The 55407-nt window shown below is 65.2% G+C and carries 51 protein-coding genes and 2 tRNA genes (2 of these 53 cut by a window edge); 24 read left to right on the top strand and 29 right to left on the bottom strand.

Annotated features, from left to right (window positions below):
- From rnr to ACK4FK_RS10780, 6 genes are all read right to left on the bottom strand, one after another.
- Window positions 1-1990 carry the 5' portion of a ribonuclease R gene (rnr, locus tag ACK4FK_RS10805; protein ID WP_409744960.1) on the bottom strand. The gene continues 272 nt to the left of window position 1, outside the view, so 1990 of the gene's 2262 nt are visible here — the first part of the coding sequence; it begins with the start codon at window positions 1988-1990; the stop codon falls past the left edge of the window.
- 5 nt (window positions 1991-1995) lie between these two features.
- A complete protein-coding gene (topA, locus tag ACK4FK_RS10800; protein WP_409744959.1) occupies window positions 1996-4728 on the bottom strand; it encodes a type I DNA topoisomerase in 2733 nt (910 codons plus the stop codon).
- 168 nt (window positions 4729-4896) lie between these two features.
- Complete coding sequence (locus ACK4FK_RS10795; RefSeq protein WP_409744958.1) at window positions 4897-5397, bottom strand: PAS domain-containing protein; 501 nt, start codon at window positions 5395-5397, stop codon at window positions 4897-4899.
- A gap of 130 nt (window positions 5398-5527) precedes the next feature.
- Complete coding sequence (locus tag ACK4FK_RS10790) at window positions 5528-6001, bottom strand: YchJ family protein (protein ID WP_409744957.1); 474 nt, start codon at window positions 5999-6001, stop codon at window positions 5528-5530.
- Window position 6002: 1 nt separating this feature from the next.
- Window positions 6003-6644 carry a muconolactone Delta-isomerase family protein gene (locus ACK4FK_RS10785; RefSeq protein WP_409744956.1) on the bottom strand — a complete coding sequence of 214 codons (642 nt, stop codon included), beginning with the start codon at window positions 6642-6644 and terminating at the stop codon, window positions 6003-6005.
- A gap of 147 nt (window positions 6645-6791) precedes the next feature.
- Window positions 6792-8669: a PHA/PHB synthase family protein gene (locus tag ACK4FK_RS10780; protein ID WP_409744954.1), complete on the bottom strand. Its 1878-nt coding sequence runs from the start codon at window positions 8667-8669 to the stop codon at window positions 6792-6794.
- A gap of 178 nt (window positions 8670-8847) precedes the next feature.
- Between ACK4FK_RS10780 and ACK4FK_RS10775 the strand changes: the two genes are divergently transcribed.
- From ACK4FK_RS10775 to recJ, 5 genes are all read left to right on the top strand, one after another.
- A complete protein-coding gene (locus tag ACK4FK_RS10775; RefSeq protein ID WP_409744952.1) occupies window positions 8848-9837 on the top strand; it encodes a hypothetical protein in 990 nt (329 codons plus the stop codon).
- 95 nt (window positions 9838-9932) lie between these two features.
- Window positions 9933-11153, top strand: a complete 1221-nt coding sequence (locus tag ACK4FK_RS10770) for an LL-diaminopimelate aminotransferase (RefSeq protein WP_409744951.1) — start codon at window positions 9933-9935, stop codon at window positions 11151-11153.
- Window positions 11146-12465, top strand: a complete 1320-nt coding sequence (locus ACK4FK_RS10765; RefSeq protein WP_409744949.1) for a homoserine dehydrogenase — start codon at window positions 11146-11148, stop codon at window positions 12463-12465. The genes ACK4FK_RS10770 and ACK4FK_RS10765 overlap by 8 nt, the downstream gene beginning before the upstream one ends.
- Before the next feature lie 26 nt (window positions 12466-12491).
- On the top strand, window positions 12492-13505 hold the full coding sequence (glpX, locus tag ACK4FK_RS10760) for a class II fructose-bisphosphatase (RefSeq protein WP_409744947.1): 1014 nt from the start codon (window positions 12492-12494) through the stop codon (window positions 13503-13505).
- Window positions 13506-13507: 2 nt separating this feature from the next.
- The gene (recJ, locus tag ACK4FK_RS10755) at window positions 13508-15325 is read left to right on the top strand and encodes a single-stranded-DNA-specific exonuclease RecJ (RefSeq protein WP_409744945.1); all 1818 of its coding nucleotides are present in this window, start codon (window positions 13508-13510) and stop codon (window positions 15323-15325) included.
- 49 nt (window positions 15326-15374) lie between these two features.
- Here recJ and ACK4FK_RS10750 read toward each other — a convergent pair whose 3' ends face one another.
- Genes ACK4FK_RS10750 through ACK4FK_RS10705 form a run of 10 tightly spaced genes read right to left on the bottom strand, consistent with a single transcriptional unit; the run spans window position 15375 to window position 25652 of the window.
- Window positions 15375-16295 (bottom strand): DMT family transporter, encoded by a 921-nt coding sequence (locus ACK4FK_RS10750; RefSeq protein WP_409744944.1) that lies wholly within the window; start codon window positions 16293-16295, stop codon window positions 15375-15377.
- A gap of 21 nt (window positions 16296-16316) precedes the next feature.
- The gene (locus tag ACK4FK_RS10745; RefSeq protein ID WP_409744942.1) at window positions 16317-16820 is read right to left on the bottom strand and encodes a cupin domain-containing protein; all 504 of its coding nucleotides are present in this window, start codon (window positions 16818-16820) and stop codon (window positions 16317-16319) included.
- A 58-nt stretch (window positions 16821-16878) separates the two neighbouring features.
- Window positions 16879-17766 carry an ABC transporter permease gene (locus ACK4FK_RS10740; protein ID WP_409744940.1) on the bottom strand — a complete coding sequence of 296 codons (888 nt, stop codon included), beginning with the start codon at window positions 17764-17766 and terminating at the stop codon, window positions 16879-16881.
- A complete protein-coding gene (locus ACK4FK_RS10735) occupies window positions 17763-18704 on the bottom strand; it encodes an ABC transporter permease (RefSeq protein WP_409744938.1) in 942 nt (313 codons plus the stop codon). The genes ACK4FK_RS10740 and ACK4FK_RS10735 overlap by 4 nt, the downstream gene beginning before the upstream one ends.
- Window positions 18705-18759: 55 nt before the next feature.
- Entirely contained in the window at window positions 18760-20283 is a 1524-nt protein-coding gene (locus ACK4FK_RS10730; protein WP_409744936.1) for an ABC transporter substrate-binding protein, read from the bottom strand.
- Between the two features lie 20 nt (window positions 20284-20303).
- Window positions 20304-21374: an ABC transporter ATP-binding protein gene (locus ACK4FK_RS10725; RefSeq protein ID WP_409744934.1), complete on the bottom strand. Its 1071-nt coding sequence runs from the start codon at window positions 21372-21374 to the stop codon at window positions 20304-20306.
- Window positions 21371-22342: an ABC transporter ATP-binding protein gene (locus ACK4FK_RS10720; RefSeq protein ID WP_409744933.1), complete on the bottom strand. Its 972-nt coding sequence runs from the start codon at window positions 22340-22342 to the stop codon at window positions 21371-21373. Before ACK4FK_RS10720 ends, ACK4FK_RS10725 begins: the two co-directional genes overlap by 4 nt.
- Window positions 22342-23058 (bottom strand): DUF1028 domain-containing protein, encoded by a 717-nt coding sequence (locus tag ACK4FK_RS10715; protein ID WP_409744931.1) that lies wholly within the window; start codon window positions 23056-23058, stop codon window positions 22342-22344. Before ACK4FK_RS10715 ends, ACK4FK_RS10720 begins: the two co-directional genes overlap by 1 nt.
- Window positions 23059-23065: 7 nt before the next feature.
- Window positions 23066-24898 carry a gamma-glutamyltransferase family protein gene (locus ACK4FK_RS10710; RefSeq protein WP_409744929.1) on the bottom strand — a complete coding sequence of 611 codons (1833 nt, stop codon included), beginning with the start codon at window positions 24896-24898 and terminating at the stop codon, window positions 23066-23068.
- A gap of 22 nt (window positions 24899-24920) precedes the next feature.
- Window positions 24921-25652 (bottom strand): FadR/GntR family transcriptional regulator, encoded by a 732-nt coding sequence (locus ACK4FK_RS10705; protein WP_409744926.1) that lies wholly within the window; start codon window positions 25650-25652, stop codon window positions 24921-24923.
- Window positions 25653-25940: 288 nt separating this feature from the next.
- Between ACK4FK_RS10705 and ACK4FK_RS10700 the strand changes: the two genes are divergently transcribed.
- The 3 genes from ACK4FK_RS10700 to ACK4FK_RS10690 all read left to right on the top strand — a co-directional run bounded on the left by ACK4FK_RS10700 (window position 25941) and on the right by ACK4FK_RS10690 (window position 28845).
- Window positions 25941-26016, top strand: a tRNA-Glu gene (locus ACK4FK_RS10700).
- A gap of 82 nt (window positions 26017-26098) precedes the next feature.
- Window positions 26099-26227, top strand: coding sequence for a hypothetical protein (locus ACK4FK_RS10695; protein WP_409744924.1), 129 nt, complete (start codon window positions 26099-26101; stop codon window positions 26225-26227).
- 155 nt (window positions 26228-26382) lie between these two features.
- Window positions 26383-28845, top strand: coding sequence for a methyl-accepting chemotaxis protein (locus ACK4FK_RS10690; RefSeq protein WP_409744922.1), 2463 nt, complete (start codon window positions 26383-26385; stop codon window positions 28843-28845).
- Between the two features lie 11 nt (window positions 28846-28856).
- Here the strand turns inward: ACK4FK_RS10690 and ACK4FK_RS10685 are convergent, their stop codons facing one another.
- On the bottom strand, window positions 28857-29141 hold the full coding sequence (locus tag ACK4FK_RS10685; protein WP_409744920.1) for a GNAT family N-acetyltransferase: 285 nt from the start codon (window positions 29139-29141) through the stop codon (window positions 28857-28859).
- A 383-nt stretch (window positions 29142-29524) separates the two neighbouring features.
- Here ACK4FK_RS10685 and arfB point away from each other — a divergent pair, with 383 nt between their 5' ends.
- From arfB to ACK4FK_RS10665, 4 genes are all read left to right on the top strand, one after another.
- Entirely contained in the window at window positions 29525-29944 is a 420-nt protein-coding gene (gene arfB / locus ACK4FK_RS10680; protein WP_409744918.1) for an alternative ribosome rescue aminoacyl-tRNA hydrolase ArfB, read from the top strand.
- Window positions 29945-30035: 91 nt separating this feature from the next.
- Complete coding sequence (locus ACK4FK_RS10675; protein WP_409744916.1) at window positions 30036-31103, top strand: lipid A deacylase LpxR family protein; 1068 nt, start codon at window positions 30036-30038, stop codon at window positions 31101-31103.
- An 86-nt stretch (window positions 31104-31189) separates the two neighbouring features.
- On the top strand, window positions 31190-33358 hold the full coding sequence (locus ACK4FK_RS10670; RefSeq protein ID WP_409744914.1) for a protein-disulfide reductase DsbD family protein: 2169 nt from the start codon (window positions 31190-31192) through the stop codon (window positions 33356-33358).
- 12 nt (window positions 33359-33370) lie between these two features.
- A complete protein-coding gene (locus tag ACK4FK_RS10665) occupies window positions 33371-34015 on the top strand; it encodes a thioredoxin family protein (protein ID WP_409744913.1) in 645 nt (214 codons plus the stop codon).
- Window positions 34016-34067: 52 nt separating this feature from the next.
- Here ACK4FK_RS10665 and ACK4FK_RS10660 read toward each other — a convergent pair whose 3' ends face one another.
- The gene (locus tag ACK4FK_RS10660; protein ID WP_409744912.1) at window positions 34068-35582 is read right to left on the bottom strand and encodes an indolepyruvate oxidoreductase subunit beta family protein; all 1515 of its coding nucleotides are present in this window, start codon (window positions 35580-35582) and stop codon (window positions 34068-34070) included.
- A 2-nt stretch (window positions 35583-35584) separates the two neighbouring features.
- Window positions 35585-37744 (bottom strand): thiamine pyrophosphate-dependent enzyme, encoded by a 2160-nt coding sequence (locus ACK4FK_RS10655; RefSeq protein ID WP_409744910.1) that lies wholly within the window; start codon window positions 37742-37744, stop codon window positions 35585-35587.
- Between the two features lie 177 nt (window positions 37745-37921).
- On the opposite strand from ACK4FK_RS10655, the gene ACK4FK_RS10650 reads away from it, so the two are divergent.
- The 4 genes from ACK4FK_RS10650 to ACK4FK_RS10635 all read left to right on the top strand — a co-directional run bounded on the left by ACK4FK_RS10650 (window position 37922) and on the right by ACK4FK_RS10635 (window position 41405).
- A complete protein-coding gene (locus ACK4FK_RS10650) occupies window positions 37922-38968 on the top strand; it encodes a TRAP transporter substrate-binding protein (protein WP_409744908.1) in 1047 nt (348 codons plus the stop codon).
- A gap of 100 nt (window positions 38969-39068) precedes the next feature.
- On the top strand, window positions 39069-39551 hold the full coding sequence (locus tag ACK4FK_RS10645) for a TRAP transporter small permease (protein WP_409744906.1): 483 nt from the start codon (window positions 39069-39071) through the stop codon (window positions 39549-39551).
- A 2-nt stretch (window positions 39552-39553) separates the two neighbouring features.
- Window positions 39554-40855, top strand: a complete 1302-nt coding sequence (locus ACK4FK_RS10640) for a TRAP transporter large permease (protein ID WP_409744904.1) — start codon at window positions 39554-39556, stop codon at window positions 40853-40855.
- A gap of 1 nt (window position 40856) precedes the next feature.
- Window positions 40857-41405, top strand: coding sequence for a MarR family winged helix-turn-helix transcriptional regulator (locus tag ACK4FK_RS10635; protein WP_409744902.1), 549 nt, complete (start codon window positions 40857-40859; stop codon window positions 41403-41405).
- A gap of 15 nt (window positions 41406-41420) precedes the next feature.
- Here the strand turns inward: ACK4FK_RS10635 and purU are convergent, their stop codons facing one another.
- Window positions 41421-42287 carry a formyltetrahydrofolate deformylase gene (gene purU, locus ACK4FK_RS10630; RefSeq protein ID WP_409744901.1) on the bottom strand — a complete coding sequence of 289 codons (867 nt, stop codon included), beginning with the start codon at window positions 42285-42287 and terminating at the stop codon, window positions 41421-41423.
- A 223-nt stretch (window positions 42288-42510) separates the two neighbouring features.
- Between purU and ACK4FK_RS10625 the strand changes: the two genes are divergently transcribed.
- Complete coding sequence (locus ACK4FK_RS10625) at window positions 42511-43248, top strand: hypothetical protein (protein ID WP_409744899.1); 738 nt, start codon at window positions 42511-42513, stop codon at window positions 43246-43248.
- A gap of 15 nt (window positions 43249-43263) precedes the next feature.
- On the opposite strand, the gene ACK4FK_RS10620 is transcribed toward ACK4FK_RS10625, so the two are convergent.
- The 7 genes from ACK4FK_RS10620 to ACK4FK_RS10590 form a co-directional block, all read right to left on the bottom strand.
- The gene (locus ACK4FK_RS10620) at window positions 43264-43698 is read right to left on the bottom strand and encodes a hypothetical protein (RefSeq protein ID WP_409744897.1); all 435 of its coding nucleotides are present in this window, start codon (window positions 43696-43698) and stop codon (window positions 43264-43266) included.
- Between the two features lie 55 nt (window positions 43699-43753).
- Window positions 43754-45004, bottom strand: a complete 1251-nt coding sequence (locus ACK4FK_RS10615) for a hypothetical protein (protein WP_409744895.1) — start codon at window positions 45002-45004, stop codon at window positions 43754-43756.
- A gap of 176 nt (window positions 45005-45180) precedes the next feature.
- On the bottom strand, window positions 45181-46821 hold the full coding sequence (locus tag ACK4FK_RS10610) for an NTP transferase domain-containing protein (RefSeq protein WP_409744894.1): 1641 nt from the start codon (window positions 46819-46821) through the stop codon (window positions 45181-45183).
- Window positions 46822-46823: 2 nt separating this feature from the next.
- Window positions 46824-47540, bottom strand: a complete 717-nt coding sequence (locus tag ACK4FK_RS10605) for an XdhC family protein (protein ID WP_409744892.1) — start codon at window positions 47538-47540, stop codon at window positions 46824-46826.
- Window positions 47537-47866, bottom strand: a complete 330-nt coding sequence (locus tag ACK4FK_RS10600) for an XdhC family protein (protein ID WP_409744890.1) — start codon at window positions 47864-47866, stop codon at window positions 47537-47539. Before ACK4FK_RS10600 ends, ACK4FK_RS10605 begins: the two co-directional genes overlap by 4 nt.
- Window positions 47863-49098 (bottom strand): vWA domain-containing protein, encoded by a 1236-nt coding sequence (locus ACK4FK_RS10595; RefSeq protein WP_409744888.1) that lies wholly within the window; start codon window positions 49096-49098, stop codon window positions 47863-47865. Before ACK4FK_RS10595 ends, ACK4FK_RS10600 begins: the two co-directional genes overlap by 4 nt.
- 22 nt (window positions 49099-49120) lie before the next feature.
- Entirely contained in the window at window positions 49121-50056 is a 936-nt protein-coding gene (locus tag ACK4FK_RS10590; RefSeq protein WP_409744886.1) for an AAA family ATPase, read from the bottom strand.
- A gap of 121 nt (window positions 50057-50177) precedes the next feature.
- Here ACK4FK_RS10590 and ACK4FK_RS10585 point away from each other — a divergent pair, with 121 nt between their 5' ends.
- Window positions 50178-50666 (top strand): ester cyclase, encoded by a 489-nt coding sequence (locus ACK4FK_RS10585; protein WP_409744884.1) that lies wholly within the window; start codon window positions 50178-50180, stop codon window positions 50664-50666.
- An 11-nt stretch (window positions 50667-50677) separates the two neighbouring features.
- A complete protein-coding gene (locus ACK4FK_RS10580) occupies window positions 50678-51007 on the top strand; it encodes a YciI family protein (RefSeq protein WP_409744882.1) in 330 nt (109 codons plus the stop codon).
- On the opposite strand, the gene ACK4FK_RS10575 is transcribed toward ACK4FK_RS10580, so the two are convergent.
- A complete protein-coding gene (locus ACK4FK_RS10575) occupies window positions 51004-51378 on the bottom strand; it encodes a hypothetical protein (protein ID WP_409744880.1) in 375 nt (124 codons plus the stop codon). The genes ACK4FK_RS10580 and ACK4FK_RS10575 overlap by 4 nt on opposite strands.
- A 149-nt stretch (window positions 51379-51527) precedes the next feature.
- Window positions 51528-51601: transfer RNA gene (locus ACK4FK_RS10570), tRNA-Cys, on the bottom strand.
- A 220-nt stretch (window positions 51602-51821) separates the two neighbouring features.
- Here ACK4FK_RS10570 and ACK4FK_RS10565 point away from each other — a divergent pair.
- From ACK4FK_RS10565 to ACK4FK_RS10545, 5 genes are all read left to right on the top strand, one after another.
- Complete coding sequence (locus ACK4FK_RS10565; protein WP_409744878.1) at window positions 51822-52493, top strand: protein-L-isoaspartate O-methyltransferase family protein; 672 nt, start codon at window positions 51822-51824, stop codon at window positions 52491-52493.
- Between the two features lie 4 nt (window positions 52494-52497).
- Complete coding sequence (locus tag ACK4FK_RS10560) at window positions 52498-52833, top strand: rhodanese-like domain-containing protein (protein WP_409744877.1); 336 nt, start codon at window positions 52498-52500, stop codon at window positions 52831-52833.
- A gap of 100 nt (window positions 52834-52933) precedes the next feature.
- Complete coding sequence (locus tag ACK4FK_RS10555; protein ID WP_409744876.1) at window positions 52934-54310, top strand: TolC family outer membrane protein; 1377 nt, start codon at window positions 52934-52936, stop codon at window positions 54308-54310.
- A 238-nt stretch (window positions 54311-54548) separates the two neighbouring features.
- Window positions 54549-55214, top strand: a complete 666-nt coding sequence (locus tag ACK4FK_RS10550; RefSeq protein WP_409744874.1) for a DUF2497 domain-containing protein — start codon at window positions 54549-54551, stop codon at window positions 55212-55214.
- A 130-nt stretch (window positions 55215-55344) separates the two neighbouring features.
- A protein-coding gene (locus ACK4FK_RS10545; RefSeq protein ID WP_409744872.1) for a valine--tRNA ligase crosses the window boundary here: on the top strand, window positions 55345-55407 show its beginning. Its footprint extends 2583 nt past the window's final position; the window shows 63 of its 2646 coding nt (coding positions 1-63); it begins with the start codon at window positions 55345-55347; its stop codon lies beyond the right edge, outside the window.

Genomic DNA, 55407 nt, shown 5'->3' with positions numbered 1-55407 from the left:
CGTCGGCGCCGGTTTCCTCCAGCGTGACGAACAGGCCGAACCGCGTGACGCCCGAGATGCGGCCGTCGAATTCCGCGCCGACATGCTCGGACATGAAGGCGGTGACGAAGCGGTCCATGGCATCGCGCTCGGCCTGCATCGAGCGGCGCTCGGTCAGTGAGATATGCTCGGCGATGCTCTCGAAATTGACATCGTCTTCCGGCGCCAGGCCATCGTCCCCCAGTTTCAGGCCACGCACCAGCGCCCGATGCACCAGCACGTCGGCATAGCGGCGGATCGGCGAGGTGAAATGGGCGTAGCGCTGCAGGTTGAGGCCGAAATGGCCCTGGTTGCCGGGTGAGTAATAGGCCTGCATCTGGCTGCGCAGCACCACCTCGTTGATCAGGCGCTCATGCTCGCTGCCGCGCGCCGCCACCAGGATGGCGTTGAAATGCATCGGCCGCAGGCCCTGGCCCTTGGCCAGTCGGTAATCCAGCGTATCGAGGAACTTGCGCAAGCTATCGATCTTCTCGTCCGAGGGCTGCTCGTGCACGCGGTACATGCAGGGCTGCTTGCGCTTTTCCAGTTCTTCGGCGGCGGCCACGTTGGCCGCGATCATGAAATCCTCGATCACCTGATGGCTCAGCATATGCTCGCGCGGCCTGATGGCGGCGATGTGACCATCCTTGCCCATCACCACGCGGCGTTCGGGCGCGGTGATGGCCAGCGGCTGGCGCGCCTCGCGCGCCCGGTTCACGGCGGCATGGCAGGCATAGAGCGGCTTCAGCACGGGTTCGAGGAAGGGCAGGGCCACCTCGTCGGGATTGCCGTCGATGGCGTCCTGCACCTGGCGGTAACTCAGGCCGGCGGCGCAGCGCATCAGGCCGCGCACGAATTTGTGGCGCTTCTTGTTGCCATCGGCATCGAACCACAGATGCACGGCCAGGCAGGCACGTTCCTTGCCCTCCACCAGCGAACACAGATCGGCCGACAGGGCCTCGGGCAGCATCGGCACCACGCGGTCGGGGAAATAGGTAGAATTGCCGCGCTGGCGCGCATCGTGATCCAGCGCGCTGCCGGGCCGCACGTAATGCGCCACGTCGGCGATGGCGACGATGGCATGCCAGCCGCCCTTGTTGTGCGGATCGTCGTCGGGTTCGGCGAATACCGCGTCGTCATGGTCGCGGGCGTCTTCCGGGTCGATCGTGATCAGCGGGATCTGCCGCAGGTCCTCGCGCTCGCCCAGATGCACCGGTTTGGCCTTTTCGGCTTCGCGCATCGCGGCATCGGTGAAGCGGGTCGGGATGCCGAAACTGTGGATCGGGATCAGGCTGAGCGCCTTGGGATCGGTGCTGTGGCCGATCACCTCGACGATCTTGGCCGGCTTCAGCCCGAAGCGCCGGCCGGGCAGGGGCTGGGCCACGACGATCTCGCCGGACTTGGCACCGGCATAATGTTCGGGCGCGATCACATATTCATGGCGCAGCTTGCGGTCGGTCGGCTGCAGGCGGCCCTGGCCATATTCCGTCAGGGTGAAGACGCCGAGGACCGGCTGCTCTTCCTTTTCCAGCCGCTTGATGACGCGGCCGGCATAGCGGTTGCGTCCGGCGCGGCTGAGGCGTGCCAGTACACGATCCCCCACGCCGGTATCGGCCATCTCGCGCCGGCGCGCCTTGCCGCCGGTCTCAAAGATGATGCGCGGCGCTTCGCCTTCGCCTTTCCACTCGACCGGGCGGCCAAGCAGGTCGCCGTCGCGATCCAGCTTCACGATGTCGACGAGGCAGACTTCCGGCAGTTCGCCCTTGGGCGTCAGCTTCTTGCCATGACCCTGATTGATGTCGCCCTCGGCCTTCAGCTCGCGCAGCAGGCCTTTCAGGGCGACGCGGTCGGCGGGGCCGATGCCAAAAGCCTTGGCGATCTCGCGCTTGCCCGCCTTGCCGGGATTGTCGGCAATGAATTGCAGGATGTCCTGTTTGGACGGCAGATGGGCGGTGGCTTTTTTCTTGGCCACGTCGGCTACGCTGCGGCAGCTTTCTTGCCGCCGGTTGCTTTCTTCGGTGCCGCCTTCTTGGCCGCGGCTTTTTTCGCCTTCGGCTTGGCCGCCGGCTTTTCCGCCTTTGGTGCTGCGGCCTTCTTGGCCTTCGGCGCGGCCTTCTTCTTGCCCTTGCCGCCCGTTTTGGCGCGGGCGGCGATGGCTTCGATGGCCTGCTGCATGGTCACGGCGTCGGTTTCCACGCCCTTGGGCAAGGGCGCGTTGGTGGCGCCATGCTTCAGATAGGGGCCGTAGCGCCCGTCGATTACCTGGATCGGCTCGTTGTCGTCGGGATGTTTGCCCACTTCGCGCAGCACGGTGAGCTGGGCGCGCTGGCGCGGGCCTTTGCGGCGCGCATCGGCCTCGGCGATCTTCTGGACGGCATGGTTGATGCCGATCTCCAGCGCTTCCATGGCGTCTTTCAGCTTGGTATAGGCGCCGTCATGCAGCAGGTAGGGTCCGAAGCGGCCGAGGCCGGCGAGGATTTCCTTGCCGGTATCGGGATGCAGGCCCACCACGCGCGGCAGCGCCAGCAGCTTCAGCGCCATTTCCAGCGTGACGTCCTCGATGGTGACGCCCTTGGGCAAAGAGGCGCGCTTGGGCTTGGTCTTCGCCTTGCCTTCGCCCTCGGCCTCGCCAAGCTGCACGTAAGGGCCGAACGGGCCCTGGCGCAGGGTGATCATCTGGCCGGTGGCCGGATCGGCGCCCAGTTCCTGCGGACCCGAAATGGCGATGTCGCCATGGCCGTTGCCGGCACTGAGCGGCCGCGTGTAGCTGCATTCGGGATAATCCGAGCAGCCGATGAAGGCGCCGGTGCGACCGGCCTTGATGGCAAGCTGGCCCTTGTTGCAGGCGGGGCAGAGGCGGGCCGACTTCCCGTCTTCGCGCGGCGGGAAGAAGTGGTGTTCCAGCAGCGCGTTGATGGCGTCCAGCACTTCGCCGCGGCGGCCCATCTTCTCGTCGATGCGGGTCACGGCGTCCTTCACCGACACGGCCGTGCTGCCTTCCTTGGGGTCGTGCAGCGAGAAATCCTGCCAGAAATCCTCCAGCACCTTCTTCCAGTCGAGTTTGTGCTCGGCGATCTCGTCCAGCTTCTCTTCCAGGCCGGCGGTGAAGCTGTAGGCGAAATACTGCTCGAAGAAGCAGACCAGGAAAGCATAGGCGAGCCAGCCGGCATCCTCGGGCTGGAAGCGCTTGTTCTCCAGCCGCACGTAGTTGCGCGCCTTCAGCACTTCCAGGATGGCGGCGTAGGTGGAGGGCCGGCCGATGCCCAGCTCTTCCAGCTTGCGCACCAGGCTGGCTTCGGAATAACGCGGCGGCGGCTCGGTGAAATGCTGTTCCGGCTTGACGCCTTCTTCCTTCATCGCCTCGCCGACATTCATCTTCGGCAGGCGCGCGCCTTCCTCGTCGTCGGCCGATTTGTCGTCGACGCCTTCCTCATACAGCTTGAGGAAGCCGGGCGAGAGCACGACCGTGCCGGTGACGCGGAAAGCGCCGGTGTTCTTTTTGTCGGCGATATCGACCGTGGTGCGTTCCAGCTCGGCGGATTCCATCTGGCTGGCCAGGGCGCGAACCCAGATCAGCTCATAGAGCTTGAGCTGCACGTCGTCGAGGTAACGCGCCACGGCTTTCGGCCGGCGGCGGAAATCGGTGGGGCGGATCGCCTCGTGGGCTTCCTGGGCGTTCTTCTGCTTGGTCTTGTAGACGCGCCAGCTTTCCGGCACGGCATCGCGGCCAAAATCCTCGGCGATCACGTCACGCGCGGCGCGGATGGCTTCGTCAGCCATGCTGACGCCGTCGGTACGCATATAGGAGATGAGGCCGGTGGTCTCGCCGCCGATGGTGACGCCTTCATACAGGCGCTGGGCGATCTGCATGGTCATCTGCGCCGAGAAGCCCAGCTTGCGCGCGGCCTCCTGCTGCAGGGTGGAGGTGGTGAATGGCGGGGCCGGATGGCGCTTGGCCGGCTTGATGGATACATCCGTGACGAAGTAGTCCAGGCCCTGCAGCTTGGCCACGGCGGCCTTGGCGGCGGCTTCGGTATTGATGTCGAACTTGTCGAGCTTTTTGCCGCCCAGCTCCACCAGCCGCGCGGAGACGGTCTGGTTCTGCGGGGTACGGAAATCGGCGCCGATGGTCCAGTATTCCCGGGCTCGGAAAGCCTCGATCTCGGTCTCGCGCTCGCAGATCAGCCGCAACGCCACCGACTGCACACGCCCGGCCGACTTGGCCGAGGGCAGCTTGCGCCACAGCACGGGCGAGAGGGTGAAGCCGACCAGGTAATCCAGGGCGCGGCGGGCCTGCTGGGCATTCACCAGGTCCATGTCGATGTCGCGCGGCTGCGCCATGGCGTCCAGCACGGCCGACTTGGTGATCTCGTTGAACACCACGCGCTTGACCGTCTTGCCCTTCACGACCTTGCGGTTGTTCAGCGCCTCCAGCACATGCCAGGAAATCGCCTCGCCCTCGCGGTCGGGGTCGGTCGCCAGGATCAGGGTATCGGCTTCCTTCAGGGCGCCGGCGATGGCCCGCACGGATTCCGACCCGCGGCCGGACATCTCGTAGTGCATTTCGAAGTCTTTGTCGGGCTCCACCGAGCCGTCCTTGGCCGGCAGGTCGCGCACATGGCCGAACGAGGCCAGGACCTTGTGGCCGGGACCGAGGTATTTCTCGATGGTCTTTGCCTTCGCCGGGCTTTCGACGACAACGACTTTCATAATCTGCGGTTTTCCAACAAAAATGAGGCGGACGTTTTAACCAGTCTGGGGCCACGGCAAATCCGGCGCGGCAGCCGGAACATGGGCGATGGAATCCGGCTTGTCAAACCCGATTGCCGGACGGGGTATATAACTTACTGATTTATATGAATAATCGGGACGGCCAGCTCAGGACAGCCGGTCTTCCTGGGCCGGTTCCAGCGGGAAGGCGGCCACCAGCAGCATGCGGCAATCCTCGCCCCCGGCGGTGAGCGGCAGGGCCAGGCGCTCCCAGCTCCGTTCCACCTGCCAGGTCGAGCGCTTGTCGCGCGAGGTGTAGTCGAAGGTGGCGGTGTAGCGGCGCGACATCGGCATGCGGCTATGCACCACGGCATCGTATTCGGTGCGCAGCAGCTCGGCCTGCTGGGCCGGCAGTTCGTTCACCCGCTTGCCGGTCATGTCGACCTTGAACTGGTTCACGAAGGTCGAGCCGTAGAGACGGTAGATATAGTCGCCATCGTCCCGGCGCTCGACCAGCATCAGGTTGCCCAGCCAGGGCTTCATCTCGATGGGGTCGATATCGGCGCGGTCGGGCATGGCGCGGCCCTGGCGCTTGCCGGCCCAGTAGGCATAGAGCGCCTGGAGCGTTTCCAGCGTCAGTTGCGGCGCGCCTTCCAGCATCCGTCCCATACGGCTCTTTACTACCCCCGGTCGTGCGGAACCGGATGCCGACCCAACATCCGGTATGTTTCGCAACAGGATACCGCAAAAGACAGGGGATGTCAGCCGTGGTGGCGATTCAGGGCGGTTTTTCGTATGCCTATGCCCGCCCGCAGCATTGCTTGAACTTCCTGCCCGAGCCGCAGGGGCAGGGGTCGTTGCGGCCGACCTTGATTGGCCGTAACGCGGTCTCGCCGTCGACATAGACCCAGTTCTGGTCGGCCTCGCGGCGGAAACGCGAGCGTTCCTGTAGTTCATGCAGTTTGCCCTGCGCCCTGAAACGCGCGGCGAATTCCACGATGCCGGTGCTGTCCGTCGCCCCGCCATCCACAGTGTCGAGAATCTCCAGCCCCAGCCACTGGGTCTCGCGCATGCCGGCGCTGACATCGGCCATATCGAATCCGGCGCGATGCTCGGGCGCCAGCGTGCGCGCCAGATATGCCACGTCGCCGCGGGCATAAGCCGTGTAGCGCGAGCGCATCAGGGCCAGCGCGGTGGGCGCCGGCCGGCCGGCCAGGATCGGACCGCAGCAATCCTCGAAAGACAGGCCGGACTGGCAGGGGCAGGCCGGCACGTCAGGCCGGCTTTTCGTGATGCTCGGCCGGGCGGGCAAATTGCGGGAAATTGGGGTGCATCATCAGGGGGATCACGTCCACCTTGGTGAAGCAGGGATAAAGCGGCATGCCGCGCAGCGTGGCGGCCACAGCATCGGCATCGGGCAGATTCCATAACACATACGTGCCCAGCGCGTTGGCGCGGCGCCAGATGCCGACAAGCTGGCGTTTGGCCAGCATCTCTTCCGACTTGCGCCACTCGGCCTGCACCAGCTCCTGGAACTTGTCGCCGGCGCGCAGGTATTCGATGCGCACGTCGCAGAGGAACAGGTTGCTGTCGGGCTTGGGTTTGGTGTCGGGTTTTTCATGCGTGGTCGCGCCGCGGGCAAATTGCGGGAAGTTCGGATGCCCGATCAGCGGCGTCACCTTCACATCGGTGAAGAAGGGATAGAGCGGCATGGCGCGCACCTGGTTGCCCACCGCCTCGTTGTTCGGCATGTCGAGGATGAACATGGTACCCATGCCGTTGGCCTTGCGCCAGATGCCGACGAACTGGCCCTTGGCCAGCAGCCGCTCTTCCTCGTCCCACTCCGCGCGCACCAGCTGCTGCGCCTTGTCGCCCAGGCTGGTGAAGTTGAAGGTGACATCCACGAGTGCAAGCATGTTTTGGGTTCCCTAATTTGTCATGCCCGGGCTTGTCCCGGGCATCCACGAATTTTGTTTAACCGTGAGCTCTCAGGAGACCCCAAGACGTGTATGCCCGGATCAAGTCCGGGCATGACGTTGATGGGGGCGAGGACTACGGAGTGTTCAATCCACGATCCGCTTTTTCACATAGCTGCCCGGCGCATCCTCGATGGCTTTCAGCTTGCCGCTGCCCGGCACGCGGGCGGGCACCTTCGGGCCGGACTTGGCCGAGAGCCACTTGTCCCAGTCGTCCCACCACGAGCCGGGGATTTCCTTGGCGCCCTTGATCCACTCGTCCACACTGGCCGGGTTGGTCTTGGCCTCGTTCAGCCAGTGTTGATACTTCTTCGCCGCCGGGTGGTTGATCACGCCGGCGATATGGCCCGAGCCCGCCATCACGAAACGCACCGGCCCGCCATAAAGCTGCGTCGCCTTGTAGACGGATTTATAGGGCGCGATGTGGTCGTCCTTGCTGGCCTGCAGGTAGACCGGGATCTTGATCTTGCGCAGGTCGAGATGTTCGCCGGCCAGTTCCAGCGCACCGGGCTGCGACAGCAGGTTCTTCTGATACATGTTGCGCAGGTAGAAGCCATGCATCTTGGCCGGCATGCGCGTGCAGTCGGAATTCCAGTACAGCAGGTCGAAGGGGAAGGGTTCCTTGCCCAGCAGGTAGTTGTTCACCACGAACGACCAGATCAGGTCGTTGGCGCGCAGCATGTTGAAGGTGGTCGCCATCTCGCCGCCGTCGAGATAGCCTTTTTCCGACATCAGGTTTTCCAGATAGCTGAGCGTGTCTTCGTCGGTGAAGACGCTGAGTTCGCCGGCTTCCGAGAAATCCACCTGGGCGGCAAAGAAGGTCACGGCCTTGATGCGGTCGTCGCCCTTCGCCGCCATCCAGGCCAGCGTGGACGCCATCAGGGTGCCGCCGATGCAATAGCCGATGGCGGTGACTTCCTCCTCGCCGGTGGCCTTCTTCACGGCATCCAGGCCCGCCAGGATGCCCTCGCGCATGTAGCTTTCGAAGGTCTTGTCCACCAGCGTCTCGTCGGGCTGGTTCCACGACACGACAAAGACGGTATAGCCCTTCTCGGTCATCCACTTGATGAACGAGTTCTCCGGCTTGAGATCGAGGATGTAGAACTTGTTGATCCAGGGCGGCACGATATAGAGCGGCCGCTTGTAGACCTCCTTGGTCGTCGGCGCATACTGGATCAGCTGCATCAGGTCGTTCTGGTAGACCACCTTGCCCGGCGTGACGGCGATGTTCTCTCCCACCGTGAAGGCTTTTGAATCCACCATCTTGATGTTCAGCTTGCCCTTGCCGCGCTCCATATCCTCCAGCAGGTTCTGCAGGCCCTTCACCAGGTTCTCGCCGTTGCTGTCGATGGTGGCGCGCAGCACTTCCGGATTGGTAAGGGCGAAATTGGAGGGCGACATCGCGTCGATGAACTGGCGGGTGTAGAAATCGACCTTCTTCGCCACCTTGGGGTCGACGCCCTCCACATCAGTGACGGTCTTCTGCAGCCAGCGCGAGGTGAGCAGGTAGGATTGCTTGAGATAGTCGAACAGGGCGCCCTGTTCCCAATGCGGGTCGCGGAAGCGCTTGTCGCCCTTGTCGGGCTGCACCAGCGGTTCGGCCGGCTTGCCCAGGAAACGGTCGGCGGTATTGGCCCACAGCTTGGCGTAATCCTGCCACAGCTTCACCTGGGCCTCGGCCAGCTTGGCGGGGTCGGCCATCAGCTTGGCCGCGATCTGCATGTAGGCGCCGGTCAGGTTCAGCGGATCGGGATTGACCGGGGGGCTGAGCGAAGGGGGCAGGGGGCTGCCGGCCTGTGCGCCAGCCCCGGTTCTGGCCTGTTCGGCCTGCTGCCGGGCGGCAAATTCGCTGATCAGTTTTTGGCTCTGTTCGGCGATCCTGGCCCAGGTTTGCGCCCAGACGGCCGGATCGGGCAGCTTGATATCCGTCTCCGGTTTCCTGTCACTGTCCGGTTGCTTCGCCATCCGACAGTCCTTATTCTCGGGGCCCGTTTCCTCGCCCTGCGACTCCGGCTTTGCCGCCGGATTTCCACGGCACGGATTGAGGTTACGGGATAGGGAATCGCCCTGCAAGGCTGACGGGAAAACCCAGTGGCCAACCGGGCGGAACCGCTGGTTTTTAGGCGTTTAGGGGGATTTTGAGATGGCAGGTATCGGCAGGGCTTCCGCCGACAAGGCGATCCGAGGCAGCCTTGGGCTGCGCGGTGCGACCATGACCGCCTTGCTGGCCGCCATGCTCTCTCTGGGTGGCTGCGGCACCTGGGCGGACCCGACCGAGTGGTCGGACCCGACGGGCTGGTTCAGCGACGACAAGGACGAGGCCCCCGCCGCCGGTTCGCCGGCACCGACTGCCGGCACGGACGACCGTTTCCCCAATCTGGGCCGGGTGCCGCCGCGCCCGGTCGAGATGTCGTCGTCTGGCGAGCGTCGCCAGGCCATCGACAGCCTGAACGCCGACCGCGCCAATGCCCGCCATACCGACGAGGAACTGCGTGCCCGCCCGGCGGACAGCAACGCACCGCCGCCGGCGCCCCGCGCCCCGGTCAGCCAGTTGCCCTCCAGCGCGCCGGCCCCGCTGCCGCGCGGCGCCACCGAGCCGCAACGGCCCGTCGCCCAGGTGCAGGGCCAGCAGATGCCTGGCCAGGCCATGCAGCCCGCACCCGGCATGGCGCCGGCTGCGCCGCAGCCGCGTTCCGCCGGCATGGTTGATGCCTTCTCGGCCAGCCTGGCTCAGTCTTCGGCCAACACGCTGCCGCCCAACCTGGCACAGCAAAACGCGGCAGCGCCGACCTTCGGGGCGCCGTCGAGCGTGCCGCTGCCGGGCAGCCAGCAGCTTCTTGCCATCATCCGCTTCAACAACAATGAAACCGTGCTGGGGAATGACGACAAGGCCCTGGTGCGCAAGGTGGCGGAATATTACAAGGGCGTCGGCGGCAAGGGTTCGGTGCGCGTGATCGGCTATGGCCTCGCCGCGACCGGCGGCCTGCCGCAGCGGCGCGTTGACAACGTCGCCGCCGAACTCAAGCGTCGCGGCGTGGCCCAGGTGGCCACGGCCTTCGCCCCGCCGGTGACCGGCTATGCCGCCGGCGCCGAGGATTACAGCCGCCGGATTGAAATCTATCTCGTGAACTGAACCAGATTTCGATCACATAACGGCGGGGGCGCGGGGCGACAAGCTACCGCGCTTTCGCATAACTGGAGCCCGATTTTTTTCGGATTTGCAAAGCCATGGATACCGAGTTTTACCGCATCAAGCGTCTGCCGCCCTACGTGTTCGAGGAAGTGAACCGTATGAAGGCGCAGGCCCGCGCCCGTGGCGAAGACATCATCGATTTCGGGATGGGCAACCCCGATAACGCCACGCCGCCGCATATCGTGGCCAAGCTGGTGGAAGCCGCGCAGAATCCGCGTGCCCACCGCTATTCCTCCAGCCGCGGCGTGCCCGGCCTGCGCAAGGCGCTGGCCAATTACTACGGCCGTCGCTTCGGCGTCGAACTCGACCCCGAGAAAGAGGCCATCGTCACGCTGGGGTCCAAGGAAGGCCTCGCCAACCTGGCCATGGCGATCTCGGCGCCGGGCGACACCGTGCTGGTGCCCAATCCCAGCTATCCGATGCATGCCTTCGGCTTCATCATCGCCGGCGCCAACGTGCGCAGCGTGCAGATCGGCCCGGGGATCGATTTCTTCGCCGGCCTCGACCGCGCCTACCAGCACAGCATCCCCAAGCCGATCGCCCTGATCGTCAGCTTCCCGGCCAATCCCACCGCGATGACCGTCGACCTGGCTTTCTACGAGGCGATCGTCGACTTCGCCAAGAAGCGCGGCATGTGGGTGATCTCGGATCTGGCCTATTCCGAGATCTATTTCGACGGCAATCCGCCGCCCTCGATCCTGCAGGTGAAAGGCGCCAAGGACATCGCGATCGAATTCACCTCGCTGTCCAAGACCTACAACATGCCGGGCTGGCGCATCGGCTTCGGCGCCGGCAATCCGGTGCTGATCGGCGCGCTGGCGCGCATGAAGTCGTACCTCGATTACGGCGCCTTCACGCCGATCCAGGTGGCGGCCACCGCGGCGCTGAACGGCCCGCAGGATTGCGTCGAGGAAATCCGCCAGACCTACAAGTCGCGCCGCGACGTGCTGGTGAAAGGGCTGAATGCCGCCGGCTGGCCGATCCCGATGCCGAATGCCTCGATGTTCTGCTGGGCACCGATCCCCGAGCGCTATGCGCATCTCGGCTCGGTGGAATTCTCCAAGCTGCTGCTGCGCGAGGCCGAGGTCGCCGTCGCGCCGGGCATCGGTTTCGGCGAGCATGGCGATAACTTCGTGCGGCTCGCTTTCGTCGAAAACGAGCATCGCACCCGTCAGGCCGTGAAGAACATCAAGCGCCTGCTCGGTTCGCCCTCCAATCTTCCCGATCCGGCGGAGAAGGCTGTCGCCAATGGTTAAGGTCTATGTGAAGTCGGCGCCGCCGCTGAAAGTCGGTATCGCGGGGCTGGGCGTGGTGGGCGCCGGCGTGGTGCGCCTGCTGGATCAGCATGCCGGCATGATCGCGGCGCGGGCCGGCCGTCCGATCAAGGTGGTGGCGGTCTCCGCCCGCGATAAGCGCAAGAAACGCGACATGCCGAAAGGCGGCTGGCGCTGGTATGCCGATGCGGTCGAGTTGGCGAAGGATCCCGAAGTCGAGGTGGTGGTCGAACTGATCGGCGGCGCCGACGGCAAGGCGCGGCAACTGGTCGAAACGGCGCTGAAACTGGGCAAGGGCGTGGTCACCGCCAACAAGGCGCTGCTGGCCATGCATGGCGCGAAGATCGCCGCCCTGGCCGAAACCAAGCAGGCGCCGCTCGCCTTCGAAGCCGCGGTGGCCGGCGGCATCCCCATCCTGAAGGCCCTGCGCGAAGGCCTGGTTGGCAATCGCGTCGAGCGCATCACCGGCATCCTGAACGGCACCTGCAACTACATCCTCACCGAAATGCGCGAAACCGGCCGCGATTTCGTTGAGGTGCTGCGGGAAGCGCAGAAGCTGGGCTATGCCGAGGCCGATCCCAGCTTCGACGTGGACGGCGTCGACGCCGCCCACAAGCTGGCGGTGCTCACCTCGCTGGCCTTCAACACCCAGGTGAATTTCAGCGCCGTACATGTCGAGGGCATCCGCCACGTCTCGGCCATCGACATCGCCTTTGCCAAGGAATTCGGCTATCGCATCAAGCTGCTGGCCATCGCCCGCCGCACCCCGCGCGGCATCGAGCAGCGCGTGCATCCCTGCATGGTGCCGGCGGATACGCCGATCGCCCATGTGGACGGCGTGTTCAACGCGGTGGCGGCGGAAGGCGACTATGTCGGCCGCGTGATGTTCGAGGGCCGCGGCGCCGGCAGCAACCCGACCGCATCGGCCGTGGTGGCCGACCTGGCCGACCTGGCCGCCGGCCGCCATGCGCCCGCCTTCGGCGTGCCGGCGGCGAAACTGCAGCCGCTGAAGGCCGCCGCCATGGCCGATCATGTCGGCCGTTACTACATCCGCCTGATCGTGCGCGATCAGCCAGGCGTTCTGGCCGATGTATCGGCTGTGCTGCGCGACGAGAAGATCTCGATCGAAAGCCTGGTGCAGCGTGGCCGCTCGGAAGCCGAGAACCAGCCGGTGGCGGTGATGCTGATCAGTCACGAGGCGCGTGAGGCCGACATGGTCCGCGCCATGAAGCGCATCGCCAGGCTGCGTTCGGTATTGCAGCCGCCGGCGCTGATCCGCATCGAACCGCAATAAACCTTTCAACCGCTCTGGAGCTGACGATGGCGACGGGCAAGGCAGTCAAATCCAAGGCGAAGGCGACAGCGCCGGTTGCAGTCGACAGTATCTCGGTCGAGCGCAACCTGACGCTGGAAGCCGTTCGCGTCACCGAGGCAGCCGCCATCGCCGCCGCCCGCTGGGTCGGCCATGGCGACGAGATGGCCGCGGACCAGGCCGCGGTGGATGCCATGCGCACGGCCCTCAATGCGCTCAGCATCGACGGCACCATCGTGATCGGCGAGGGCGAGCGCGACGAGGCGCCGATGCTCTATATCGGCGAGAAGGTCGGCACCGGCACCGGACCGCGCATCGATATCGCCCTCGATCCGCTGGAAGGCACCTCGATCACTGCCAAGGGCGGCAGCAATGCCATGACGGTGATCGCCTTCGCCAATGCCGGCTGCTTCCTGAATGCACCGGATGTCTACATGGACAAGATCGCCGTGGGCGGCGGACTGCCCGAGGGCGTCGTCGATCTCGACCTGGCGCCGGCCGAGAACCTGAAGCGCCTGGCCGACGCCAAGGGCATCGCGGTCTCCGAGCTCACCGTCTGCATCCTCGACCGACCGCGCCACATGGATCTGATCGGCCAGGTGCGCGGCACCGGCGCCCGCATCGCCCTGATCTCCGACGGCGACGTGGCCGGCATCATCGCCACCACCGACCCCGATACCGGCATCGACATATACATGGGCTCGGGCGGCGCGCCGGAAGGCGTTCTGGCGGCGGCGGCGTTGCGCTGCATCGGCGGCCAGATGCAGGGCCGGCTGATTTTCCGCAACGAGGACGAACGCAGCCGCGCGCGCCGTCTTGGCATCGAAAAGCTCGACCGCAAATATAACCTCACCGACATGGCCTCGGGCGATGTGATCTTCTCGGCCACCGGCGTCACCGACGGCCCGCTGCTGCACGGCATCCGGCGCGTGCCCGGCGGCCACAGGGCTAATTCCATCGTCATGCGCTCGCAGACCGGTACGATCCGCCGCATCGAGGCGGTGATCCGCACGCCGGTCTGAGCATGAACGGCCTGCTGACCGCGCCGGCCGCTTCCGAAACACCGTTCCTGGGCGTAACCCGGTCGGTGCAGGGGCGCCGCTGGCGCCTGCGCAATAGCGACGAGCGGCTGGCGCTGGCGCTGGCGCAGCAGGCCGGACTGCCGGAAATCCTCGGCCGCGTGCTGGCCGGGCGCGGCATCGACCTGGACGTGCTTGAGGACTACCTCAATCCCTCGCTGCGGCGCCTGCTGCCGGATCCCTCGCGCTTCCGCGACATGGATGCCGCCGCCGACCGCCTGGCCCGCGCCATCGAGGTGGGCGAGAGCGTGGCCGTCTTCGGCGATTACGACGTGGACGGCGCCACCTCCACGGCCTTGCTGAACCGCTTCTTCCGCGCCATCGGCCGGCCTCTGCGCGTCTATATCCCTGACCGCCTGAAAGAGGGCTATGGCCCCAATGCGCCGGCCCTGCGCCGGCTGGCGGCCGAAGGCGTGAAGGTGGTGGTGACCGTGGATTGCGGCACGCTGGCCTTCGCCCCGCTGGAGGATGCCGCCGCCGCCGGTCTGGACGTGATCGTGGCCGACCACCATCTGGCCGAGCCCGACCTGCCGCGCGCCGTGGCCATCGTCAATCCCAACCGTCTGGACGAGCAGCCGGGGTTTGGCCAGCTCGCCGCCGTGGGCGTCACTTTTCTGCTGGTGGTGGCGGTGAACCGCCGCCTGCGCGAACGCGGCTTCTACAATGCGGATCGGCCGGAACCCAACCTGATGGGCTGGCTCGATCTGGTGGCGCTGGGCACCGTCTGCGACGTGGTGCCGCTCACCGGCCTGAACCGCGCGCTGGTGGGGCAGGGGCTGAAGATCCTGCGCGGGCGCAACAATGCCGGGCTTGCCGCCCTGGCCGACATCGCCGGCGTGAACGAACCGCCCGGTGCCTATCACCTCGGCTTCCTGCTCGGGCCGCGCGTGAATGCCGGCGGCCGCGTCGGCCAGGCGGATCTCGGCACGCGGCTGCTGTCCTGTGACGATCCGCGCGAAGCGGCGGCCATGGCCGCAGAGCTTGATCGCTACAACCGCGAACGGCAGGAAATCGAAGGACAGGTTCTGCTTGAAGCCATGCAGGAACTGGAGCATGTGCCCGAAACGGCCGCCCTGGCTCTGGTGGCGCGGCAGGGCTGGCATCCTGGCGTGATCGGCATCGTGGCCGCGCGCATCCGCGAGGCGGCCGGCCGGCCCAGCTTCGTGATCGCGCTGGATGAAAATGGCATCGGCAAGGGCTCGGGCCGTTCGATCCCCGGCGTCGATCTCGGCGCCGCCGTGGTGGCGGCCGGCCAAGCGGGTTTGCTGGTGAATGGCGGCGGCCATGCCATGGCAGCCGGCCTGACGGTGGAAGCGGCGAAGCTGAACGAGTTGAAGGCTTTCCTCAACGAGCGCCTGCGCGACGCGGTGACCCGCGCCGGCGCCTCTGCCTCGCTGGGTTTCGATGGTGCCGTGGGCGTCGGCGGCTGCAATGTCGATCTGTTTGAAAAGCTGGAACAGCTCGGGCCCTATGGCTCGGGCAACCCGGAGCCGCGCTTTGCGCTGACGGCGGCGCGCGTCATCACTGCCGATGTGGTGGGCGAAAAGCATGTGCGCTGCCTGCTGGCCGGCGGCGACGGCAGCGGCCCGCGCCTGAAGGCCATCGCCTTTCGCAGCATCGAGGGCGAGCTTGGCCCGGCCCTGTTGCAGGCCCGCCAGACCGGTGCGCCGCTGCATCTGGGCGGCCACCTGCGCGCCGATTACTGGCGCGGCGAGCGCCGGGTGCAGTTCGTGCTGGAGGATGCGGCGCAGCCGCAGGGCTGAAGGCGGCGATTATTGCATCGTTGCAGATGGCCGCTTAGCCGGATTCCGGTCAGGGCGGAGGCGTGGCCGCGGCCTTGGCGGCAGCTTCCTTGCCGCGCAGGCGTTCGCGATGCAACACGTAAAGACCGCTGCCGACGATCAGCAGGATGCCGACGCTGGCCAGCGCATTGGGCACATCGCCCCAGACCAGCCAGCCGAGCAGCAGCGCCAGCGGCAGGCCGGTATAGCGCAGCGGTACGATGACGTGCACCTCGGCATGGCGGAAGGCGTCGACGGTGCAGAGATAGCCGGCGGCGATGCACAGGGCGGCAATTGCCACGAAGCTGAACTGGCGCAGGCCCATCGGCACCCAGCCCTCGATCAGGGCAAGGGTCAGCGCCACCAGCATCAGCATCCCGACATTGGTGAGGATGATGATCGAGGAGGGAATCTCGGCCCTGATCTTCTTGGTCACCAGGTCGCGCACCACGATGCAGGCCGCCGCGCTGACACCCAGGATCGAGTAGGCGCTGAAGCTTTCGGCACGCGGCTGCACCACCAGCAGAACGCCGAGGAAACCAACGATGACCGCGACCCAGCGTCGCCAGCCGACGGCTTCGCGCAGCACGATCGCCACCACCGCCGTCATCATGAGGGGCGATGACATGTGGATGGCCATGACGTTGCCGATCGGCGTGTGGAACAGCGCGATCATGTAGAAATAGCTGCTGATCAGGTCGATGCTGCTGCGCAGGACCACATGGCGGTCGAACATCCCGCCGATCTTGGGCATGGCGCCGGTGGCCTGGATCATCCCCAGGATGGCGATGGTGGCGATCAGACCACGCAGGGCCAGTATCTGGTTGGCCGGCACATCGCCGTAGACCAGCTTGCACAGCGCCTCGTTGATGGTGAAGAGGACAACCGCCAGCAGGAAGGAAATCATGCCGCGACGGTTGCCCGAACCGTGCAGCCGTTTGAGGAAGGTCATGTCAGGAGCAGGTGCCGGCGATCAACGCTTGCTGTTCGGATCGGCGTGGCCTGGATGCTTGTGGATGGGGTCCACCCAGGCCACGTTCTCGGGCTTTTCCGCCGGCTCGATATCCAGGTTCACCACGACGGGATCTTGCCCTGAGCGCACCAGCACGCATTCCAGCGTTTCGTCGCTGCTGGCGTTGATTTCCTGGTGCGGCACGTAGGGCGGCACGAAGATGAAGTCGCCCGGGCCGGCCTCGGCCACGAATTCCAGGTTGTTGCCCCAGCGCATGCGCGCCTTGCCCTTCACCACGTAGATCACGCTTTCCAGGTCGCCGTGATGGTGCGCCCCGGTCTTGGCATTGGCATGGATATGCACGGTGCCGGCCCAGATCTTCTGCGCGCCGACGCGGGCGAAATTGATCGCGGTGGCCCGATTCATGCCGGTCGTCTGCCCGGCCGTGGTGGGATCGAGCTGGTCGGCCGGAATCACCCGCACGCCGTCATGCTTCCAGTCGGTGTGGTGATGATCGTGGCCCATGGCGTCCTCCGTATACGATGCGGGTGATCGTAGGGAGGCGAAACCGTTCGGGCAAGGCTTACGCTTTGTGGCGCGGGTCCAGCGCGTCGCGCAGGCCGTCGCCCAGCAGGTTGAACGACAGCACCACCACGAAGATCGACAGGCCGGGCCAGATCGCCATCCAGGGCGCCTGTGTCAGGAAATCCTTTGCCGTGTTGAGCATGCTACCCCAGCTTGGCGCCGGCGGCTGTTGGCCCAGGCCGAGGAAGGACAGGCTGGCCTCGGCGATGATGGCCGAGGCAATCGTCAGCGTGGCCTGCACCATCAGGGCGGGCCAGATGTTGGGCAGGATATGGCGGAGTGCGATGCGCAGCGGCGGATTGCCCACAGCCTGCGCCGCCTCGATATAGTCTTCCACCTTCACCGCCTGCACCTGCGCCCGGGTCAGCCGTATGAAGATCGGCGCCGCCGAGATGCCGATGGCGATCATTGCATTGGTCAGGCTGGGGCCGAGGAAGGCGGCCATCGCAATCGCCAGGATCAGAAAGGGCACGGCCAGCATGGCATCGGTGAAGCGCATGATCAGGCCATCCACCAGCCCGCCGGCGTAACCCGACAGCAAGCCGACGGGAATGCCGATCAGCAGGGCGAGGAAAACCGAGATCACGCCAGCAAACAGCGAGGCGCGTGCGCCATGGATCACGCGGGAGAGCACGTCGCGGCCCAGCTCGTCGCCGCCGAAGGGATGTTCCAGTGTGGGTGCGGCGCGCAACGCGCTCCAGTCTGCCTCGGTGGGATCATATGGCGCGACCACGTCGGCCAGCACGGCCAGCAGCACGAATGCCACCACCACCACGAGGCCGACCACGGCACCCCTGCGCTTCAGCAGCCGGCGAAAGGCGCGCCGCGCCGGGCTTTCCTCGCGCTGGGCGGTTTTGGCGGCGTCGTCCATCGTCACGGCACTCATGCGCGCAGCCTCGGATTCACCAGGAAATAGGCAATGTCGGCCAGCAGGTTCAGCACGATGTAGGCTGTTGCGGTGCACAGCACGACGCCCTGGACGACGGCATAGTCGCGGTTGAAAACGGCATCGACGATCAGCTTGCCGAAGCCGGGGATCGAGAAAATCTGCTCGGTCAGCACGGCACCCGACAGAAGCTGGCCGAATTCCAGCGCGCCCAGCGTGATCACCGGCACGGCGGCATTGCGCAGGGCATGCTTGCCGATCACGATCTTCTCGCGCAGGCCCTTGGCCCGCGCCGTGCGGATATAGTCGCTGGACAACACCTGCAGCATGGCGCTGCGTGTATGGCGCATCATCACCGCGGCGATGCCGGTGCCCAGCACGAAGGCGGGCATGATCATGGATTCCAGATTACCGAGCGGATCTTCCAGCGGGCTGACATATCCCGATGCCGGCAGCCAGCCGAGTTCCACCGAAAACAGCAGGATCATCATGATCCCAAGCCAGAAATTCGGCGTGGACAGACCCCACAGTCCGACCACATTGGCGACATAGTCGGGCCAGCGGCCGTTATACAGCGCCGAGATCATGCCTGCCGGCAGGCCGATGCCCAACGCCACCAGCATGGATAGGACGGCGAGTTCGATGGTGACCGGCAGCTTCTCGACCAGCAGTTGCGATACCGGAAGCTGGATGCGGATGGATTCGCCGAAATCGCCCTGCAGAACGCCGCCGATCCAGATCAGGTAACGTTCGTGGATCGGTTTGTTGAGGTGATATTTATCGCGGATCTGTTCGATGGTTTCCGGATCGCGTTCCTCGCCCGCCATGGCAATGGCCGGGTCGCCGGGCAGTAGTTGCTGCAGCCCGAAGATGATGATCGACACGAACAGAAGTGTCGGCAGCAGGATGGCGAGGCGGCGGAACAGGAAACGGGTCATGGGGCCCTGGTGAGAATGGAGAGGGGATCGCGGCCGCGCCGCGATCCCCGGGATATCAGCCGAGCTTCATGCCGGTGAAGCGGATCAGGCCGTCGGGATATTCCTTGAAGCCCTGCAGCTTGTTGCCATAGGCCCATAGCCACTTGCGATGCAGCAGGTAGACGATCGGGCGCTCGGCCAGCACGATGGCGGCAGCCTTGTTCCAGGCGGCCTGGCGCTGGGCCATGTCGGTGGTCAGGCGGCTGTCGTTCAGGATCTCGTCCAGCGCCGGATTGCACAGACCGGAATAGTTCAGCGGCTGCTTGCAACCATGGAAGCTGTAGAGATTGCCGTCCGGATCGGGACGGCCGCTCCAGGCCAGGATATAGGCTTCGAAATCGCCCTTGTCGGCCATATTGAGCGAGGTGGCGAATTCGGTGGCCTGGATGCGCACGTCAAAGCCCGCTTCCTTGGCCATGGCCTGCACCACCTGGGCGATGTTGCGGGCATCGGTCGTGGTGGGCGTGACGAGGTTGACCACCGGATTGGGATTGCCGGCCTCCTTCAGCAGGGCCTTGGCCTTGGCCACGTCGCGCTTGGGGATCGGCGACGACTTGGCGTAATACGGGCTGTTCGGCGCGACCCACTGGTTGCCCGGCGTGGCCAGGCCGTCGAACACCACCTTGTTGATACCGTTGCGGTCGAGCGACAGCTCGAAGGCCTCGCGGATCTTGGCATTCGAGCCGAGCGCCGAGGTCTTGGCCTTGTCGCTTTTGCCGATGTTGATGGTGATGCCGTAATAGCCGATCTCGGTGATCGAGCCGAGTTTCAGCTTGGCATCCTTCTGCACGCTGGGCGCGTCGGTGGCGGCCAGGCGCTCCAGGATATCAAGCTGGCCGGAGCGCAGATTGGCGAGCCGCACGGTGGCATCGATGAAGGGACGGAATTCGATGCGCTGGAAGTGGATGTTGGCCTTGTTCCAGTAGCCGTCGAATTTCTCGACCACGATGCGGTCCTGCGCCACGCGTTCGACGAACTTGAACGGGCCGGCGCAGACCGGCGCGGTAGCGAATTTGTCGCCCAGCGCCTGTCCGGCCTTGGGCGAGATCATCATGCCGGCGCGGTCGGTCAGCGTGGCCAGCAGCGGCGCAAACGGTGCGGCCGTGTTCAGCCGAACGGTGAGGGGATCGACCACCTCGACCGAGGTGACGGCCGACAGCTCGCCGCGGCGCTGCGAGCCCTGCATGGTCTTGTGCCGTTCGATATTGTACTTCACGGCCTCGGCGTCGAACTTCTCGCCGTCATGGAAGGTCACGCCCGGGCGCAGCTTGAAGGTCAGGCTCTTGTTGTCGGCCGACCAGCTCCATTCGGTGGCAAGCTGCGGCACGACCTTCAGGTCGGGCGAGATATCCACCAGCTTGTCGCACAGGGCCGAAAAGACGACGCGGCCGACGAAGGTGCGGGCCAGCGTCGGGTCCAGGGCGTCGGGATCTTCGGCCAGGCCGAATTTCAGGGTCTGGGCCGAAGCCGATGACATGGCGCCGGGAGCAGCCGCCATGAGTAACGCCGCAAAGGCGGCATAGGTAGCGTGTCTGAACATGTCTGCCTCTCTCCTGTTGATTATTCGGTTTGGGTCACGGGTTCGCTGAATTTCGCCTGCAGCCGGGCCAGGCGCGCGGCGCCGGGCCGGTCGGTTTCGACGGGCAGGGGTGCTGCGTCCGGCAACTCGCGCCAGCGATGGCAGGCGACACTGTGGCCTGCTGCGGCGTCTTCCATGGCCGGTTTCGTCTGCCGGCACAGATCCACGGCGAAGGGACAGCGCGTATGGAAGCGGCAGCCGCCGGGCGGGTCGATCGGGCTGGGCACGTCGCCGGTCAGGATGATGCGCTGGCGGTTCGCCTTGGGCTGCGGAACCGGAATGGCCGACAGCAGGGCGCGGGTATAGGGGTGGCGCGGCGCGGCAAACAGTTCGGTTGCCGGCGCGATCTCGACGATATGGCCCAGATACATCACGGCGATGCGTTGCGAGATATGGCGCACCACGGCCAGATCATGGGCGATGAATACCAGTGCGATGCCGAAGCGGGCCTGCAGGTCCTTCAGCAGGTTCAGCACCTGGGCCTGCACCGAGACGTCCAGCGCCGAAACCGCTTCGTCCGCGACGATCAGGTTGGGTTGCACGGCGAGTGCGCGGGCAATGCCGATGCGCTGGCGCTGGCCGCCGGAGAATTCGTGCGGGTAGCGCCGGGCATGCAGGGGCCGCAGGCCGACCAGGCCGAGCAGTTCCTCCACGCGGGCCTTGCGTTTTTCCGGCGGCACCAGGCCATGCAGCATCAGCGGTTCGGCCAGGATGTCGCCCACGGTCATGCGCGGATTGAGCGAGGCGTAGGGATCCTGGAACACCAGCTGCATCTCGCGCCGCAGGTCGCGCAGGGCGCTGCCGTCCAGTCGCGTGATGTCGCGGCCATCGTAGCGGATCGTGCCGGCGGTGGGGTCCAGCAGGCGCAGCACCAGCCGGCCGGTGGTGGATTTGCCGCAGCCGCTTTCGCCGACCAGGCTCAAGGTCTCGCCGGCCTTCAGGCTGAAGCTGACATCATCCACCGCCGAGACATGGCTGACCGGCCGGCCCAGCCAGTTGGTCTTGGCGGTGAAATGCTTGGTCAGGCCATTCACTTCGAGAAGGGCGGTCATAGCAGCGGCGCCTTCCAGCAGGCAACGGCGTGCCCTGCGCCCACGTCGCGCAGTTCGGGCGCGGCAGCCCGGCATTCGGCATCGGCAAAGGGACAGCGGGGATTGAAGCGGCAGCCGGACGGCGGGTTCATCGGGTCCGGCACGCTGCCCTGGATGGCGGGCAGGCGCTCGCGCGTCACGTCCAGCCGCGGGATCGAGCCGAGCAGGCCGATGGTGTAGGGATGCTGCGGCTCGGCGAACAGCCGTTCGACCGGCGCCTTCTCCACGATGCGGCCGGCATACATCACCGCCACCTCGTCGGCCATCTCGGCGATCACGCCCATATCGTGGCTGATCAGCAGGATGGCGGTGCCCAGGTCGCGCTGTAATTCGCGCAGCAGGTCGAGGATCTGCGCCTGCACCGTCACGTCCAGCGCCGTGGTCGGCTCGTCGGCGATCAGCAGCTCCGGACCGCAGGCCAAAGCCATGGCGATCATCACGCGCTGGCGCATGCCGCCGGAAAGCTGGTGCGGATAGTCGTCGATGCGTTTTTCCGGCGCCGGAATCTTCACCTTGCGCAGCATGGCAATCGCCTGCGCGCGCGCCTCTGCCGCGTTCACGCCCTTGTGCCGGATCAGGCCTTCCGTGATCTGGTCGCCGATGGTGAAGGCGGGGTTCAGCGAGGTCATCGGTTCCTGGAAGATCATCGCCAGGCGGTTGCCGCGCAGGTCGCTCATGGCATCCGTATCCAGGCGGCTGAGGTCCTGTCCGGCGAAGCGGATGCTGCCGCCGGCGATGCGCGCGCCGGTTTTCGGCAGCAGGCCCATCACGGTGAGAGATGTCACCGACTTGCCGCAGCCGCTTTCGCCCACGATGCCCAGCGTTCTGCCGCCATCGACCGCGAAGCTGACGCCATCGACGGCGCGGAACTCGCTCCCCTGGTCGGTGGCGAAATGGGTGCGCAGGTCCTCGACTTCCAGCAGGGCCATCAGCCGGCCTCCTGCTGCAGTTTTTCCAGCCTTTGCGCCTCGGCCTCGATCACGGCGCGGTCCCACACGCCGCTTGGATTCTCGCGCGTGGCCATGAATTTCGAAAAGGCGGCGAAGCGGCCCTGCGAAAGGCCATACAGCCGGCGCAGCTCGGCCAGCGGCTCGGCATGGTCGTCCACGCGCAGGGACAGCGCCGGATATTCCTCGGTGGTGAAGACGATCAGCGCGGCCGACTGCTTGCCGCGCTTGTCGCCGCCCTCGGCCTGGCCGGCATCCAGCGCGTCGATCAGGCGTTCGGCGAAAGGCTTGGCGCTGGCGGCGAAACTGGCATGGGTGGCGTCGATCACGGCTGCGCCGGCCAGCATGTTGCCGGCCACCGAAAAGCCGTCGCCGGCCTTGTGCCCGCACCAGCCGATGCAGTCGCGGCCGGTATGCTGCGCCGTGCCGCCATGGCGGTCGACCAGATGCAGTTGCCGCGTCTCGCGGCCCTGGTCGGAGTCAACCAGCCGTTCCATCACGCTGGCCGCCGGCACGCCGTCTTTGAGCATGGCGATGCCGCGCGGGCCCCAGGTGGGATTGACCAGCGCCTGAGTCGCCAGCGCGCCGGCATTGGCCGCGGCATGGGGGCAGAGCGCGCCGACGGCAAAGAACTTCGTGGTCACCGCCACGCCGAAGGCGCCGGTCTGTTGATCGCGGGCGACGATGGACCAGGTCATGGCTGGCTCACCGGCCCACCGCGTAGCCCTGCATGCCGCGCGGATTGGCGCCGGCGCGCAGCAGCGTGCCTTCGGGCGTTTCGTCGGTGGCGCAGGCGGTGAGGCGGCCTTCCGACCAGTCGCCGCCGACCTCCACCTTGTGGCCGCGCTCCTTCAGCGTCTCGACCGTCTGCTTCGGGAAGCGGCCTTCCAGCGCCAGATGGCCCGGCTTGGCCGCGCGCGGATAGAAGGAGGAGGGGAAATGCTCGGTATGCCAGGCCGGACCGTCGATGGCTTCCTGCAGGTTCATGCCGTGATGCACGAGTTTGAGGAAAAGCTGCGGCTGCCACTGGTCCTGCTGGTCGCCGCCCGGCGTGCCGAAGGCCAGCGCCGGCTTGCCGTCGCGCAGCGCCATCGAGGGCGACAGCGTGGTGCGTGGCCGCTTGCCCGGCAGCAGCGAGTTCGGCAGGCCTTCCTCCAGCCAGAACATCTGCGCGCGCGTGCCGAGGCAGAAGCCGAGTTCGGGAATGGTGGGCGAGGATTGCAGCCAGCCGCCCGAGGGCGTGGCCGAGACCATGTTGCCCCAGCGGTCGATCACGTCGATATGGCAGGTGTCGCCGCTGGCTGCGCCGCGGCGGGTCACCGCGCCATCGCTGCCGGCCAGGCGGCCCACGGTGGGTTCGCCCACGCCCACGCCGCCGGCCTCGCCGGCCTTGATCGAAGTGAGCTTCGCCGCCTTGCCCATCGGATTGCCCGGGCGCATGTCGAGCGAGGCGTAAGGTCCGATCAGTTCGGCGCGCTGCGCGTTATACGCATCCGACAGCAGGTCGGCCATCGGCACGTCGACGAAATCCGGATCGCCATACCAGGCCTCGCGATCGGCGAAGGCCAGCTTGGCGGCCTCCACCACGGTATGCACGAAATCGGGGCCGGCCGGCTCCATGGCATCGAGATCGAAATGCTTTAGGATCGCGAGCTGCTGCAGGAAAGCGGGACCCTGGCTCCAGGGGCCGCATTTCGCCACCGTCCAGCCGCGGTAGTCGTAGGTCAGTGGCGTTTCGACATGCGCCTGCCATTTCGCCATGTCGTCGCCGCTCAGGATTCCGCGATGGCGGCGGCCCGAAGCGTCCATTGCCTCGGTATTGGCGCAGAACCTGTCGATGGCCTCGGCCACGAAGCCTTCGCGCCAGGCGCGGCGCGCGGCATCGATGCGCTGTTCGCGGGTGCCGCCGCGATCCGTGCCGGTCTTCACCAGTCTGCGGTAGGTCTCGGCCAGACCTTCCTGCCTGAACAGCGCAAACGCCTTGGGCAAGGCGCCGGTCTTGTCCAGCCATGTGGCGCCCGAGGTTTTCCATTCATCCTTGAACAGTTGCTGCACGGTGGCGATGGTATCGATCACGCGCGGCACCAGCGGGCAGCCATGGGCGGCGTAATGGATCGCGGGCGCCAGCGCATCGGCGATGTCGATGGTGCCGTAATCGCGCAGCATCAGCAGCCATCCATCCACGGCACCCGGCACGCAGGGCGCCAGCAGGCCCGAGCCGGGGATCAGGTCGAGGCCCAGCGACTTGAAATGCGCGATGCTGGCCTTGGCCGGCGCCGGACCCTGGCCGCATAGCACGTCGATGCGCCTGGCGCGGGCATCCCACATCAGGGCGGGCAGGTCGCCGCCGGCGCCGTTCAGGTGCGGCTCGCACAGATGCAGCACGAAGCCCGCCGTCACCGCCGCATCGAAAGCATTGCCGCCGCGCTCCAGCACGCCCATCGCGGCGGAAGAGGCGATCCAGTGCGTGGTGGCGACCACGCCGAAGGTGCCCTTGATCTCGGGACGGGTGGTGAAGGCGAAGGGAGCTTTGAACATGATCGACCCTGGAACGGAGCGGCTAGGACGCGGCGGTTTCGGCATTCAGCGCCCGCAGCAGGTTTTCCTGGTGCAGCGCCACGTGCTGGCGCATCACGGCGGCGGCACGGGCCGCGTCGCGCGTGGCGATGGCCTCGGCGATCTCAAGATGCTGCTGCGCCGACAGGCGCTTGCCCTCGGGCGTGCGGGCGCGGCTGCGCATGCTCTGCCAGGCGGCGTCGTAGCGGATCTTGTCGATCACCTCGAACAGATCGAGGAACAGTCGGTTGCCGGCGGCCTCGGCGATGGAGCGGTGGAAGGCGCTGTCCCAGCGTTCCAGCGTGGAGGGATCGGCATCGGCCTCGCGGCCGGCCAGGCGCTCGGCCAGCTTCCGGATCATGGCGATCTGCTCGGCGCTGGCGCGGTTGGCGGCCAGTTGCGCCAGGCTGGGCTCCAGATGCAGCCGCACCTCCATGATCTCGTAGAAATTGGTGCGGCTGGCCAGTCGCGACAGCGTGGGGGCCGACAGCGACGGAGCCGGGCCGATGAAGGTGCCCTTGCCCTGGCGGCGCCAGATCTTGCCCTCGGCCTCCAGTTCGGCCAGCGCCTGGCGCACCACGCGGCGGCTGACATTGAGCTGGGCAGCTATGCTGCGTTCGGTGGGCAGCGGCTCGTTCGGCCTGCCGGCCTGCTCCTGCAGCAATCGGCGCAGCAGCGCCATGGCATCGGCAGCGGCGGAACGGGCCGGAAAGGGCTGGCGGGTCATCTCGTTCATGGACATCGAACCTAAAAGAAATGGTACATGTATACAATCGGAAAATTACGCTAAATCCGCTGAATTGTTGAGCAAAATGCTGCCTCTTCAGGCAACGCGGTATCTCCTTCCGCGTACCATTGCGGAATTGGTGCGCAATATTTCTATCCTGATCGGGCCGAGGGCCGCTGCGGTTTCCATTTCCCGGAGAGCGGCTATTGATTTGTGCAGGCCTAACCGCTACACAGCGCCTCGCGCCGGGCAACCGGCGCTGCGGTCCGCGCCACATGATTCGGACCGCCACAGGCCGACCCCATCGTCTAGAGGCCTAGGACGTCACCCTTTCACGGTGAAGACACGGGTTCGACTCCCGTTGGGGTCGCCAATGCTTGCCAGCCCCGATAATTGACCCGAGCATTGGCGCCGCGCGCTGCGTCGCCCCTTCCACCATGCGCGGGGCAATCATTATGGATCCATTCCTGCAGGCCGCCATCGACGAAGCCCGCGCCGGCCTCGCTGAGGGCGGCATTCCGATCGGCCTGTTACGCGACTTCATGATGGCTGGGCTGGGTTGCGGAACGCCGAAATCAGAATGAGACTCTGGCAAAAGCAAGTTTAGTCTGTTGTGCATACCGACGTGTTGCTTAGAACGTCCGTTATCAAAAAATTACCACTAACTAGGATTGTATATTTTTATTGCAGCTAAATACTGAGCAAGAATAAGAAAAATAAAGAAATGGAATCGACAGACATGCTCAATACCACGCACGTCCTTACCGCCATCGACAAGGCAGTATCTGCTCATGCCCAGTGGAAGAACAGACTGCGGATAGCGGTGGAAACGCGCCAGAGCGACATCACGCCGGATCATGCCTGCAAGGATAATCTCTGCCAGTTCGGCAAATGGTTGTATGGCGACGCGCTCGGCCTTTCGCGTGCCGAGAAGGGAGCCGATTATGAGGCAATCCGGCGCATGCATGCCGAGTTCCATGTTCAGGCCGCTGAGACTCTGAAGAAAGCATTAGCTGGTGATCGCGCCGGTTACGATCTCGATACCTCGCCGACTGGTCGTTTCCACGTCATTTCCACTGAGCTGACCCAGGCCCTGCTGCTGTGGTATCGCCGGCTTCAGCGCCAGTCAGCCGCCGGGCGCAGAGCCACAGAAGGACTGTTCGAAGCCCTGTCCCCTCGCGTCTTGATCACAGCCAATGCCGCCCTCTCGTTGGGTGTGTTGCTGCTGACCGGCGGGTTGTTGCTGTTCATGCCGGCCTTGGCTGAAGGAGGAACGCGTTATGGCCTGCTTGGTCTGGTTGCCGCTGGCCTGATCGCGAGCTTGTTGCTTTGCCTCTCCCTGAACCGTCTGGTGGGCGGGAATCTGCGCGCGATTACCGGTGCGCTGGAACAACTCGGCCGCGGCGATTATGACGCCCAAGTGCCCGGTGGAAACCGGCAGGACGATTTTGGCGATCTGGCGCGTGGCGTCATCACGATGCAGGAAGCATCAATCGATGCCGCCCGTGTGCTCAGCGCGGTGAACGGCACGCGCAGCGGCATCGTCGTTTGCGACGCGGCAGGCAAGATCGTTTTTGCCAACAATGCCATGCTCGATATGCTCGGCCTGGTCGAAACGCACATCCAGAAGCGTCATGCCGACTTTCGCGCCGATTCCATTCTGGGCCAGCCGCTTGGCGTTTTGCATGATGCGCTGCGTGGGCGCGACGCCAAGGCCGCGATTGCCGATTTCTCCAGACCGGTACGCCATGCCATCGGCAACATGGTTTTCGAAATCGAGGCCACCCCGGCACGCAGCCGGCGTGGAGAGCAAATCGGCGCTGTCCTGCAATGGTCCGATGTCAGCCAGCTGGTGACGGTGGAACAGGAAATCAGCAGCCTGGTGCGGAAGGCCAATGCCGGCGATTTCACGGAACGCCTGTCGCTTGAGAACAAGAACGGCTTCATGCGCGATATCGCCCGTGGCATCAACGATCTGGTAGGCACGTTCGCCACTGCGGTGGATGAGATCGACCGCGTGGCCTCGGGCCTGGCCGAAGGCGATCTGACCCAACGGATGGCCGGGAGTTATGGCGGCAAGTTGAGTCATCTGCAAAACAGCCTGAATGGCATGACCGTCAAGCTGGCCGAATTCGCGGCCAAACTTCGTGACAGCGTCGAAGTGGTGCGCGTCGCCGCCAACGATATTTCCGATGGCAGCGAAGACCTTGCCGGCCGCACCGAAAGCCAGGCCGCACAGCTTGAGCAGTCGGTCGCCGCCATGCATGAGGTGACGCAGACGGTAAAACAGAGTTCCGACCACGCCCAGGAGGCCAATCGCCTTTCGGGTGAGGCCCGGCGCATCGCTGAACGCGGCGGTGCGGTGGTGGAGCAGGCGGTGGCGGCCATGAGCCGCATCGAAGGCAGTGCTGCAAAGGTTGTGGATATTGTCGGCCTCATCGACGAGATCGCTTTCCAGACCAACCTGCTGGCGCTGAATGCTTCCGTGGAAGCCGCCCGCGCCGGCGAGGCGGGCAAGGGTTTCGCCGTGGTGGCGCAGGAGGTGCGCGCCCTGGCGCAGCGTTCGGCCAATGCCTCAAAGGACATCAAGGCGCTGATCACGGAATCGAACACCGAAGTGAACCAGGGTGCCGGCTTGGTGAAGCAGACCGGCGAGGCTTTAAGCGAGATTGTCAGCGCGGTACAGAATGTCTCCGGCATCATCGGCGAGATCGCCAATGCCAGCCAGGAACAGACCACCGCGCTGAACGAGGTGAATATCGCGTTCACCGCGATGGATGAAATCACCCAGAAGAATGCGGCGCTGGTAGAGGAAACCCACGCTTCAACTCAGATGCTGGCCAACCAGTCGAACATGCTGGCGGGCCTGGTGCGGTTCTTCCGCACTGGTGGCGCCGAACAGGAGCGTCGCACCAGCCGGCGCGAGACCGGTGGCCCGGATGATCATGTCACACTGAATGGGCGGCAGGTTCCGCTGTGTAACTGGAGTTCGGCTGGCCTGCTGTTTGGCCCGATGGAGAATCCCCCGGCGGTCAACAAGGATGCCACCGTGAAGGTGAATGTCGATATCGACGGGCGGATGTTCAATTTCGAAGCCGAAGTGAAGGTGGCGCGCGTGACGGACGGGTATGTCGGCGTCGGGTTCCGCCGGCTGGACCCGGAAATCCAGACCGCGATCCGCCGTCATTTCGGACGGGAATAGGAAAGAGCGGGTTAGGGCGCCAGCAAGCCCGCATGCTCCGGTTTGCGCTTCAGCCAGGCCGCCGCATAGCTGCATAGCGGCACCACCTTTTCATTCCGCTGCCGCAGAATGCCGACGATGCCCTGCATCAGCCGGCCGGCGGCGCCGCTGCCGCGCAGCGCCACGGGCGCTTCCACATGGGTGATGATCACGGTCTCGCCCTGGCGCCGGTAATTGGCGAACACGAGCTGGCCGTTCACGTCCAACTCGAAGCGGCTGCGGTCGGGATTGTCTGTCACGTTAGCGGGTTCGGTCATCGCGCATGCTCCTGATCCGGTCAGGCTAGCCGGGGCGGGGGCAGGCGGTAAGGCCCGGCTTGCCGGCCGGCCGGACTGTACCTATATTGTTCTCATAGGATGGCACCGCCAGTTCGTATGCCCAACTCTGCACGCCATCGTATGTAAAGCCCGCCGGGAATCCCGCGCGGGCCTTCGTCTTTCTGAAACAGCGCAAAAACCCGCAGGCCGCCCGAATGGCACACAGACCCGTCAAACCCCGCCGCAAACCCGCCGCCATACGGTGGGCCGCGGCAGGTTTCGACGAAAAACGACTCAAAACGACGCAAAACCACCGATTTGATATCAGTGATATCATTGATATCACCCTCGCCGGGCCGGGCGGGGGCAGGTAGCCTGCGGCCATGATTCGCGTCACCCCTCGCATCAGCCTCGACCCGCGCGAGATCGAGACCAGCTTCATTCGCGCCTCGGGCCCGGGTGGGCAGAATGTCAACAAGGTCTCCACCGCCGTGCAGCTCCGCTTCGACGTGCGGCGTTCGCCCTCGCTGCCCGAGGATGTGCGGGTGCGGCTCGAGGCGCTGGCCGGCAGCCGGCTCACCAACGATGGCGTGCTGGTGCTGACCGCGCAGCAGCATCGCAGCCAGGACCGCAACCGCCAGGACGCGCTGGATCGCCTGGTCGCCCTGATCCAACGCGCCGCCGTCGCCCCCAAGGCCCGTCGCGCCACGCGGCCGACCCTGGGTTCGAAGACGCGCCGGCTGGACTCCAAAAGCAAACGCGCCGCCGTCAAAAGCGGCCGCGGCCGCCCGGCGCTGGATTGAGATCGTGGCGCCGATTGCACCATTGTCGCCCACAAGCCGCCATATTCTGCCGCCACAAGGATGGCGCCCTCCCGCGATCAGAAGCTTTCCCATGATGATTCGTTCCATATCCGCAGGCCTGCTCTGCCTTGCCGTCGCTGCGCCAGCCCTGGCGCAACAGGCCGCCGACACCGGCGCCGCCAATCCAGACCCCACCTCTGCCGCAGACAGCAAGGCCGCCACCCGCAAGACCGATCCGCAGCAGCAGGTCGGCATCTTCAGTTTTGTGCTGGAGAACGATCTCTTCTACGACACCGACCGGCGTTACACCAACGGCGCCCGCATCAGCTATCTGACGCCCAAGGGCGGCGAGCCCGAATGGCTGCGCGAGGCGGCGCTGAAGGTGCCGATGTTCGATGGCCACAGCGATATCCGCGTGGAATTCGCGCTCGGTCAGAACATGTACACTGCCTCGGACAAGCTGCTGCGCGATCCGCCCGCCAATGACAGGCCCTATGCGGGCTGGCTTTATGGCTCGGTCGGTCTGGTGGCGCGCACGAACAACGTGCTCGACCAGTTCCTGGTCAGCATCGGCATGGTCGGTCCGGCCGCGCTGGCGCATGAGACGCAGGATTTCATCCACGACATCGTCGACTCGCCCAAGGCGCAGGGCTGGGACAGCCAGCTCAAGAACGAACCCACCCTGCAATTCACCTACCAGCGCAGCTGGCAGTCGCCCGAATTCCATCTGCCGGGCGGCTTTGGCATCGATGCCACGCCCCATGCCGGCGCCTCGCTGGGCAATGTCTATGTCTATGCCAACAGCGGCGCCATGCTGCGCATCGGCCAGAACCTGCCGGTCGATTACGGCCCGCCCCGGGTGCAGCCCAGCCTGCCCGGTTCGGGCTATTTTGAGCGCGCGCCGGGCGGCTTCGGCTGGTATCTGTTTGCCGGCGTCGACGGCCGTGCCGTGGCGCACAACATCTTCCTTGACGGCAACACATTCGCCACCAGTCGCAGCGTGGACAAGGAAACCCTGGTGGGCGACGCCCAGTTCGGTCTGGCCGTGGTGGTCGATGGCGTGCGTTTCGCCTACACCCATGTGCTGCGCACCCGCGAATATGCCGGCCAGGATACCGACGACCAGTTCGGCGCCTTCTCGGTTTCGCTGGCTTTTTAGGCACCGGGCCGGATGCGGGCCTGTCCTCGCGCAGATGTGAGTCTCATGCCCTTGCCGCGACAGCGTTTTTGTCCACATTAAGCGCCATGCTGCGCCTTGCCGCGATCCGTGCCGCCCTGCTGGCCCTGCTGCTCTTGCCGGGGGCTGCCGCCCATGCCGCAGACCCGGCGCCGCTGTCGGGCAACGACCTCGTGCAGGCCGAACTGCTTGCCGAACCGCAGCAAATAAAGGCAGGCCAGCCTTTCTGGGTCGGATTGCGCCTGCGCATGGCCGAGCACTGGCATGTCTACTGGCGCAATCCCGGCGATTCCGGGCTGGCGACGGAAATCGCTTGGACCCTGCCGCCGGGTTTCACGGCCGGTCCCATCGAGTGGCCGGTGCCCCAGGCCATTCCCGTGGCCCATCTGATGAATTACGGCTACGAGGGCGAAACGGTCCTGCTGACGCAGATCAGGCCGCCGGCGCAGCTTCCCGCCGGCGATGTCACGCTGAAAGCCGATGTGAATTGGCTGGTCTGCCAGAAAGAGTGCATTCCCGGCGAGGCGAGTCTGTCGCTTGCGCTGCCAGCGGGCGATACCGCCAGTCCCGATCCTGCGACGGCCACGCTTTTCCAGGCCGCCAGACAGGCCCTGCCGATGGCGGCGCCCTGGTCGGCGCGGCTGCAGATGGCGCCGGAAGGCTATCGCCTTGAGGTGACCGCGCCGGGCCTGAGGAGCGATACGATCCGCAGCGCCATCTTCCTGCCGTTCAGCGAAACCCTGATCGAGCATGCAGCAAGCCAGCAGCTCGATATCGACGGCGAGGGGCTGTCGCTGCGGTTGAAGCGCAGCCTCTATGCGACCGAAACCCTGCCGCCCCTGCTGGGCGGCCTGCTGCTGATCGAGGAAGACATCAGCGGCAGCGTCCAGCGCCAGGCCTTCGAATTCACCAGCATCCCCACCGGAATGCCTGCGGATGCAGCCACCGCTGTGGCTCTCGACTGGTCCGCCATCCTGCAGGCCGCCCTGCTGGCCCTGCTGGGCGGCATCGTCCTCAATCTCATGCCCTGCGTCTTTCCGGTGCTGTCGATCAAGGTTCTGGCCCTGGTCGAGCATGCCGGGCAGGGCAGGGCGCGGATGCGCCGCCACGGCATGGCCTACACATCCGGCGTGCTGTTCAGTTTCGCCGCGCTCGCCGCTCTGCTGATGGGTCTGCGCGCGGCCGGTGCGCAGATCGGCTGGGGCTTTCAGTTGCAGATGCCGCTGGTGGTGGCCGGGCTGGCCTATCTGCTGTTTGTCATGGGGCTCAGCCTTTCGGGCGTGGTGCATTTCGGCGGCCGGCTCGCCGGCATCGGCGACAGCCTGACGCGGCGCGGCGGCTATCAGGGTTCGTTCTTCACCGGTGTGCTGGCCACCATCGTTGCCACGCCCTGCACGGCGCCCTTCATGGGCGCGGCGGTCGGTTTTGCGCTCACCCAGCCGTCTGCTGTCGGCGTCGCGGTGTTCCTCGCGCTCGGTTTTGGCCTGGCGCTGCCGTTCCTGCTGCTCACGTTCATTCCACAGCTCGCCGACCGCTTGCCGCGCCCAGGTCCATGGATGGAACGCGTGAAACAGGCCCTGGCTTTTCCGCTATATGCCACGGTCGCCTGGCTGATCTGGGTATTGAGCCAGCAGGTGGGCGAGCAGGGGCTGCTGGCCGCTTTGCTTGGTCTGGTGCTGCTGGGCGCGGCCGCCTGGAGCTTCGGCCTGCGCGGCCGCGTGGCTGCAACGGCGGCGGCGCTGTCCATGATCGCCGCCGGCGTCACGCTCTACGCCGTGGCGCAGAACCCCGTTGCGCCGGGCATGCAGCAGACGGCACAGGGAACTGGGAATGGCAGCGCCGAAGCCTACAGTGCCCAACGTCTGGCGGCCCTGGTGGCCGAAGGCCGGCCGGTGTTCGTCAACATGACCGCAGCCTGGTGCATCACCTGCCTGGTCAATGAACGCACCGCCCTGTCCAGCGACAGCGTGCAGGCGGCCTTCAGGGCCAGGAACATTGCCTATCTGAAGGGCGACTGGACCAACCAGGACCCTGAGATCACCCGCGTGCTGGAGCAGCATGGCCGCAGCGGCGTGCCGCTCTACCTTCTGCTGGCCGGCGGCGAAACCGTCGTGCTGCCGCAGATTTTGACGCCAGCCATCGTGCTGGAGCATCTCGAACTGGTGGATCGCGTAGCCCAGCGCGGCGCGCGATCCGTAACGGCTTCCGCGTCTAGTTCCACCCCTGCAACCCGCTAAGGAGTGTATGCCATGACAGTCGCCCGACGTTCCCTGCTTGCCGCCGGCCTGATCGGCGCGGCCGGCCTTGCTTTCGGCCTGCCGCAGATGTCGTTTGCCGCCGGGCCCCAGGTCGGGCAGCCGGCCCCGGCCTTCACCGCCACCGATTCCAACGGCAAGACCGTTTCTCTCGCCGACCTGAAGGGCAAGACGGTGGTGCTGGAATGGTCGAACCACGACTGCCCCTTCGTGCGCAAGCACTATAACGGCAACAACATGCAGGCCCTGCAGAAGAAGTGGACCGCGCAGAACGTGGTCTGGCTCACCATCGTATCCTCGCCGCAGGGCGAGCAGGGCTATGTCACGCCCGAGCAGGCCAACAAGCTCACCGTCGACCGTGGCGCTGCGCCCAGCGCCGTCATCCTCGATCCGAGAAGTCAGATTGCGCGCGCCTATAACGCCCAGGTCACGCCGCATATGTATGTGATCGCCGCCGATGGCAAGCTGGCCTATGCCGGCGGCATCGACGACAAGCCCTCGGCCCGGGTCGACGATCTGGCCGGAGCGAAGAATTACGTCGATGCCGCGTTGAGCGAGCTGGCGCAGGGCAAGCCGGTTTCCGTCAGCACGGCGCGGCCTTATGGCTGCACGGTGAAATACGCGCCGCCCACCACCTGATCGCGGCAATCGGCCGAACCAAGAAAGGCGCCCGGCAAAGCGGGCGCCTTTTTCATTCCGCCGCCTGGGGCAGGCGGCTCAGGCTGTCCTCGAAGGCCGCCAGCGTTTTGGCCAGGCTGTCACCCTCGGGGTCGGCCAGGGCGGCGGTGCGGGCCTGAACCACGGCATCGGTTGCCTGCGCAACCGGAATGCGGCCGTCCAGCGCCGGCAGGATCACGCGCGCGCGGATCAGGGCGAAGTTGCCGACGCCGCGTTTGAAGGTGTCGCCATAACCCTTGATCAGCCTGGCGCATTCGGCGATCTCGCGGGCGAGCTGGATGTCTTTCTTCGCCGCACGCATGATCAGGTCCAGCCAGTCGGCAATGCGCGCCTGCTCCTCCGCATAGCGGAAGCTGTGCGGGCGCCAGCCGCGCAGGCCGGACAGCAGGCGCAGCTTGAGGTAGCCGCCGATGCGGTTCGAGCGCACCGTCATGGCAAGATGCAGGTGTTTGCTCCAGCCCCGGCGTTCGCTCAAGCCGAGGATGCCATGTGCCAGGGCGGGCGGCAGCAGGCCAGCGATCTCCTCGATGCCTGGCTTGAGGAATTCCGCCACGGCATAGGGCTGGCCCGGCTTGACGCGCTGTTCGGTTTCGATTGCTGCGAAGCGCTCGGGCTTCAGTTTGAGTTGCGCCACGCGGATCACGTCCTCGAAGCTCATGCGCAGGGCCAGGTGCCGGGCGACATCCGCCGTCAGGCCGTCGTCGCCCAGCGCGGCGACGCGGTCGAGCCGGTCGAGATAGAGTTTCGCATAAGCATCGTCCTGGTAGTCCGCCAGTCGCCGCACGCCTTCCATGGCCATGCGCTTTGCGGCATCGGGCAGGCGCATGATGTGCTCGGACATGACGGTTGCGCCGTTGGACCGTGCCTGCGGCTGCGCGGCGGCCTGTTCCAGTTCGCCCCGGCCATGGGCGAGGCCGAAGCGGTAACCGGCCAGGTTGCTGTCCACCGCCTTGCCTTCCGATCGGATGCCGGCCTCGAAGGCATCCGATGGAATCGGCAGGGCGCCGGAGCCGGCCAATGCACCCAGCAGCACGGCATTCAGGATCGAGCCGGCATCTTTGGCGGCCTGATCCATGTCGAACAGGATGGTGCGCTTCGCATGGTCCTGCGCGGCGCGAAACAGCCTGCCGGCGTCGAACCGGCCATCGCCCATGGCGCTTTTCTCGGCCACGGCATAGACGCGGTGCGTGGAGGCGATCAGCAGCGTGCGGTCGGGCGAGACGTAGCCATTGGCGATGGCGCGGCCGGCCTCGACGAATTCGCTGGCGATCATCACGTCGACCTGACCCGGCATGGGGTTCAGGCACATCACCGGGCGGCGGTCGGTCTTCTCAGGCCAGATCTCGATGTAGTACGTGGTGGCACCGGTACGCTGGGCGACACCGGGAATGGACGTGCTCTGAACCGGATAGCCCTCGCGTTGCGCGGCGCCGACCAGCCAGCCGGTCAGCACGCCGCCGCCTTCGCCGCCCATGGCGGCAACCAGGATGCAGATCGGACGCCCGGAAGAGAGTTGCGGTATGGCCATGATCACTCTCCCGCCGCCGGCTGCGGGGCAGGACTTTTGCTGCCGTCCAGCCAGCCGATCACCATGCGGTGGAAACGGTCGTTCAGGCGGTCCCACAGCGTCGGATTATGTACGATTTCGGTCTTGTAGAAAGACGGGCAGAGCACGGCGGCATGCGCCACCTCGCCGCAATGGCCGCAGCCGACGCAGCCGCTGTTGACGCTGGCAACCGGATCGGTGCGCAGCGGGTCGGGGTTGGGCTTGATGGTGAGCGAGGGGCAGCCGGAGAGGCGGATGCAGGAATGATCGCCGGTGCAGACCGCATCGTCGATGCCGAAACGGGTTCGCAGCACACGCTCGCCGGCTTTCAGGGCCCGCGCCTCATCGCCACGCAGGCGGCGCTGGCGGGCAAGCTGGCATTCGCCCTCGGCTATGATGACCTTCAGGCCTTTCCGGGCGGTAGTCAGCGCCTCCTTCAGCGATGCGGTCATGTCCTTCAGACCGTAGGAACGCAGGCGGCGCACCCATTGCACGCCGAGCGCCTTCAGCGTGCCTTCGATATCCGAGCCGCTGGGCTGGCCATCGACGCGGTTGCCGGCGGAGGAGGGGATGTACTGCACGCCGGTCGCAGACGTATAGCCGTTCTGCATGATCACCAGCACGCCGTCACCACGGTTGAACAGGGCCGAGGCCACACCCGACAGCACGCCGTTATGCCAGAAGCCGCCATCGCCCATGATGGCCAGCGAGCGTTTGTTCATCAGCGGACCGACACCGGCGGCCGATGCCAGCGACATGCCATAGCCGAGAATCGAATGGCCGACGCTGAAGGGCGCGAAGGTGGCCAGCGCGTGGCAACCGATATCCGCGGCGATGTGTACCTTGCCGATCTCGCGTTCGGCCAGCTTGATGGCGGTGAACACGGGCCGCTCGGGACAGCCGGTGCAGAAGGTGGGCGGACGCTGGGGCAGGCCCGGGCCGATGAGCTGCTGGGCCGAGTTGCGGTTGTCCAGCGCCGCCCCGAAGGCGGATTCGGCGCTCGATACATCAAGCTTCGGCTGCTCTGCCTTCATGAAGGCCAGCAGGCCGCGGGTCAACGCCTCGATGGTGTATTCGCCGGCTTCGGGCAGCATGCCCTTGCCGTGCAGCCGGGTGTTGATGTCGGCCTTGCGCAGGATGGCGTGGATTGCCTGCTCGATATAGTCGGGCGAGCCTTCCTCCACCATCAGCACCGCGCGCTTGCCGGCGCAGAATTCGGCGATCTGGGCGGGCAGCAGAGGATAGGTAACGTTGAGTACCAGGGTCGGTACGCGGCTGTTGCCGAAGGCATCGCTCAAACCCAGGTTCATCAATGCGCGATTCAGGGCATTGTATAATCCGCCCTGTACGATGATGCCGACCTCGTTCAGGTCGCCGGGCATGGTCTCGTTCAGGCCGTGATCGAGGATATACCGGCGTGCCGCCGGCAGGCGCTGCTCCAGCTTCAGTTTTTCCTGCATGAAGGTGGCCGGCGGATGGGCCAGGTGGTCGTAGTTGAATGCCGACGGGCCTGGCAGGCGGCTGTTGCGCGAAACCTGCGCCGGCTTGTTGGTCTTGGCCGCGAATTCCCCGGTGACGTGGCAGGCACGGATGCGCAGTTCCAGCATCACCGGCGTGTTGGAGGCTTCCGACAGGGCAAAGCCATGTTCGACGCAGCGGGTGATGGTGGGCAGGTCGGGCCGCGGATCAAGCAGCCACATGGAGGATTTCATGGCATAGGCATGACTGCGCTCCTGGATCACGCTGGCGCCTTCGCCGTAATCCTCGCCGACCACGATCAGCGCGCCGCCCACCACGCCAGCAGAGGCCAGGTTGCTGAGGGCGTCGGATGCCACGTTGGTGCCGACGATGGCCTTCCAGGTGACGCAGCCGCGTGCCGGATAGTTGATGGACGCGCCGAGCAGGGCAGCCGCCGAGGCTTCGTTGGTGCAGGTTTCGAGATGGATGCCGAGGTCGTCGAGAATGTCCTGGCTTTGCACCAGCACGTCGATCAGATGCGAGACCGGCGCGCCCTGGTATCCGCCAACATACGAGACGCCGGACTGCAGCAAGGCCTTGGTGACGGCCAGGATGCCTTCACCCCGAAACGTGTCGCCATCGCCCAGCCGCAGTGCTTCAATCTCTTTCGCGAAAGAGCGTTCCATGACGATTCCTCCCATTACGGCGGAATTTCCCACCGGTGCCGGCCAGGGTCAAGAAAAATAGTTTGGTATCCAACGAAACTATATTTACACCCGCCACACCCCCTGATAGGGTCGAGAGGCAAAACCAAAGGACCTCCGGCATCCAGCACGAGACGGTCCGCTAGCGGAGGAAATCACATGGCCCTGAAACGCCACATCCCTATCTATGCCGCGGGCCTGGCCCTCGGCGCTGCCATTGGCCTAGCCGCCACCGCGCCGGCGGCGCAGGCGCAGGACAAGCCGGTCACGCTGCGTCTGGGGCATTGGCTGCCACCGTCGCACCCGCTGCACCCGGCCTTCGGCGAATGGGGCGCGTCGCTGGAGAAGGCGACGAACGGCACGGTGAAGACGCAGATTTTCCCCTCGCAGCAGCTTGGCGCCGCCAAGGACCACTACGACATGGCGCGCGACGGCATCGCCGATATCACCTATGTAAATCCGGGCTATACGCCGGGCCGTTTCCCGGTGATTGCCGGCAGCGAACTTCCCTTCCTCTTCTCCAACGGCAAGAGCGGTTCTGCCGCGATCGATGCCTGGTATCGCAAATATGCCGAGAAGGAGATGAGCGATGTGAAGGTGTGCATCACCTTCGTGCATGATCCCGGCACCTTCCACAGCAAGGTCAAGATTTCCAAGCCCGACGATCTGAAAGGCATGAAGATCCGTCCGGGCAATGCCTCGGTGGCGCGCCTTGTTACTCTGGCCGGCGGCACCAACGTGCAGGTGACGGCGCCGGAAGCGCGCGATGCGCTGGAGCGGGGCCTGGCCGATGCGATCAGCTTCCCCTGGGGCAGCGTGTTCATCTTCGGCTTCGAGAAGGCCGTGAAGTACCACATGGACGCCCCGCTCTATATCAGCAACTTCGTGCTGGCGGTGAACAAGGGCACTTACGGCAAGCTGTCCGCGGCGCAGAAGAAGGCGTTCGACGAGCATTGCACGCCGGAATGGTCCGAGAAGCTCAACACCAACTGGGCTGACGGCGAGGCGGCTGGCAAGGCCAAGATGCTGGCCCTGCCGGGCCATGAGGGAGTGAAGCCCAGCGATGCCGACATTGCCGCCTGGCGCAAGCTGTCAGAGGAAATGACCAAGGCCTGGTACGAGGACGTCAAGAAGGTGGGCGTCAACGGCGAGCAGGCCCTGAACGAGCTGAAGGCCGAACTGAAGAAGCGCAACGCCGCTTTCTGATCGGCAGGCAAGACCGGGGCTGCGACCGGAAACCGGCCGCAGCCCCGATTTGCATTCCGGCGATGTCCGTCGGTAGAGTACCGGCAGGGGGGACTGCCAGATGAAAATCTTCATCGACAGGGTCGAGCTGATCGCCGGCCTGCTGCTTGGCGCCATTGCCGTTCTGACATTCGCAGCGGTGATGCTGCGCTGGCTGTTCAATTACGGTCTGCCGGACTCCTTCGACCTGTCGCGCCTCATGCTCGGAACCGCGATGTTCTGGGGTATTGCTGTGGCCGGTTTCCATAACAGGCATATCCAGGTGGATGGCTTCTGGGAACTGGCGCCGGCCTGGGGCAAGCGCCTGATCGACATTTTTGCCACGGCTGTGACTCTGGCATTCATGGGGCTGTTCGCCTGGATGCTCGAAAGCAAGGTCACCAGCGTTTTCGCCAGCAACGAACAGACCTTCGACCTTCGTCTGCCGGTCTGGCCCTTCCATGCCGTGGCGGCGCTCGGCATCGCGTTGGCATCGCTGCTGCTGGTGCTGCGGCTGATCCGCCTGATTACCGGAAAACCGCTGACCGGCGGGAGCGAGGCGTAACCGTGGATCGTGATCTGATTGCCATCGGCGGCTTCGTCGTCCTTTTCATCCTCATGGTGCTGCGCGTGCCGGTCGGCATCGCCATGGGCATCGTCGGCGTTGGCGGTTTCGGCCTGCTGGCGGCCACGGCGCCGGCCCTGAACCTGCTTGCGCAATCGCCAATCCGTGTCGCCACCGATTACGACCTGGCGGTAATCCCGATGTTCATCCTGATGGGCGCATTCGCGACAGCCGCCGGCATGAGCCGCGAGCTGTTCCGTGCCGGCGAGGCCTGGCTAGGGCATCGGCGCGGTGGATTGGCGATGGCGACCGTGGCGGCCTGCGCCGGCTTTGCCGCCATCAATGGTTCGTCGGTGGCCACAGCTGCCACCATGACGACGGTTACGCTGCCCGAGATGCGGCGTTTCGGCTACCATCCCGGCTTTTCCACCGGCGTGATCGCCGCAGGTGGCACGCTGGGCATCATGATCCCGCCTTCGGTGGTGTTCGCGCTCTATGGCATCCTCACCGAGCAGGATATCGGCAAGCTGTTCATCGCCGGCGTGCTGCCTGGCCTGCTGGCGATCGCGCTGTACATACTGGTGATCCAGGTGCTCGGCTGGTTGCGGCCGGATCTGATGCCGCGCGGCCCCAAGGCCGACTGGCGCGAAAGGATCGCGTCTCTGCGCGACATATGGGCGACTGTACTTCTGTTCGGCGGCATCGTCGGCGGCCTCTATGGCGGCGTATTCACCGCCACGGAAGCGGCCGGCTGCGGCGCGGTGGGCGCCCTGCTGATCGGCATCCTGCGTGGCCGCCTGGGCTGGACCGAGATCAAGTCCAGTCTGGTCGAGGCGGTACGCACCTCCGCGGCTATCATCACCATCGTGATCGGCGCGTTCCTGTTCGGCTATTTTCTGGTCATCACCCAGACCCCGCAGAAAGTGAGCGACTTCCTCACCGGCCTGCCGATCGGCCCGTATGGCATCCTGGTTCTGATCCTGGCGATGTACCTGATTCTGGGCGCGCTGATGGACGAACTGGCGATCATCCTGGTCACTGTTCCAATCATCTATCCAGTGATGCTGCAGCTTGGATTCGATCCGATCTGGTTCGGCGTCATCATCGTGATGGTGACAACTCTGGGCATGGTGATGCCGCCGGTTGGAATCAATGTTTTCGTCATCAACTCGATTGCCCGCGATGTCAGCCTGTGGCAGATCTACAAGGGCGTCATGCCATTCATCCTGATCGACCTGGTCCGCCTCGCCCTGCTGGTGCTGTTTCCGGCCATTGCCCTGTATCTACCAAGCCATATGAACTAAGATGGCCAGCCGCTCCCGCAAACGCGCCCCCGACGAGACCGCCCAGCCGGATAATGGCCGGAAGGCCGCCATCCGCAAAATCAGCCGCAGGATCGATAGGGGGCCGCTGCCTGGCTATTACGGCTATGCCTTGCGCATCGCACAGGTGGCGGTGTTCGAGAATTTCGAGCGTGTGGTGGGGAAACTGGCCGACCGCATGGGCGAACTGACGCCTGGCCGCTTCAGCCTGCTGACCCTTCTGCGGGCCAATCCGGGCATCAACCAGACCGCGCTCAGTCGCGCTGTCGGGCTGGATAAGTCCACGCTCACGCCGGCGCTCGACCAGCTTGAACGCAAGGGGCTGATCCTGCGCGAGCGCACGCCGGAAGACCGCCGCACCTATGCATTGCGGCTTACCCCGGAGGGCGAGGCCTTTCTGACCGAACTGACCCGCAAGGTCGAACAGCATGAAAAGAACATCGTCGTGGCGCTCAGCCCGGCGGAACGCGCCACCCTGATCCGCCTGCTTAAGAAGATTGCGAAAAGCCTGGGCAGCGAAGCGATCGAGTAAGGCGCCGGTCAGGCCTCAGCCGCGGAACACCACGGTCTTGTTGCCATTCGGGAAGATGCGGTGCTCGATGTGGTATTTCACCGCGCGGGCCAGCACCAGGCTTTCGATGTCGCGGCCTGTGGCGGCCAGTTGATCCGGCGAATGGCTGTGGTCCACGCGGGCCACTTCCTGTTCGATGATAGGCCCTTCATCCAGATCCTCGGTCACGTAATGCGCCGTGGCGCCGATCAGCTTGACGCCACGCTGGTGCGCCTGGTGATAGGGTTTGGCACCCTTGAAGCTCGGCAGGAAGGAATGGTGGATGTTGATGATCCGGCCGGCAAAGGCGCGGCATAGTTCGGGCGACAGCACTTGCATGTAGCGCGCCAGAACGATCAGGTCGATACGCTCCTGTTCGATAAGATCGCGCAGCATCTTCTCCTGCCGCGATTTGCTGGACGCGGTCACCGGCCAGTGGTGATAGGCGATGTCATGGGCGGCGGCGCGCTGGTACCAGTCGCGATGGTTCGAAACGATGGCAGGAATCTCAACCGGCAGGGCACCGATCGAATAGCGGTAGAGCAGGTCGTTCAGGCAATGGCCGAATTTCGACACCAGAATCAGCACGCGTGGACGCACGCGCTCGTCATGGATGCCCCAGGTCATGCCGAAAGGCGCGGCGATGGAAGAAAAGGCGGCGCGGATATCCTCAACCGGACGGCCGCGGCCATCCGGGCCGCTTTCCAGATCCTCGATGCAGACCCGCATGAAGAACAACCCGGTCTCGCCGTCGCCGAACTGCGCTGATTCGCGGATGTTGAAGTGGTTGGCGGACAGGTAACCGGAAACCGCCGCGACGATGCCGGGGCGGTCGGTACAGGACAGGGTGAGGATCAGGCTCATGACGAATACTGGATGCGGTTGTGAAGCGGGAGGGCACTCTAGCGAGGCGAGGGCGCCCTCGCAACGCGAGGGTTAACAAACCGTATCCAGGGCCGCCAGCCTGCACCAAGAATTGCCTCGCTTCCGTCCGGGCGCCCCTTTAAGCTGCGGCCAATCAGAATGGATTCGGCTGCAGGCCAGACAGAATACGATGATCACCCGGGGTCCGGATTTCCTCCGCCAGATGGCGAACAGGCTGCTCGATGCGCTGGTTCAGGGCGCCGCGCAGCAGGCCCAGAAGGCACCATTCACCCTCGACACGCTCAGGCAACTGGTCGAGGCGATGAAATCATCGCCGGATTACGACCATTACTACCGTGCATCCTACGACACCCTGATGAAGGTGATCGAAGAGGACGAACGCAAGGGCGCCCGGGTCAATGCCTTTGGTCGCCTGCTTGTGCACCCGCTCGACACGCTTTTCGCCGAGGAGAAACTGGATCGCCGCCTGATCGGCAACTATTTCTTCTTTGTCCGTTCGCTGTTCGGCGACGAGGTCGATACGATGGCTGAGGAAGCGGCCAGCGTTGCCGAGGAGCTGCGCGTGGCTGGCGGCGGCCCGCTCGACTGGGCTGAATACTACGCCGATCCTCGCGTCAAGCAGATCTATTTCAAGGTGGCGGCCCGCGTCATCAAATCCTTCCGCATCTTCGAGACGCGCAAGGAATGGGCCATGAAGGTGATGCAGCACGATCCCACTGCGGTGGGCATTTCCTCGAATGTTTACATCGAGCGCCCGTTCGAGGGGCAGGCCCTGCCGTTCGGTGATCGTGAATTCTATCTCTTCTTCGATGGCCTGATCCGACCGCTGGCGAAGCTGTCGCCCGAGGATGCCCAGCTATTCAGGGCCGCCACCGGGGAGGACCCAGTGAAGCTGGCCGGCAACTTCCTGCGAGAACTGGACCATTACGGTCCGTTCTGAAGCCCTCGGCGACGTTCAGTTGGAATTGGCCGGCTCGCGATGGTCGAGCTTGGCGGCGAACTGCTCGAACAACTCGCTGACGCAGCGCGCCACGGTGCGCTGGTGATTGTCGTTCAACTGGTCGGCAGCGCGCATGCACATATCGGCGAATTTGCGCGCCAGCACCACGGCATCGCGGTTGCTTTCCTGACGAATCTCATCGAACACGCTGACGATGAAATCGCGGGTCTGGCTGCCCTCGTGATGCGTGACCGGCCGCTCGCCCATCAGCGAGTCCAGCATCGCGTTGAAGGTCTGCGACGTGTCGATGGCTATGCTGGCCAGGATTTTTTCGATCCGCTCATTGTCCTTGGAGGTGACCTGCTTCTTGAGATGCGGTGCAGCACCAGCGCGGATTTCCGTCACCTGGCTCTCGGTCTGGTTGGGCTTTGGGGTGGAGCGGTTCCACATGGTGCTACCTGTTCTCGAAAAGAGGCAATAAGGGCGGGGGTGAGCCGTAGCCGGCTCAGTTCACCACTTCGCGCGATGCGCGGATCATGTTGTCGATATGCCAGCCCTGGAACAGGCGGATGCCGGCGGCCATGCCGGCGCGCATCGCCTCTTCGGTCTCGCAACGCGCCATGATGACGCGGTTGGGATCGGTCTCGGCGATCTTGCTGGCCAGTTCCTTGTCGATCCAGTCTTCGTGCCTGTCCTTGAAATAGAACAGCTTGACGAAGTCGGCTTTAAGTTCCTTGCGGCCGAATAGCTGCAGCAGGTCTGGCGTGATCCCGTCGATCAGGATGCGGTAGCCGGAATTGTGCAGGAACTCGCAGGCCAGAAGATATTCATTGTAATCCCAGAACACATCGTAGCGCTGCATCTCGACGATGATCTGTTCCTTCTTCACGATGTTGCCGATGCGGCTGTCGAAATCGCGGAAGGTGTCGCTCAGGATTGTGCTGACGTTCAGGTTGATGCTGAACGGGCCGCTGTTGCGGGTGACGTAGCCGTCCAGCAGGGCGCGGAACACGCGGGTGTCGAGCGTGCGGGTCAGGTGGTGGAACAGCGAGCGCGCGCCGCGCAGGTTCACGTTGGGCGCGATCGCCTGGCGCAGCTCATTCACGCCGACGAAGATTTCCTGGAAGATCGGCTTCGGCGGCTGGTTGCCGAAGCACAGCGTCACCGGCTGGCGCTTCATGAAGGTCGAGACATCCGCTTTCTTCAGGATGTCGTCGATCTGCTGCAATGCGCCGGGGGTGAGGGGGGCGCCTTCGCCCTGACCCGCTGCGGTGCCGGCCTTGGCCAGCAGGCGCTTGCGCCGCTCGACGAAAACGCGGAAGCGCTGCTGAATGTTGTCGAGCAGTTCCTGCAGTTCCTCGAACTGGCTATCGAACCGATACCAGCGGACGGCGTTTTCCGCCTCTTCCGGCGTCAGGCCGATGGCGACATTGTTGCGGGTGAGGATGTCGTCGATCTCCAGCACCAGCTTCTCGAAGGTCTGGTCGAAGAAGCGTTCCGACAGGCGCACAAACAGCACGATGGTATAATCGTGCAGCGTGTAGAATGTGCCTTCGTATTTCGACATCAGCGACCGGATCGAGTGCACCACGATGTTGTAGCTCTCGCGGTTGCGCTCGAAAGTCTTCGGATTGACGAACTGGATCACCGCCGCCAGACGTCCGCCGAAGATCTTGCCGCGCACAAGGCGGTCGAAATCGGTGAACATCTTCTCGTCGTCATACGACGGCTGGTTCTGGTTGATAACCTCACTCATCGAAACGGTCGCTTTCTCCGGTAACGGTCGTGGAGAGGGCGGCAACCTGCCGATTAGCTGTGTTTTTGCCCCCGCGGCACAACCACTATGGCAAATTCCTGCACGCGGAAAAAGCCAGATAGCTTGGTTAATAGGCGAACTGTGGATAAAATTCGATTAAGCCCAACGACTTGGAGTCACGCTTTACCACTTTGTCGTGCCGCAAGCATGGCTGGGGTATCGTAATCGTTCAGAATGCCTGGCGTATCCACGGGCACCTCGCAGACCCATTCGGCATGCGGCCCAAACAGGCTGCGGGCGCCGGCATCGCCTTCCAGACGCATCAGATCCGGCAGGAATTGCAGGCCCCACAACGTCGGGTTGCCGCGTTTGCCCCCATGGATCGGCAGGCAGATGGCCCGTCCCTCCAGGGGATTGAAGGCGGCAATCAGCCTCTCCAGCGTCTCGGCCGGTACGTCGGGCATGTCGCCCAGGCAGACCAAAACCCCGTCGAGGCCCGCCGGCAGGGCGCTCAGCCCGGCGCGCAGGGAGGAGGCCAGGCCCTCGGCATAGGCGGGGTTATGGATTGCCTGGACTTCCGGTCCGGCGGCCTGGCGAACCGCATCGGCCTGATGGCCGGTGACCAGCAGGACCGGCCTGGCCGACGAAGCCAGCACATTCTCCACCACATGGCGGATCACCGGCCGGCCTTCCAGATCGGCCAGCAGTTTGTGGCCTGAGCCGAAACGCCGCGACAGGCCCGCTGCCATGATCAGGGCCGCGATTTTCGGCCGCCGCGGCGCGCCGCTGCCCGTCGGGGCGCTGCTGCGCGATCCTTGTTCACGCGGCATGGGCCGGCTGGGGATTTCTTTCAGCAGGCCGCCGCCGCCCATCCGCATGATGTCGTGCCGGCCGATCTCCAGGCCGGCGCAAAGCCGCTGCAGCACCCAGTCGAAGCCGTTCAGCTTGGGCGACCGCGCACAGCCCGGCACGCCCACCACCGGCACCGTCTCGTGCCGGCCCAGCATCAGCAGGTTTCCGGGATCGACCGGCATGCCGAAATGCAGAACCTCGCCACCCGCCCGCGTCAGGCCGGCGGGTACCACATCATGGCGGTCCACCGTGGCCGAGGCGCCGAAGACCAGGATCGGTGCGCAGCCGGCGGTCTTGAGATCGGCTATGGCCGCGGCGACCGTCGCTTCGGCGTGAGGAACGATGCGGGTTTCTCCGATGCGGCTGCCCAGCAGGGCGAGGCGCTGGGCAACGGCGGCCTCGGTCTTTTCCAGCACGCTGTCTTTTGTGTCGGCCACGCGGGTCAGCACCAGTCCGACGCGGCGCGGCGTAAAAGGCGCCACCTGCACCAGCGGCGGCTGGCCGCGCAGTATTGCTTCTGCCTGCTCGATCACGGCCCGCGGTGCGGCAAAGGGGATGATCTTTACGGTCGCCAGCATCTGGCCGGCCTCGACCATCTCGTAATCGGCAAGGCAGGCGACGGTGAGGGCTTCGTGCAGTTCGTTGAGGGCATCGAGCCGAGCCCGGTCGACGCGGACTAGGCCGGCCGCGTCGGCATAAAGATTGGCGCGGCCGGTGAAGGCGGCGGCAACGCGCGCCTGCGGGCCGGCAATCGCCGTGGCGACGCGCCGGGCGGCTTCGTCTTCCGGCATATCGGTCTCGTCCAGCCGCGCGATATAGATTTCGCGATGCCCGGCCTGGGCCAGCGTATCGATATCCGCCGGACTCAGGACGCGGCCTTTCTTGAAGCGTTCGCTGCCGGCGCTGACGCTGTGGCCAAGAATGCCGCCGGTCGCCTCGCGCACCGGCACGGGGCCAAAAAACATGATCAGGCCGCCACGTTGGAAGCTTGCGAGGGCTGGCGCAGGGCCGCCGTCATCTGCGCCAGGATCGAGATGGCGATCTCGGCCGGCGATTTTGCGCCGATGCTCAGGCCGACCGGGCCGTGGATGCGGGCGAAATCGTCGGGTCCGAAGCCGGCGGCGGTCAGGCGTTCCAGCCGCGAGGCATGGGTTTTCTTGCTGCCCAGCGCACCGATGTAGAACACGTCGGACTTCAGCGCCGAGATCAGCGCCGGATCGTCGATCTTGGGGTCATGTGTCAGAGTCACCACGGCAGTACGAAGGTCGAGCTTCATCTGCGCCATGGCCTCGTCGGGCCAGTCGTTCGACAGGATCACGCCGGGGAAACGCTCGGGCGATCCGAAGGCACTGCGCGGATCGATAACCGCCACCTCGTAACCGGCTAATTGCGCCATCGGTACCAGGGCCTGGGCGATATGCACCGCCCCGACCAGGATCAGGCGCAGCGGCGGATTGAACACATTGAGGAAGAGGGGGCCCTGTTCGGTTTCCACCGTGCGCGCCTTGTCTTCCAGCAGGGCGGCGCGTGCCGCCTCGCCGATGCGCGGATCGATGTCCTTGAGTCCCTTCTTGCCATAGAGATACAGCAGACGCTGTTCACCGGTTTTCAGGAAGGTGGCCAATACCACCGGCCGCTTCTCGGCGCGGTCCTGCTGCAGCTGTTCGAGGATTTCCTGTTTCATCCGTCCAGCCGCTCGACAAAAATCTGTATCTTGCCGCCGCAAGCCAGCCCGACTTCCCATGCCTGGGCATCACTCACGCCGAAATCCAGCATGCGCGGCTTGCCGTCGGCGATGGCATCCAACGCCTCGGTCACCACCGCGCCTTCGATGCAGCCGCCCGAGACCGAGCCGATGAACGTGCCTTGATCATCCACCGCCAACTGGCTGCCCACCGGTCGCGGCGCCGAGCCCCAGGTGGTGACCACGGTAGCCAGTGCCACGCCCTTGCCCGCACGTTTCCAGTCCAGGGCGGTGCCCAGCACGTCGTCAGTCGGATCAGCGCTCATGCGGCCATCCTCGCGAGGTTCGATTTCAGCCGGTTGCCGGCATCGCTGGCATGGCTCAGCGCGGCGGCCAGATCGGCAATGGAGCTAAGATTGTGAACCGGACGGAAATCGTCAACCTGGGGCAGGATGGCGCGGATGCCGGCGGCCTTAGGCTCGAAACCGTCCCAGCGCAGCAGCGGGTTGAGCCAGATCAGCCGGCGGCAGGATTTGTGCAGCCGCTCGATCTCGCGCGCCAGGCCCTTGCCGCCCTCGCGATCCAGCCCGTCGGTCAGCAGCAGCACGATGGCGCCCTGACCCAGCACCCGGCGCGACCACAGCCGGTTGAATTCCTCCAGCGTGGCGCCGATCCGCGTACCGCCGGACCAGTCGGGCACCTTCTCGCTCACGGCAGCCAGCGCCTTGTCCACGTCGCGCTGGCGCAGCAGGCGGCTGATATTGGTCAGCCGCGTGCCGAACAGGAAGCTGTGCACGCGCGCGCGGTCGTTGGTCAGGGCATGCATGAAATGCAGGAACATGCGGCTGTACTGACTCATCGAACCGGAAATATCGCACAGCACCACCAGCGGCGGCGGGCGTTGCGCCGGGCTCTTGCGCTTGAGCGGAATGATCGCGCCGCCGGTGCGCATGGAAGCCTGAAGGCTGGCGCGCAGGTCGATGCGGTGGCCGCGATCATCGGGCTTCAGGCGGCGCACGCGCTGCGGCCGGAACGGCCATTCGATCCGTACCAACGCCTTCTTAGCCTGCTCCAGTTCCTCGGCCGACATTTCGGCGAAGTCCTTTTTCTGCAGCAATTCATCGGCCGAGAAGGTCAGCGTGGCATCAATCTCCACTTCCTTTGGTTCGCCAGCCGGCCTGCTCTCGCCGCGTCCGGGCAGCAGGGCCTGCCGCAGGCGCTGCGAAGTGGGGTTCTTCTTCGGCTCCGCCGTGCCTTCTGCTTCGGGCAGCAGCAGGCTCATCATGCGTTCCAGGATCTTCGGATCGCGCCAGAAGATGTGGAAGGCCTGGTCGAACAGCTCGCGCTGGTCGCGCCGGTTCACCAGCACCGAGAACAGTGTCCAGTAGAGGTCGTCGCGCCGCCGGATGCCGGCGGCTTCCACCGCGCGCACGGCGTCGATGGCCTTGCCGGGGCCGAGCCGCAGACCCGAGGCGCGCAAAAGGCGCACGAAATGCACGATGTTTTCGGCAAAGGCGCCGCCCTGATCGCCAGTGGGTGGAGCGGGCAGCATCGTCATGGCGCGCCTGTCCCGCCGCCGTTCAGGCGCCCAGCGCGGCCATGTCCTGCTGCACCTGGCGCAGGATCGCCGCCGCTTCGGAGCCCTTCATCTTGGCGATGTCGTCCTGGTATTTCAGCAGGACGCCAAGCGTATTGTCGATCGTCTCCGGATCGAGTGCCACCTTGTCGAGGAAGGCCAGCGCACGAGTCCAGTCGATGGTCTCGGCCACGCCGGGCAGCTTGAACAGCTCGGTCTCGCGCAGATGCTGCACGAAGGCGACGATCTCGCGGCTCAGGCGCTGCGGCGCGCCGGGCACCTTGCGCTGCAGGATCGCCAGTTCGCGCTCGGCGCTGGGATAATCCACCCAGTAATACAGGCAGCGGCGTTTCAGCGCGTCGTGGATTTCGCGCGTGCGGTTCGAGGTGATGATCACGATGGGCGGCTCGGGTGCCTTCACCGTGCCGACTTCAGGGATGGTGATCTGAAAATCCGACAGCACTTCCAGCAGATAGGCTTCGAAAGGCTCGTCGGTGCGGTCGAGTTCGTCGATCAGCAGAACCGGGGCGCCGTTCGGATCGGGCTTCAGCGCCTGCAGCAGCGGCCGCTCGATCAGGAAATCGGCGCTGAACAGGTCGTGACTCAGGCTGCCCTTGTCGCCCTCGCCGGTGGCCTCGGCCAGGCGGATTTCTAGCATTTGACGGGGATAGTTCCACTCGTAGACGGCCGAGGCGAGGTCAAGGCCCTCGTAGCATTGCAGCCGCACCAGCCGGCGCTTCAGCGTGGTGGCCAGCACCTTTGCGATCTCGGTCTTGCCCACGCCGGCTTCGCCTTCGAGGAACAGTGGCCGACCCATCTTCAGGGCCAGGAACAGCGTGGTCGCCAGCGAGCGGTCAGCGACGTAATCGCCACGCCCAAGCAGGGATTCGACTTCGTCGATGGAGGCGGGCAAGGCGGCAGACGTTTTCTGTGTGGTCATGACGAGGATCTAGGGCGAGGGAGACAGAAATCATGCCCGGTTAACGCCCGCCGAACAAGGCATGACTGTCACAGGCGCTTGGCCCGGCGCGTCTGTCGCTCATATGCCTGAGGAGGCCCCCATGAACCAGTCTGTCTCGCCGCGCCCCAACCAGCCAATGCTGTTTCGCCACCTGGGGGCTGAGAATGCCCATGACATGGCGGGCACCCTGGCCACCATTCATCCCGATTGCGTCTTCCGCGACATGGCTACCGGCCAGGTTTTCCCCGGTCTTGCCGGCGCCGAGCGGCATTATCGGCAATGGTGGACCGCCTTCGGCAATGTCGTGGAGCGCAATCCACAGGGCGTTGCGCATTGGCTCGATGACGAGACCTACATCGCCGAGCCACGATACGCCGGTCGCCACGTCGGGGAATTCCTCGGTCTGGCGGCCACTGGCCGGTCCTTTGTTCTGCCATTCACGGTGTTCGTGAAATTCCGCGACGGGCTGTTCGTGGAAGAACGGTTCTATTACGATCTCGCCACGCTCATGCGCCAGTTGGGGGAGACGCGGATCGATCCGCAGGCCCTGCAGCGGGCGCAGGATTGGGCGGCGGGCAGGGAAAGCTGACGGAGCGGGGGATGCCGAGGCCACGGCCGGTCTACTGGATCGATTACCAGCGGGGTCCGGCCTGGCCGGCAGGGGAGGCGCCGCCGAAACAGGCGCTTTACGATCATCAGATCTACCTGCAGGGACTGATGCAGGGCGGAAAACTGCTGATGGCCGGCCTGTTTCGCGACGAAGCCGGCGGCGGTATCGCGGTGCTGGACAGTGACGACGAGGCCGCGGCCCGCGACATGATGGAGCGCGATCCGGCCGTGCAGTCCGGGCTGCTGACGGCGACCCTGCGGCCCTGGCAGATCGTCTTTGAGCCGGCGAGCGGCACGTCTCCCTTTGCCGAGGCCGGCTAGCGGGCGAGGATGGTATAGCCGCGCTCGATCACGCGCTTGGTCGCCTCGAAGGCATGCACCATCTCGTCGTTCGCCTCGCGGGCGGCCTTCAGCCGGGCGATGTCCTCGGCCGAGGGATTTGTGATGTTGGAGAGTTCGAGGGCGATTTTCACGTAGCGGGCGCGGGCCTCGGCCACGCGGACGGCGAAGGCCATGAAGGATTCCCGGTTCAGCTCAGGGACCGCCTTCCGCATCACCTCGCGGTTGGCGCTGAAAATGCCCATTTCGATTTCTTCAAGGAATTTCTGAAGCTTGCGCGCGGACTCGCGGTCCAGCATGTCCTTGCTCACGAAATGGTCGACCTTGTCCTTGCCGTAACCGATGATTTTCATCGTCGCCTCCTGCCGCGAGTCGCGGCCTATCAATAAGATAAGGGGCGAAAGGCGGGTATAGAAGAGGGGGCAATTGCTAGGGAGGCGGCAGCCGGAAAGGCCAATTCCGCTGGCTCCGGGGGCAACAGGGAGCTTTTTTGTCGGGAAAGTGGAGGTCCGGGCCGGAATTGAACCGGCGTACGCGGATTTGCAGTCCGCTGCGTCACCACTCCGCCACCGGACCTTGAGAACGCGGCCTCTTACTAAGGGTTCAAGCCCTGTGGGGTCAAGGGTTTCCGGCCGCCCGCGCCGGGGCGGGACGCGGCGTGACGCCGGTCACGCCGCGGCTTGGCGATCTGGGCTAACCCATAATACGGGCATTGTTTTTGCGGCATTGCAGCATTATAAACGGCGCCTGTATTCGCCACGTCCAATACCCGCGTTCCAGCCCGGATTCCGACCCCATGGCCCAAGCCGACCGCCACTTCGCCGAAGCGCGCCGCCAGATGGTGCTGACCCAACTGCGCCCCAACAAGGTGATCGACGAGCAGTTGATCGCCGCCATGGCGGCGCTGCCGCGGGAACAGTTCGTTCCCAAGGCCTATCGCGGGGTCGCCTATATGGATGAGGACGTGGCGGTCGCCCCTGGTCGCTACCTGATGGAACCGATGGTGCTGGCCCGCCTGCTCCAGGAGGCCGAGGTCCAGGCCGGCGAAGTCGCCCTGGTTGTGGGCTGCAGCGCAGGCTACGAGGTCGGCATCCTCGCCCGTCTTTGCAGCACCGTGATCGGCCTGGAAACCGACCCTGCCATGGCCCAGCAGGCCGGGCAGACCCTTCAGGCGCTCGGCATCGATAATACGGCCATCGTGGAAGGTCCGCTCAAGGACGGCCTCGCCAAGCAGGGCCCGTTCAATGTGATCCTTCTGGCCGGCGCGGTGCCGGAAATTCCCGCCGCCCTGCTGGCCCAGCTCGCCGATGGCGGACGGCTGGTCGGCGTCGTGCGTCCGGCCGGTGCACCGATCGGGCAGGCTGTTCTGGTGAAACGCAGCGGCGATCTGTTCCCGCAGCGGGTCCTGTTCGATGCCGGCACGCCGCCGCTGCCCGGCTTCGACCGTCCGGCCGGTTTCGTGTTCTGAGCCGATGTCGCAGACCGAGCAGCCAGTCGAGATCGGCGTCGACGAACTGAATGCCTGGCGCAAGGCGGGCCGCGACGTGCTGGTGCTCGATGTGCGCGAGGATTGGGAAGTGGCGACGGTTTCTCTTGATGGCGCCCGCCACATCCCGATGCGGCAGGTACCAGATCATGTCGGGGAACTGCCGCAGGACAAGCCGCTGGTGGTGATGTGCCATCATGGCGGCCGCAGCCGGCAGGTGACCACCTGGCTGAGGCAGAATGGATTTGCGCAGGCGATCAATCTTGCCGGCGGCATCCATGCCTGGGCGGAGCAGATCGATCCGTCGCTGGCGAAGTATTGAGTGCGTGGAAAACAACGATAACCAATAAGCAAGATTCCAGGGAATACGAACGGGGCTCGACGCGGCTTACGGGGTGAACGAAAAAGGACAGGTGGGCGTAATGAGCTTCAAATCTGCTTTGCTGGCCTCGGCGCTGGCGCTGGGATGTCTTGCAATCGTGCAGCCGGCAGCCGCGCAGTCGCTGAACGACGCGCTGAGCGCGGCCTACAACAACAATCCGACCCTGCTGGCCGCGCGCGCCGCGCTGCGTGCCACGGATGAAGGCGTGCCGCAGGCATTGTCCAACTGGCGGCCGACCGTCAACCTGACCGGCGAGGCCGGCAGGCTGCGCCAGGACTTCGATCCCTCGACCACGAGCAATCCCAGCGATACGATCTCGCCGCGCACGCTGCAGCTTTCCGTGTCGCAGCCGCTGTATCGCGGCGGCCGCACGGAGTCGGCCACCGAGTCCGCCGAGGCGCTGGTTCTGGCGGGTCGCCAGGACCTGGCCAGCACCGAACGTCGCGTGTTGCTGGATGCCGTTACCGCTTACATGGACGTGGTGCAGAACCAGGCGGTGCTGGAGCTCAACCGCAATAACGAGGAAGTATTGCGCCGCCAGCTTGAGGCGACGCGGGAACGTTTCCGCGTCGGTGAAATCACGCGCACCGACGTTGCCCAGTCGGAATCGCGCCTCAGCCGCGCCACCGCGGACCGCATCTCGGCCGAGGGCGCGCTGATCTCGTCGCGCGCCGTGCTGGCCCGCGTGATGGGCGAAACGCCCGGCACGCTGGTGCAGCCGCCGCCGCTGCCGCAACTGCCGGCCAACGAGGACGAGGCGCTGGCGATTGCCTACGAAGACAACCCGGATCTGCTTGGCGCGCGCTTCCGCGAGGTTGCCGCCAAGTACGACGTGCGCACGATCTCAGGCGGATTGCTGCCGACCGTGTCGCTGAACGGCACCCTGAGCAAGGCAGACGAGACCTCTCGCGCCAATCTGGAAACCGAGTCAGCCAGGATCGCGCTTTCAGTCACCATGCCTCTGTATGAGGGCGGTTCGATCTACAGCCAGACGCGCCAGCGCAAGCAGACGCACAACCAGCGCCGCATCCAGGTCGAGGAGCAGCGCCGCAGCGTACGCCAGTCGGTGACGCAGGCCTGGGAAAACCTCAGTACCGCGCGTTCCAACATCACCGCGCGCCGGGCGCAGGTGGAAGCCGCCCGCATCGCGCTGGAAGGCGTGCAGCAGGAAGCCGAGGTCGGTTCGCGCACCACGCTGGACGTGCTGGACCAGGAGCAGGAATATCTCGATGCGCGAGTGGCGGAAGTGCGCGCCCGGCGCGACGAGTATGTTGCGGGCTTCACGCTGCTGTCGGCCGTCGGCCGGCTTGGCGCACGCCAGCTTGCCCTGCCGGTCGACTATTACGACCCCGAGACGAACTATAAGCGCGTGCGCGACAAGTGGTTCGGCACGGATGGTGGCCTGACGGCCGAGTGAGGCCACCGGATTCAGCCGCGAATCGGGAAAAAGCGCAGCCGGGCCGGGAATTTGGGGAAAAATCCCTTAACCCAGGTTAACAGTTCGGTTATCTTTCCTGCGCATACCATTGGCCTGTGATTCGGGCGGTGGCCTGCATCGTTGCGATGGCCGTCCGTCACGGTTTCCGGCTGCCGCCAGAATGTAATGCGCCCTCCGGATCGTCATCGGTCCCGGGGCAGGATGTGTCGGGCGAGGGATGAGCGACCCAAAAGCTGGTCAGAATGAACCGACAATGGAGGAAATCCTTGCCTCCATCCGTCGGATCATTTCCGAGGACGGAGCCGATCAGCAGCCCCCGCCTGCCGAGGAGCCGGCTGCGCCGCCCGCTGCCGCACCCGAACCGGAATTCGAACCTGAACCGATGATGGCGGCTCCGGAACCCGAGCCGGAGCCCGAGCCCGAGCCTGAAGCGGCTTTCGAGCCCGAGCCGATGCCGGAGCCCGAGCCCGAGCCGGAACCGGCCATGATGGCAGCGCCCGAGCCCGAGCCGGAGCCCGAGGCTTACGAACCTCCGCCGCCGCCTCCGCCGCCGCGCCGGTCCGCCATGCGGCCGCCGCCGCCGCGGGAAGACATTCTCGAACTCACAGATGTGGTGCGCGAGGATGTGGAGGGTCTGGTTTCCGCACCGATCGCCAGCCGTGCCGCCGCCCATCTGGGCCAGCTCTCCAGCGCCGTGGCCGGTTCGCGCGCCATGGCCATGGGCAATTCCCAGCGCACGCTGGAGGAACTGGTCAAGGAACTGCTGCGTCCGATGCTGAAGGAATGGCTGGACGCCCATCTGGCCACCATCGTCCAGCGCATCGTCGAGCGCGAGGTCGCCCGTCTGACCATCCAGGCGGAAGAAGAGCAGGATCACCTCTAAAACCGGTTTTTCCGGGCCTGTTTAAAGCCCCGCGCCGGCGCGCAAGTCTGGACTTGCGGGCCCGGATCGTCTTTATTTTCGGCCCTTTCCCAGCTTTACCCCCTGATACGCCAGACCTGAGTTTGCGCCCATGTTGGACAAGACCTATTCCCCGCAGGATGTCGAAGCCCGCCTGTACAAGGCCTGGGAAGAG

This window comes from Ferrovibrio sp., from assembly GCF_046297895.1.
Lineage (GTDB): Bacteria > Pseudomonadota > Alphaproteobacteria > Ferrovibrionales > Ferrovibrionaceae > Ferrovibrio.
This window is presented reverse-complemented; position numbering and strand designations above follow the sequence as displayed.

What these genes read in the sequence shown, in the direction of transcription:
- arfB (WP_409744918.1), top strand. Translation starts at nt 29,525, where the DNA reads ATGATTCGCGTCACCCCTCGCATCAGCCTCGACCCGCGCGAGATCGAG.
- glpX (WP_409744947.1), top strand. Translation starts at nt 12,492, where the DNA reads ATGGCGACGGGCAAGGCAGTCAAATCCAAGGCGAAGGCGACAGCGCCG.
- ACK4FK_RS10655 (WP_409744910.1), bottom strand. Translation starts at nt 37,744, where the DNA reads ATGGAACGCTCTTTCGCGAAAGAGATTGAAGCACTGCGGCTGGGCGAT.
- ACK4FK_RS10595 (WP_409744888.1), bottom strand. Translation starts at nt 49,098, where the DNA reads ATGACGATGCTGCCCGCTCCACCCACTGGCGATCAGGGCGGCGCCTTT.
- ACK4FK_RS10625 (WP_409744899.1), top strand. Translation starts at nt 42,511, where the DNA reads ATGGCGAACAGGCTGCTCGATGCGCTGGTTCAGGGCGCCGCGCAGCAG.
- ACK4FK_RS10695 (WP_409744924.1), top strand. Translation starts at nt 26,099, where the DNA reads ATGGATCCATTCCTGCAGGCCGCCATCGACGAAGCCCGCGCCGGCCTC.
- purU (WP_409744901.1), bottom strand. Translation starts at nt 42,287, where the DNA reads ATGAGCCTGATCCTCACCCTGTCCTGTACCGACCGCCCCGGCATCGTC.
- ACK4FK_RS10555 (WP_409744876.1), top strand. Translation starts at nt 52,934, where the DNA reads ATGAGCTTCAAATCTGCTTTGCTGGCCTCGGCGCTGGCGCTGGGATGT.
- ACK4FK_RS10785 (WP_409744956.1), bottom strand. Translation starts at nt 6,644, where the DNA reads ATGCTTGCACTCGTGGATGTCACCTTCAACTTCACCAGCCTGGGCGAC.
- ACK4FK_RS10685 (WP_409744920.1), bottom strand. Translation starts at nt 29,141, where the DNA reads ATGACCGAACCCGCTAACGTGACAGACAATCCCGACCGCAGCCGCTTC.
- ACK4FK_RS10645 (WP_409744906.1), top strand. Translation starts at nt 39,069, where the DNA reads ATGAAAATCTTCATCGACAGGGTCGAGCTGATCGCCGGCCTGCTGCTT.
- ACK4FK_RS10585 (WP_409744884.1), top strand. Translation starts at nt 50,178, where the DNA reads ATGAACCAGTCTGTCTCGCCGCGCCCCAACCAGCCAATGCTGTTTCGC.
- ACK4FK_RS10780 (WP_409744954.1), bottom strand. Translation starts at nt 8,669, where the DNA reads ATGGCGAAGCAACCGGACAGTGACAGGAAACCGGAGACGGATATCAAG.
- recJ (WP_409744945.1), top strand. Translation starts at nt 13,508, where the DNA reads ATGAACGGCCTGCTGACCGCGCCGGCCGCTTCCGAAACACCGTTCCTG.
- ACK4FK_RS10735 (WP_409744938.1), bottom strand. Translation starts at nt 18,704, where the DNA reads ATGACCCGTTTCCTGTTCCGCCGCCTCGCCATCCTGCTGCCGACACTT.
- ACK4FK_RS10600 (WP_409744890.1), bottom strand. Translation starts at nt 47,866, where the DNA reads ATGAGCGCTGATCCGACTGACGACGTGCTGGGCACCGCCCTGGACTGG.
- ACK4FK_RS10560 (WP_409744877.1), top strand. Translation starts at nt 52,498, where the DNA reads ATGTCGCAGACCGAGCAGCCAGTCGAGATCGGCGTCGACGAACTGAAT.
- ACK4FK_RS10750 (WP_409744944.1), bottom strand. Translation starts at nt 16,295, where the DNA reads ATGACCTTCCTCAAACGGCTGCACGGTTCGGGCAACCGTCGCGGCATG.
- ACK4FK_RS10550 (WP_409744874.1), top strand. Translation starts at nt 54,549, where the DNA reads ATGAGCGACCCAAAAGCTGGTCAGAATGAACCGACAATGGAGGAAATC.
- ACK4FK_RS10730 (WP_409744936.1), bottom strand. Translation starts at nt 20,283, where the DNA reads ATGTTCAGACACGCTACCTATGCCGCCTTTGCGGCGTTACTCATGGCG.
- ACK4FK_RS10795 (WP_409744958.1), bottom strand. Translation starts at nt 5,397, where the DNA reads ATGGGACGGATGCTGGAAGGCGCGCCGCAACTGACGCTGGAAACGCTC.
- ACK4FK_RS10710 (WP_409744929.1), bottom strand. Translation starts at nt 24,898, where the DNA reads ATGTTCAAAGCTCCCTTCGCCTTCACCACCCGTCCCGAGATCAAGGGC.
- ACK4FK_RS10620 (WP_409744897.1), bottom strand. Translation starts at nt 43,698, where the DNA reads ATGTGGAACCGCTCCACCCCAAAGCCCAACCAGACCGAGAGCCAGGTG.
- ACK4FK_RS10650 (WP_409744908.1), top strand. Translation starts at nt 37,922, where the DNA reads ATGGCCCTGAAACGCCACATCCCTATCTATGCCGCGGGCCTGGCCCTC.
- ACK4FK_RS10745 (WP_409744942.1), bottom strand. Translation starts at nt 16,820, where the DNA reads ATGGGCCACGATCATCACCACACCGACTGGAAGCATGACGGCGTGCGG.
- ACK4FK_RS10580 (WP_409744882.1), top strand. Translation starts at nt 50,678, where the DNA reads ATGCCGAGGCCACGGCCGGTCTACTGGATCGATTACCAGCGGGGTCCG.
- ACK4FK_RS10765 (WP_409744949.1), top strand. Translation starts at nt 11,146, where the DNA reads ATGGTTAAGGTCTATGTGAAGTCGGCGCCGCCGCTGAAAGTCGGTATC.
- ACK4FK_RS10670 (WP_409744914.1), top strand. Translation starts at nt 31,190, where the DNA reads ATGCTGCGCCTTGCCGCGATCCGTGCCGCCCTGCTGGCCCTGCTGCTC.
- ACK4FK_RS10660 (WP_409744912.1), bottom strand. Translation starts at nt 35,582, where the DNA reads ATGGCCATACCGCAACTCTCTTCCGGGCGTCCGATCTGCATCCTGGTT.
- ACK4FK_RS10770 (WP_409744951.1), top strand. Translation starts at nt 9,933, where the DNA reads ATGGATACCGAGTTTTACCGCATCAAGCGTCTGCCGCCCTACGTGTTC.
- ACK4FK_RS10590 (WP_409744886.1), bottom strand. Translation starts at nt 50,056, where the DNA reads ATGACCACACAGAAAACGTCTGCCGCCTTGCCCGCCTCCATCGACGAA.
- ACK4FK_RS10715 (WP_409744931.1), bottom strand. Translation starts at nt 23,058, where the DNA reads ATGACCTGGTCCATCGTCGCCCGCGATCAACAGACCGGCGCCTTCGGC.
- ACK4FK_RS10675 (WP_409744916.1), top strand. Translation starts at nt 30,036, where the DNA reads ATGATGATTCGTTCCATATCCGCAGGCCTGCTCTGCCTTGCCGTCGCT.
- ACK4FK_RS10635 (WP_409744902.1), top strand. Translation starts at nt 40,857, where the DNA reads ATGGCCAGCCGCTCCCGCAAACGCGCCCCCGACGAGACCGCCCAGCCG.
- ACK4FK_RS10705 (WP_409744926.1), bottom strand. Translation starts at nt 25,652, where the DNA reads ATGAACGAGATGACCCGCCAGCCCTTTCCGGCCCGTTCCGCCGCTGCC.
- ACK4FK_RS10725 (WP_409744934.1), bottom strand. Translation starts at nt 21,374, where the DNA reads ATGACCGCCCTTCTCGAAGTGAATGGCCTGACCAAGCATTTCACCGCC.
- ACK4FK_RS10615 (WP_409744895.1), bottom strand. Translation starts at nt 45,004, where the DNA reads ATGAGTGAGGTTATCAACCAGAACCAGCCGTCGTATGACGACGAGAAG.
- ACK4FK_RS10690 (WP_409744922.1), top strand. Translation starts at nt 26,383, where the DNA reads ATGCTCAATACCACGCACGTCCTTACCGCCATCGACAAGGCAGTATCT.
- ACK4FK_RS10575 (WP_409744880.1), bottom strand. Translation starts at nt 51,378, where the DNA reads ATGAAAATCATCGGTTACGGCAAGGACAAGGTCGACCATTTCGTGAGC.
- ACK4FK_RS10775 (WP_409744952.1), top strand. Translation starts at nt 8,848, where the DNA reads ATGGCAGGTATCGGCAGGGCTTCCGCCGACAAGGCGATCCGAGGCAGC.
- topA (WP_409744959.1), bottom strand. Translation starts at nt 4,728, where the DNA reads ATGAAAGTCGTTGTCGTCGAAAGCCCGGCGAAGGCAAAGACCATCGAG.
- ACK4FK_RS10610 (WP_409744894.1), bottom strand. Translation starts at nt 46,821, where the DNA reads ATGTTTTTTGGCCCCGTGCCGGTGCGCGAGGCGACCGGCGGCATTCTT.
- ACK4FK_RS10740 (WP_409744940.1), bottom strand. Translation starts at nt 17,766, where the DNA reads ATGAGTGCCGTGACGATGGACGACGCCGCCAAAACCGCCCAGCGCGAG.
- ACK4FK_RS10565 (WP_409744878.1), top strand. Translation starts at nt 51,822, where the DNA reads ATGGCCCAAGCCGACCGCCACTTCGCCGAAGCGCGCCGCCAGATGGTG.
- ACK4FK_RS10665 (WP_409744913.1), top strand. Translation starts at nt 33,371, where the DNA reads ATGACAGTCGCCCGACGTTCCCTGCTTGCCGCCGGCCTGATCGGCGCG.
- ACK4FK_RS10605 (WP_409744892.1), bottom strand. Translation starts at nt 47,540, where the DNA reads ATGAAACAGGAAATCCTCGAACAGCTGCAGCAGGACCGCGCCGAGAAG.
- ACK4FK_RS10720 (WP_409744933.1), bottom strand. Translation starts at nt 22,342, where the DNA reads ATGGCCCTGCTGGAAGTCGAGGACCTGCGCACCCATTTCGCCACCGAC.